Raw genomic sequence first — 55,602 nt, forward strand, 5'->3', positions numbered from 1 at the left:
TCCCACCTATCCTACACAAGCCGAACCGAAAACCAATACCAAGCTGTAGTAAAGGTCCCGGGGTCTTTCCGTCCTGCCGCGCGTAACGAGCATCTTTACTCGTAGTGCAATTTCGTCGGGTCCGTGGTTGAGACAGTGCCCAAGTCGTTACGCCATTCGTGCAGGTCGGAACTTACCCGACAAGGAATTTCGCTACCTTAGGATGGTTATAGTTACCACCGCCGTTTACTGGCGCTTAAATTCTCCGCTTCGCCCCCTCGAGGGGAGCTAACGGGTCCTCTTAACGTTCCAGCACCGGGCAGGCGTCAGTCCATATACATCGAATTGCTTCTTCGCATGGACCTGTGTTTTTAGTAAACAGTCGCTCGGGCCTGCTCTCTGCGGCCGGCCGGCGCTTCCACCGCACAGGGCGTACACGCCATCCGGCTCCCCTTCTCCCGAAGTTACGGGGACATTTTGCCGAGTTCCTTAACCACGGTTCACCCGCTCGCCTCGGTATTCTCTACCTGACCACCTGTGTTGGTTTGGGGTACGGGCCGCCCGTGCGCTCACTAGAGGTTTTTCTCGGCAGCGCGGGATCACCCACTTCGCCTCTATGGCTCGGCATCAGGTCTCAGGCACCCGGTACGCGGCTTTCCCTGCGTACCGCCCTACACCTTTACCCCGGGTCAACCAACGCCCGGGTTGGGCTACCCTTCTGCGTCGCCCCTTCGCTGCAAACGCGCACACGCGGGTACGGGAATATTAACCCGTTATCCATCGACTACGCCTGTCGGCCTCGCCTTAGGTCCCGACTAACCCTGGGCGGAACAGCCTGGCCCAGGAAACCTTGGTCATCCGGCGGCAGAGATTCTCACTCTGCTTTCACTACTCATGCCTGCATTCTCTCTCGACCACCCTCCATCACTGGCTCACGCCGCGACTTCAGCGGATGATCGATGCTCCCCTACCCACTGCGCCATCGACGCAGTGCCACGGCTTCGGCGATGTGCTTAGCCCCGCTACATTATCGGCGCAGGACCACTTGACCAGTGAGCTATTACGCACTCTTTCAAGGATGGCTGCTTCTAGGCCAACCTCCTGGTTGTCTGTGCCGTCCCACATCCTTTCCCACTCAGCACACACTTGGGGGCCTTAGCCGGTGATCTGGGCTGTTTCCCTTTTGTCAGCGAAGCTTCTCCCCCGCCGACTCACTGCCGCACTGGTCACGATGGTATTCGGAGTTTAGTTGACCTCGGTAACCCGTTAAGGCCCCTCAGCCATCCAGTAGCTCTACCCCCACCGTGAATCATACGACGCTGCACGTAAATGCATTTCGGGGAGAACCAGCTATCACCGAGTTTGATTGGCCTTTCACCCCTACCCACAGCTCATCCCCTCAGTTTTCAACCTAAGTGGGTTCGGGCCTCCACGCCGTCTTACCGGCGCTTCACCCTGGCCATGGGTAGATCACTCGGTTTCGGGTCTAGGCCGCGCGACTCCGTACGCCCTCTTCAGACTCGCTTTCGCTACGGCTTCCCCACACGGGTTAACCTTGCCACGCAGCACTAACTCGCAGGCTCATTTTGCAATAGGCACGCCATCACCCGAAGGCTCTGACGGCTTGTAGGCACACGGTTTCAGGTACTCTTTCACTCCCCTCCCGGGGTACTTTTCACCTTTCCCTCACGGTACTCTTCCGCTATCGGTCACCAGGGAGTATTTAGGCTTACCAGGTGGTCCTGGCGGATTCACAGCAAATTCCTCGGGCTCGCTGCTACTCGGGATGACGTTCCAGGGTCGGCGTGCGGCCTTCGCCTAAGGGGGTATCACCCGCTCCGCCTGCGTGTTCCAACGCATTCGGCTGACCTCACGACGCGATCCCCGCCGGACCGGCAGCTCCGGCCGAACGGTCCCACAACCCCGGCCACGCAACGCCTGCCGGCTTTACCACGCGGCCGGTTTAGCCTCTTCCCCTTTCGCTCACCACTACTCAGGGAATCACGGTTGTTTTCTCTTCCTACGGGTACTGAGATGTTTCACTTCCCCGCGTTCCCTCCACACACCCTATACATTCAGGTGCGGGTAACACTCCATCACGAGTGCTGGGTTTCCCCATTCGGACATCCTGGGATCTCAGCTCGGTTGACAGCTCCCCCAGGCTTATCGCAGCCTCCCACGTCCTTCATCGGCTCCTGGTGCCAAGGCATCCACCGTGTGCCCGTGACAGCTTGTCCATACTGTCCACGAGAATGATGTGTATTGCTCGTAGAGAATACATCAGGATCGCGGTGTCCACTGTGCAGTTCTCAAGCTCCGTCAGCTGCGCCAGCGTAGACAGGCTCGCAGCCTGAGAGCCCAACAGCGTGCCTGCTCGCCAGCGACGACGACGTCGCATCCCCTGAAAATACAATGGGTTTTTCGGGAATTCTCCCTAGAAAGGAGGTGATCCAGCCGCACCTTCCGGTACGGCTACCTTGTTACGACTTCGTCCCGATCGCCAGTCCCACCTTCGACGGCTCCCTCCGGGCGAACCGGTTGGGCCACCGGCTTCGGGTGTTACCGACTTTCGTGACGTGACGGGCGGTGTGTACAAGGCCCGGGAACGTATTCACCGCAGCGTTGCTGATCTGCGATTACTAGCGACTCCGACTTCACGCAGTCGAGTTGCAGACTGCGATCCGAACTGAGACCGGTTTTCTCGGATTCGCTCCACCTCGCGGTTTCGCCACCTTTTGTACCGGCCATTGTAGCATGTGTGAAGCCCTGGACATAAGGGGCATGATGACTTGACGTCGTCCCCGCCTTCCTCCGAGTTGTCCCCGGCAGTCTCCCATGAGTCCCCGGCCGGACCGCTGGCAACATAGGACAAGGGTTGCGCTCGTTACGGGACTTAACCCAACATCTCACGACACGAGCTGACGACAGCCATGCACCACCTGTGCCGGACGCCCGAAGGCACCCCACATTTCTGCGGGATTTCCCGGCATGTCAAGCCCAGGTAAGGTTCTTCGCGTTGCATCGAATTAATCCACATGCTCCGCCGCTTGTGCGGGCCCCCGTCAATTCCTTTGAGTTTTAGCCTTGCGGCCGTACTCCCCAGGCGGGGCGCTTAATGCGTTAGCTACGGCACGGAAATCGTATTCCGACTCCCACACCTAGCGCCCAACGTTTACGGCGTGGACTACCAGGGTATCTAATCCTGTTCGCTCCCCACGCTTTCGCTCCTCAGCGTCAGGAACGGCCCAGCAAGCTGCCTTCGCCATCGGTGTTCCTCCTGATATCTGCGCATTTCACCGCTACACCAGGAATTCCGCTTGCCCCTACCGCCCTCTAGTCTGCCCGTATCCACCGCACGCCTACAGTTGAGCTGCAGGTTTCCACGGCAGACGTGACAGACCGCCTACGAGCTCTTTACGCCCAGTAAATCCGGACAACGCTTGCGCCCTACGTATTACCGCGGCTGCTGGCACGTAGTTAGCCGGCGCTTCTTCTGCCCCTACCGTCTCTTTCGTCAGGGCTGAAAGAGGTTTACGACCCGAAGGCCTTCATCCCTCACGCGGCGTCGCTGCATCAGGCTTTCGCCCATTGTGCAAGATTCCCCACTGCTGCCTCCCGTAGGAGTCTGGGCCGTGTCTCAGTCCCAGTGTGGCCGATCACCCTCTCAGGCCGGCTACCCGTCGTCGCCTTGGTAGGCCGTTACCCCACCAACTGGCTGATAGGCCGCGAGCTCATCCTCGGCCGGAACGAATCCTTTCCATTGCCCGGCATGCGCCGGCCAATGCGTATCCGGTATTAGCCCCAGTTTCCCGGGGTTATCCCCGAGCCGAGGGCAGATTGCTCACGTGTTACTCACCCGTTCGCCACTCATCCGCCGTCCGGAGACGGCTTCAGCGTTCGACTTGCATGTGTTAAGCACGCCGCCAGCGTTCGTCCTGAGCCAGGATCAAACTCTCCACCAAGAGCTTTACTGCCCTGTCTCGGAACCGGACCCCGGCACACTGCCGTGCCCGGTTCGACGGGGTCGATGCGACGTTTGTGGCGCTGACTTGGCACGCTGTTGAGTTCTCAAACTACGTAGCCTTGTGTTTTCCCCGGAGGCCGAACCTCGGTGTCCCCAAGCTAACAACGCCCACGGCGGGCACCAAAAAGGGGGGTGGGTCACCCCGATCGCCTCGGGTGAAGGGCAATGTCGCGGTATGTGACTATCGGGCGCACAGGTCACCACGCATCGCCCGGTACCGCCACGTTAACAACAGCACGACTCGCGGACAAGGAGAACGCCGATGCCGGACCCGGTCGCGCTGTCCTGGAGCGGAGGCAAGGACAGCGCGCTCGCGCTCGCCGCTCTGCGGGCGGCGGGTGCCGAGGTGCGCACGCTGGTGGTCACCACGGCCTCCGGGCGGCTCGGCATGCACAGGGTGCGTGCGGGTCTCGTGCGCAGGCAGGCCCGCGCGCTCGGAGTCCCGGTCCGGTGGGTCGACCTGCCGGAGTGGCCGAGCAACGCCACCTATGACACCGCCATGTCCGAGACGATCGACGGGTTGCTGCGCGAGGGCGTCACCCAGCTGGCCTTCGGCGACGTGCACCTGACCGACGTACGGGCGTACCGGGAGGAACGGCTCACACCGCTCGGGGTGCGGCTGCTGTTCCCGCTGTGGGGACGCGATACGCGGGAGCTGATCGACACCGTGCTCGACCGCGGATACCGCGCGGTGACCGTATGCGTCGACACGTCATGCCTCGGGGCGTCCTTCTGCGGCCGCACCGTCGACGCCGGCTTCCTGGCGGATCTCCCGGACGGCGTCGACCCGGCAGGCGAGAACGGTGAGTACCACACCTTCGTCTCCGACGGGCCGGACTTCGCCGGGCCTGTCCGGTTCCGGCTCGGTGCGCAGGAGACCCGGCTCGGCAGTTTCCGGTACCAGGATCTACTGCCCTAGCCGCGTGGCGGCACCATGAACGAGGACAGCACGCTTTTCGCCTCGGCGAGGTCGTCCGCGCCGAGGACCAGCCGGGTGTTGGTGGCCAGGTAGGCGAGCGTGATGTTCACGTTGGCCTTGCCGAGCTCGCGGGTGATGTCGCCGAGCACGCCCGGACGGTCGGCTACCGGCACCACCACCACTTCCTGGTCGGCGGCGATCGGGACGCGCCCCGAATCCAGCGCCGTGCAGGCGGTTGCCATGTCCTCGACGAGCACATGGACTTCCGCCTGCCCGCCGCCTGCCGCGGCGGTACACACACCTTCGATGTTGACCCCGTGCGAGCCGAGCAGCTCACCGACCCTGGCCAGCTCGCCAGGGTGGTCGTCGAGATAGACGGTCAGGTCGGTAGCCATAAGGCGCCTCCGAGCGCGATGCCCCCTCGCACGACCATTCTGACGCGCCGCCGTACCGCGCGGGACGGCGCGGCCGCTTCTGGCGGCACGATTCACGCCCGCGCGTGACAAGTGCGGTGCGGTGGAGCTGCCGCCCGCAACCTCAGGGGCGGCGCCGGAAGCTCAGCCGCGCGCGAAGCGATCCGTCGCGGCCACGAGCCGCTCGGCCATGCCCCGCTCGCGGGAGCTGTGCCCGGCACCGGGGACGAACTGTAGCTCGGCATCCGGCCAGACCCGCGCCACCTCCCACGCGGTGACCGGTGGGCCGGAGACGTCCAGCCTGCCGTGCACCAGCACGCCGGGAATGCCGCGCAGCGCTGCCGCCTCGCGCAGCACGCTGTCCTCGGCGAGCCAGGCGCCGTGCCGGAAGTAGTGCGTCACGATGCGCGCGAAGGCCATCCGGAACTCCGGGTCCGTCCAGACCGGGTCCGGCTCGACATCCGGGTCCGTTCCCATCACCGACAGTTCCCACGCGCACCATTCCTCGGCCGCACGCGCGCGCTCGCGCGGGTCCGGGTGATGCAGCAGGTGGTGGTACGCCTCCACGAGGTCGCCGTCCCGCTGATCCTCCGGTACACCGCTCCGGAAGCGTTCCCATTCCTCGGGGAAGAACCGGCCCGCCCCGTGGTACAGCCAGTCGATCTCCGACCTGCGGGTGGTGGTGACCCCGGCGAGCACGATCTCCGAGACCTGCCCCGGGTACCGCTCGGCGTAGACCAGAGCCAGTGTCGCGCCCCAGGACCCGCCGAACAGCTGCCACCCGTCGATGCCGAGATGCCGCCGCAGCAGCTCGATGTCGGAGATCAGGTACCAGGTGGTGTTGACCGACAGGTCGGTGACGGGGTCACTGGCGTGCGGGGTGCTACGCCCGCAGCCGCGCTGGTCGAACAGCACGATCCGGTACGCGTCCGGGTCGAAGTAGCGGCGCATGCCCTCGGTGCAGCCCGACCCGGGACCACCGTGCAGCACAAGGACGGGTTTACCGCGCGGGTTCCCGCAGGTCTCCCAGTACACGTGGTTACCGTCGCCGACATCGAGCATCCCGTGCTCATACGGTTCGATCTCCGGGTACAGCACACCGATTCCTCTCATTCGCCACGATACATAACAGCGCTAATATATTAGCCCTGTTACAATTCGTCCATGAGCGGACCGGACCCAGAGGCAGGGGCCGCACCGGACACCGGGCTGGGCACCCGCCTGCGGCATCTCCTCGACCTGCTGGAGAGCGACCTCGGCACGATCTACGCGGAACTGGGCATCGACGAGATCCGGCCACGCTTCGTCGGATACCTGCGCGCGCTCGAGCGGGACGGGCCGGCATCGGTCCGTGCCCTGGCGCGACGGGTGGGGGTCACGCACTCCGCCGCCAGCCAGACCGTCGCGCAGCTGCGGGCCCGTGAGCTGGTCGGCCTGCGGCCAGGGGAGGACGCACGCGAGCGGATCGTGCACCTCACCGAGCATGCACGCAGCCTGCTGCCGACCCTGCACGCCGAATGGGCCGCCACAGAGGCAGCCGCCGCGGAGCTCGAGGCCGAGCTGGGGCACCCGCTCAGCGAGGTACTGGACGCCGCGGCGAGCGCGCTGGCCGAACGTCCGTTCCACCAGCGGGTCATGAACTCGGCTCGGGCCCGTGGTCTGTCGATCGCCGAACGCCACCAGTACGATCTCGGGTAACCCGGGAACTCACGTCGCGCGAGCGGCACCGATCACGTCAGGAGTCATGGTGGTCAGCATCGGGCTGCGAGGCCTGCTCGTGGCGGCTCTGCTCGTCACAGCCGCCGTCCATCTGGAACGCTGGTTCGCCGGGTACCGCGACATCCCCACCACGATCGGCGGCGACCAGTACCTGGTCCTCGGGCCGCTGTTCCTGGTCAACGTCGTGGCGGGGGCCGTGATCGCCGGTGCGGTCGCGTTCTGGCAGCACTGGCTCCCGCTGCTCGCGGCAGCGGCGTTCGGCGCGGGGACGCTCGGCGCTTTCCTGCTCGACCGCCTCGTCGGCGTCTTCGGCCCGTCCACCTCGCTGACCTGGAACGCCCCCGAGGTCGTCGCAGCGGTCGCGGAGCTGGTATGCGTGGCGTGCGCGGTCGTCCTGCTGGTTCAACGCCGCAGGATCCGCCACGGCTGGATCCGCGCGTGACGGCCGCGCGCGATACCCCTCCTGGCTGACGCACCGGTTCATCGGGGCGCGTCGCCCGAGTCGTCCTCCCCCAGCCGTGCGCGCAGCGCACCGATCTCTTCGTACGCGGAGGCCAGCTCGTTCTCCAGCTCGAGGATCCGCTGCGCGGAGATCAGGTTGTGCCCCTCGTCGAACAGCACGCGCATGCGTCCGGCCTGGTTGAGCTGATGGCGCGAGTACCTGCGGTGGCCGCCCTCCGAGCGCTCGGGCGAAACGACACCGGCGGCGTCCAGGCTGCGCAGAAAGGGCTGCTCCACGCCGAGTAGCTCCGCGGCCTGCCCGGTCGTGAACGCCGGGAAATGCTCGTCGTCCAGCTTCGACACACTCACCGGTCACGCTTCCCATCTACGACACGGTCGGCACTGACGCTCGCGGTGATGACACCACCGTCGCCACCAGATTATCTATGATGCTCACTTGACGCAATATGCAGTATATGCTATATATTAACTGTCTCCTGAAGGGGAAGGAACAGGGAACACCGAATCCCAATGCCTGGGGAAGCAGTACAAAGGAACTGAACCTTCTGGGAACAAACAACTTGAGTCTTTCGTTAGCAGGTACGTCAAGGCACAAGCACTGTGACCATCAGAAGGAGGAGATCAGCGATGCTGATGCGTACTGACCCGTTCCGCGAGCTCGACCGGCTCACCCAGCAGGTATTCGGCACCGACGGCACGTGGAGCCGCCCCGCGTCGATGCCGATGGATGCCTACAGGTCCGGCGACGAGTTCGTCGTGCAGTTCGACCTGCCCGGCGTCTCCGCGGACTCGATCGACCTCGATGTCGAGCGCAACGTGCTCACCGTGAAGGCCGAGCGCAAGTCGGAGGTCGGTGACGGCGTCGAGGCACAGGTGACCGAGCGCCCGCGCGGCGTCTTCTCCCGGCAGCTGTTCCTCGGCGAGACGCTGGACACCGACAACATCAAGGCGAGCTATGACAGCGGTGTGCTGAGCGTGCGCATCCCGGTTGCCGAGAAGGCCAAGCCGCGCAAGATCAACATCGAGGGAGGCGAGGACGCCAAGCAGATCAACGCGTGAGTACGAGCGCGGGCCACGGCAGGGATACCGCGACCGTGACCCGCACGCGAAGCACGAACGGCCGCCGCTGTGCCGGCGGCCGCTTCTTTTCGGTCGCCCCGCGGCTCCGGAATGCACGGCCGGGACGCAGGCTCATCCCCGGGGTGTGACGGTGTCCAGCAACCTCGCCTTCCCGGGCCCGACGTCGGCCCACTCGGTGTCGACGGCCAGCACGGCCAGCGCCGAGGTCTTCATCTCCACAGCCCTACCCGACAGCGCGTACACCAGCTCCGCGACCCCGGGGTTGTGCCCGACGAGCAACACGGCGTGCGCCTCGTTCGGCAGCCCGTGCACCACGATCATCAGATCCTCGACCGAGGCGCCGTGCACGCGGCGCTCGTAGTGCACGCGCGGCTCCCTGGCCAGCCCGCTCCGGGCCAGGTCCCAGGTCTGCTGCGCGCGCTCCGCCGGGGAGCAGACCGCCAGGTCGAGCTCGGGAACGTGCTCGGCGAGCCACGCCCCCACCCGGGGCGCGTCTCGCCTGCCCCGCTCGTTGAGCGGGCGCTCCGCGTCGGCCACACCCTCCGGCCACGCCGACTTCGCGTGCCGCGCCACCACAAGCTTGCGCATACGCACCATGCTCCCAGCCCCGGAACCACCGTGCCCGCGGGCTCCTACGGGCGCGGCGGCAACGACGGCGCGGCCAGCCGCGGCCGTTCCTCTCGCGTCGGGGCGTGCGGCTCGTGGTCCTCGAGCCGCTCGAGGGCGACCGCGATCGCCCGCTCCAGCTGCGGGTCCCGTCCCGCGACGTAGTCCTCCGGCGCGATCCCGACCTCGATATCCGGCTCCGCTCCGCGGTTCTCCAGGTCATAGCCGATATCGTCGTAGGTCATGTAGAACTCGGGCTGCGTGGTCACGGTGCTGTCCGCCAGCGCGTGGCTGGGAGCGATCCCCACGACCCCGCCCCAGGTGCGCTTGCCGATCAGCGGTCCCAACCCCAGGAGCTTGAACCGGTGGGAGAAGATGTCCCCGTCCGAGCCCGCGTTCTCGTTGGTCAGCGCGACGAGCGGCCCGCGCGGCGACTCCCTCGGGATCCCCTGTGGCGCGGCCCAGCGCGAGATCACGTGCCCGGTGCGCCTGCGCGCGAGCTTCTCCAGCAGTAATGGGGAGACGTGCCCACCGCCGTTGAACCGCACGTCGACGACCAGCGCATCGCGGTCGTACTCGGCGAGAAAGCCGCGGTGGAACTCGGCGAACCCCTGCGGGCCCATGTTCGGGATGTGCAGGTAGCCAACGCGTCCACCGGTGCGTTCCCGCACGAGGGCGCGGTTGGAGTCCACCCAGTCGCGGTAACGGGCGGGCCGCTCGTCCGTGCTCGCCCGCACCGTGACGGTCCATGGCTCGACGCCTTGCCGCGCCAGCGTCACCTCGATCTCCCTGCTTGCCTGGTTCACCAGGGCCTCGCCCGGCAGCCGGAGGTGTCCCGGCCGCCCGATCGGAGTGCCGTTGATCGCCACGACCGCATCACGGGGCCGCGCGTCGACGCCCGGCCTGGTCAGTGGCGAGGTCGACGTCGAGTCTCCCGGGTCACCGGAGACGATCCGGTCGATCACGAAACGACCGGCGGCCTCGTCATAGGACCAGTCCACCCCGAGATGACCCTGCTGGTACCGCGGCCGGTCCGGGTAGTCGCCACCCATCTCGTACGCGTGCGAGGTGCCCAGCTCGGCGTGGAACTCCCACAGGAGATCGGACAGCTCGCCACGGGTGCGCACCCGGTCGACGAGGGGAAGGTAACGGCGGTAGACCCGCTCCCAGTCCACACCCGCCATCTCCGGGTCCCAGTAGTGGTCCCGCTGCAGCCGCCACGCCTCCCGGAACATCTGCCGCCACTCCGCTGCCGGGCGCACCGCGACCGCGAGCCGGTCCAGGTCGAGCCACCCGGTCTCGCGACCCGGCGCGTCACCGCCGTCCGCGGGCTTGGCCCCCGCAGGCAGCACCCGCAGTCGCCTCCCGGCCCGGAGCAGCATGGTGGCCCCCGCCGCATCCACCGAGAAGTCGCTGATGTCCTCGCAGAGCCGCTCGGTCCTGCCTGTCGCCGGCTCGAAGGACTCGAGCACGGCCTCCGGTGCGGCGGTGACATCGACGATGTTGCGGTCCAGGCTGCCCCGCACCGGCAGGCTGGACAGCAGTACCGACCCGGGCAGCCCGGCGACGCGCCGGTAGCGCGCCAGCGGGACCGGGAAGGCCACCACCCGCTGCTCGATACCCGCGAAGTCGATCTCGACGGACCCCGCCTCCCGCGCGGCACCGTCGCCGGTGTCGCCGGAGACCGGGCGGGGTAACGGTACGAAGGGCGAGGGCTCGCCGGCACGCAGCGTCACCGCGTACGGCAGGCACCCGAGCGGGAAACCCAGATCGAACTGCACGGTGTCGTACACCGGATCGAGGTGTCGCTGGCCGAGGAAGTAGAGGTACCTGCCCCGCGGGTCCCAGGACGGCTTCGTGTCCGCCAGCACCGGTTCGGTCACTCGCCTGCTCTGTGAGGAGTCCACATCGAACACCTTGATCGCCGAGGAGTTCGGGTGCTCCGGCAGCGCGTACGCGAGCCACCGGCCGTCCGGCGACCAGGCGAGGTCGCCGGGCCGCGCGGGAGCGTCGGTGTGATCGACCCGTAGTGAACTCCCCTCCGCGAGGTCGACGAGCAGGATCTCGCGCCGGTGATTGGCGACCGCGACGAGGTCGCCGCGGTCGCCGCACGGGTTCACCGCGAGCTCGACGACCCGGCCCACATCGAGGTCCACCCGCCGGTGCTCGCCGGCGGTGAGCACGACGAGGTACTCGTCCGGTCCCTCGTCCGCGGCGGCGGCCACCAGGCGCTCGTGGTCGTTCAACCAGGTCAGGAGGCGGTAGCGCACCCCGTCCGGCTCACCGTGCGCGCGGACAGGGCCCTCCCAGTGCGCCATGGAGAACGCCTTGCCCCTGCTCGTGAGGGTGAGATCCGTACCGTCCGGCCCCAGAGCGGCGTCACCGAGATACTCGCCTGCCGCCACGAACTTGCGGTTGCGCGCCGTGGCGGGCCCCGGCAGCTCGATGTCCAGTCCGCGCGGGGCGTCCTCGGCCGGGTCGAGAAGGTAGACATCCCCCGCGCAGTGGTACACCAGCCGCGTGCCGTCGCCTGCCAGGTTGCGGGCGTAGAACTCCTCGTGGTCGGTATGCCTGCGCACGTCCGAGCCATCGGGTAGGCAGGAGTAGACGTTGCCGATCCCCTGGTAGTCGGACAGGAAGTAGATCCGTTCGCCGACCCAGCACGGGTTGGCGAGGTTGCCCGTCAACCCGGACAGCTCGACGAACTCCCCGGAGCCGGAGGCATCGACCCACAGCGTGCCCGCCGTACCGCCCCGGTACCGCTTGGCCATCGCGGGCTCCCTGTTGTGCCTGCCGAGCGCGATGTTCCCGCCGTTGTGCCGCCCGATGACCACGCCACCGGCGGGCCCGTAGGAGATCGTGCGCGCCGACCCGACGGCGACCGGCCGGGGCAGCCCTTCCGCTGGGTCGATGCTCCACAGCCGGAAGTCCTTGAGGAAGGGGCGCCCGGCGTTGCTCGCGTACTGGATGGCGCCGCCGTGCCAGCCGACCACAGCACAGCCCGCACCGTCATAGGTCAGCCTGCGAGCGGGCCCGCCCGCGGCGGGCATCACGTACACCTCCTCGGGACCGTCCTCCTGGCCGACGAACGCCAGCTGCGTCCCGTCCGGCGACAGGTGGGGATGGCCCGCCTCGGCCACTCCCGCCGTCAGGCGCTCCGCGCGACCACCCGTCGCCGGTGCGCGCCACAGGTCGTCCTCGCACACGAACACGACGGACTCCCCGCTGATGCTGGGAAACCTCAGGTAACCAGTTCCGGCTGCGCTCATCCGCCCAGTTTTACACGATCTTGCGCGCGCCATAAAGTTAGTTGAGGTAACGAACAGCTGTACCATCACGTCATGTTCACGACACGACCGGAGCTTGCCGGCACCACGGGTATGATCGCCTCCACACACTGGCTGGGCTCGGCAACGGGGATGGCGGTTCTCGAGGCAGGCGGAAACGCTTTCGACGCCGCCGTGGCGGCCGGCTTCGTGCTGCAGGTCGCCGAGCCCCACCTCAACGGTCCCGCCGGGCAGGTCCCCGCGCTGCTGGTCACCGCGGACGACCCCCGGCCGACCGCGCTGTGCGGGCAGGGTGTCGCTCCCGCCGCCGCGACCCCTGAGCGGTTCGCCGAGCTGGGCCTGCGGCTCATCCCCGGCAGCGGACTCCTCCCCGCGACGGTGCCCGGGGCCTGGGACGCGTGGCTTCTCCTGCTGCGCGACCACGGGACCCTGCGGCTGCGTGACGTGCTCGGGTATGCCATCGGCTATGCCGAGCGCGGCGTCGTCGTCCTCGACCGCATGACCGAGACCATCCGGACCGTCGCCGAGCTGTTCCGGACGCACTGGCCCGGCTCGGCCGAGCTGTGGCTCCCGGACGGCCGGCCACCCGAGCCCGGCACGCTGCACCGCAACCCCGCGCTCGCACGCACCTGGCAGCGCCTGCTTGCCGAGGCCGAACGGTGCACCGGGCGCGAGGCGCAGATCGACGCGGCGAGGCGCGCGTGGTCGCACGGTTTCGTGGCAGAGGCCGTCGACCGGTTCACCCATCAGGCGTTCCGCGACGACTCCGGCAGCGCGCACCCCGGGCTGCTCAGCGGCGACGATATGGCCCTGTGGAGCGCCGGGTACGAAGAACCGCTGATCACCGAGATCGGCGACTGGAGCCTCGTCAAGTGTGGAGCGTGGACACAGGGCCCGGTTCTCACGCAGCAGCTGCTCATGCTCGACGGTTTCGCCGACCAGCTGTCCTATGTCGACGGTGTCCCGACAGCCCGCACCGTCCACCTGGCCGTGGAGTGTGCCAAGCTCGCCTTCGCCGACCGCGAGGCCTGGCTCGGCGACACCCCCGAGGCGGCCGCGACGGTGCCCGACCTGCTCTCCGCGGACTACCTGCGGCAGCGCAGGGAGCTCGTCGCAGACGCGGCCGCGGACCTGCGTCCCGGCTCTCCCGGCGGGCGGCAGGCCCGGTTGCCCGCGGTCCTCGCCGAGACCCGCGGTCTCGCGGGCGGGGTCGGACCCGCGGGGGAGCCGACGGTGCGCGCGTCCGGGGTGACCGGTGGAGACACCGTGCACCTGGACGTGGTCGACTCGCGCGGCAACATGATCTCGGCGACGCCGTCGGGCGGCTGGCTGCAGTCCAGCCCCACGATCAGCGAGCTGGGGTTCTGCCTGGACACCCGCGCCCAGATGTTCTGGCTGGAGGAAGGGCTGCCGAACACGCTCGCGCCGGGCAAGCGCCCCCGCATCACGCTGTCGCCGTCGATGGCGCTGCGCGGCGGGCAGCCGCGACTGGCGTTCGGCACACCCGGCGGCGACCAGCAGGACCAGTGGCAGCTGTGCTTCTGGCTGGCGCACGTGCTCGGCGGGCTGAACCTGCAGGAGGCCATCGACGCGCCCGCCTGGCACACCACGGCCGTACCGTCGTCGTTCGCCCCGCGTGGCTGGACGCCGCTCGGCCTCGAGGTGGAGTCGCGCCTCGGTCAGTCCACGATAGACACGCTTCGCGAGTACGGCCACGAGGTCACCGACGCCGGTCCGTGGGCACTCGGCAGGCTCTCGGCCGTCGCCCGCGAACCCTCCGGCATCCTGCGCGGCGCGGCGAACCCGCGCGGCATGCAGGGCTACGCCGCGGGCCGCTGACCTCCCTACCCCGCGTCGGGCGTTTCGGCACCCCGTGTCGGGCGTTTCGGCACCCCGTGTCGGCCGCCGAGACACATCGTGTCGGGCGACTCATCCGGCAGTCACGCCCGCATCGCTACGTCCGACTGCCGGTTTGTGCGGTCCGGGTCGGCTGACCGTTCGCGGCCCCCACCCGCGGTGTGGGCGTGAACTCGACGGGCATGGTCTCGATCCCCGACACGAAGTTCGCCGCGCGCCGGGGCAGCGGATCGGGCGCGCCTGCAGCGACCCGCAGATCGGGAAGCCTCGCGAGGACCCGCTGCATCATCTCGTTGAGCTCGAGCCTGGCCAGCCTGCTCCCCAGGCAGAAGTGCGGCCCGAAGCCGAACGCCACGTGGTCGTTGGGTGACCGGCCGATGTCGAACCGCTCGGGCTCGGTGAACACCTCCTCGTCCCTGTTCGCCGAGGGGTAGAGCAACAGCACGGTGTCACCGGCGCTGATCTCCGCGTTGCCGAGCGCGGTGTCCCGCGTAGCCGTCCGGGCCATGTTCTTGATCGGCGAGACCCATCGCAGCATCTCGTCGATCGCGCTCGGCAGCAGCTGCGGATCGTCGCGTAGCCGTTCGTACTGCTGCGGATGGGCCAGCAACGCCTCCGTGCCCCCGCTGATGACGTGCCGGGTGGTCTCGTCCCCGCCGATCAGGATAAGCAGGGTCTCCATGGTGAGCGACTCGTCGTCGAGCCGCTCACCGTCCACCTCGGCGTGCGAGAGCCTGCCGATCAGGTCCGAGTCGTCACCACCGCGCCGCCGCTGGGCGATCCGCTCCGCGATGTAGGTGCTGTACTCGGCGAACGCCGTCGACGCCGCGTTCATCGCGGTCTCGTCCGGCGCACCGAGAGCGCTGAGCATGTCGTCCGACCAGCGGAGCAGATCAGGGCGGTCCGCGGGCGCCACGCCAAGCATGTCACCGATCACGTACAGCGGGAGCGGGGCGGCGATGTCGGCGACGAAGTCACAGCTGCCCACCTCGCAGACCTGGTCGATGAGCTCGTCACAGATCGCGCCGATGGACTCCCGCATCGCGTTCACCGACTTCGGCATGAAGCCCGAGCTGACCTGCTTGCGCCTCCGGCGATGCTCCGGGTCGTCCATGTCGATCATGTACGGCATCGCGGGGTAGTCGGGACGTATACCGCCCGCGCTGGAGAACGTCTCCGGAGCGGTCGCCGCTGCCTTCACGTCCTCGTAGCGCGTCACACCCCACACCCCGGACTCCTCGTCCCGGTACACGGGCTGGTTGCGCCGCATCCAGGCGAACGCCGGGTACGGGTCACCCGCGTAGAACGCCCCGTCAAGCAGGTTGACGGCACCTATCTCGTCTCGCATCGCCAGCTCCTCCCTCGAACCGAGCCGTATGGACGTCGTTGCTGACCGGACGGCACGCGGCACCCGCCGCGCTCAACCGTGCGCGGCGGCAGCGTGCTCGCTGGTGAACCGTTCGGCCCACCGGTAGTCCGGTTTGCCGCTCGGCGAGCGGACGATCCGGTCGGCGACCCACACGCTGCGCGGGACCTTGTACCCGGCGAGCTCGCGGCGTACGTGCGTGCTCACCCCGTCGAAGTCCAGCCGCCTGCCCGGCCGGAGCTCGACGACCGCGGCGACCCGCTGCCCGAACCGCTCGTCCGGTACACCCACCACGACGGCGTCGAAGACGTCGGCATGGGACTTCAGGGCGGCTTCGACCTCCTCGGGAAAGACCTTCTCGCCACCGGTGTTGACACACCGGTTGCCCCGGCCGAGCAGCGTGATCGACCCGTCCTCCTCGACCGTGGCCCAGTCCCCCGGTATCGCGTAGCGCTTGCCTTCGGACTCGACGAACATGGCGGCGGACTTCTCCGGATCCTTGTAGTACCCGAGCGGGATGTGCCCGCCTCGCGCGAGCCGCCCGACGACCCCGGACCCCGGACGCACGGGGCGGTCGTTCTCGTCGAGCACCACGGTCTCGGCTCCGGCCTGAACACGCGGGCCGCGATCCGAATCGTCGTCGGGTGCCGCGACCGACATGCCGCCGAAACCGGTCTCGGACGAGCCGATCGAGTCGCTGATGACCACGTGCGGCAGCGCCTCGAGGCACTGGCGCTTCACGGACGGGGAGAACAGGGCGGCACCGCTACCGATCGCCACCAGCGACGAGGCGTCGTAACCGCCGTCGGACAGCGCCTCGATCAGCGGGCGCGCCATCGCGTCCCCGGTGATCACCGCGATGTTCACGGCGTGCCGCTCGACGAGCTGCCATACCTCGTGCGGGTCGAACTGCGGTGTCAGGACCAGCGTGCCGCCGGAGAACAACGCGGACAGCGCAGGCCACTGCGCGGCACCGTGGATCAGCGGCGGGATCGTGAACCAGGTACTCCCCTCGCCCTCCGCGCCCAGCCTTGCCTGCTGCCACTCGTCCCGCACGGGCTCACCGGTGTAGAAATCGATCCCCCCGCCGAGCACCCGCCAGATGTCCTCGTGCCGCCACATCACGCCCTTCGGGGAGCCGGTCGTACCCCCGGTGTAGAGGATGTAGAGATCGTCCGAGGTGCGCGCGGGAAACGCCCGCTCGGCGTTCGACGCGGCCAGCGCCTCCTCGTAGCGCACGGCGCCGTCCCCGACGGTGGGCGCCGTGACGCCGTCGTCCACCACGACCCGGTGCCGCAGCCGGGGAGTGTCCGGCAGCACCTCCGCGACGGTATCAGCGTACCCGGACTCGTGTACCAGCGCGACAAGGTCCGCGTTGTCCACGATGTACCGCAATTCGCTCGCCGTGTAGCGGTAGTTCACGTTGATCGCGACGGATCGTAGCTTGTACGCGGCCAGCATCGTCTCCATCGCCTCGATGGAGTTCCGCAGGTACAGGCCGACGTGGCTGCCCTCGCCGACACCGTGGGCGGCGAGATGGTGCGCGAGCCGGTTGGACCGTTCCTCCAGCTCCGCGTATGTGACCTGACGGTCACCACAGATGACGGCGACGCGGTCCGGCATGAGGTCGACCGCGTGCTCGAACATGTCCGCGATGTTGAAGCTCATCGGTCACCTCACCAGATCGGGGCCGGGGTCTCGCCGTGCCGGTAGTAGCCGGGCATGCGTTGCCCGGAGCTCGCCTTCTCGATCCGCGCCAGCATGCCTTCCGACAGCGCGCCGTCGTTCATCATCTCCATGAACAGGGTCGATACATTGCCGAAGTCGAAGAAATCGCGCTGCCAGCACCACATCCAGTCACCGCCGTAGCGGAACCAGCTTCCCCCGATGCCGGGTACCTCGTAGGCGGTGCCGTCCGGCCTGGTCCTGTCCGACTGCTGCTTCCAGAAGCCGACGACCTCTCCCTCCCGGTCGTCGATGATCAGCTTCTGGTACGGGTAGCTCCACCCGTCGAGCCCTTCCATCTCCTGGCCGAGCGCGAGATCGCGGATCTCCTCCCGACCGACGGCCATGAAGTCCTCCCGAGGGCCGACATTCCACCCGTAGGTGGCGTCCTCGGTGAACATGTCGGCGAGCGGTCGCCAGTCACCGATCTGCTCGCACCGCCGGTTCTCCGCCAACCACCGCCGCACCATCTCGTCGAGCTCACTGCGCGGGAACGCGGGCATCGTTACCTCCTGGGTTCTAGGACTCGGCAATCCGGAGTGCCTGCGTGGGGCACGCGCTCACCGCGCGTCGCACGTCGGCATGCGACTCCTCGGGCGGCTCATCCGTGAGGAGCTCGACCGTGCCCCGTTTCGGGACGGTGAACACCTCGGGGGCCTCCAGCTCGCACATGGCATGCCCCTGGCACAGGTCGTGGTCGACATGCACCCTCATCGTGTGTCCTTCCTCCGCCGGTACGTCACGACGCACGGCTGGGACAGCTGGACGACCATCTTGCTGTGATCGTTGCGATAGGACTCCTCCGGCTGGGCGAGCTCGAACTCGAAGTCGCGCAGCAGCACCGAGAAGATGGCCTTGAGCTGGATCATCGCGAACATGGCTCCGACGCACCGGTGTCGCCCGGCTCCGAACGGGATCCAGGTCCACCGGTTGACGATGTCCTCCTGACGCGGCTCCAGGTAGCGGTCCGGCCGGAAGGCGTCCGGCTCGGGGAAGTCCTCGGGCAACCGGTTCGACACCGCAGGGGTGGCGCCGACGAGCTCGTTCGCGTTGATGCGGTAGCCCGCGATCTCCATCTCCTCCTTCGCGACCCGCAGCAGCAGGATCAGCGGCGGGTGCAGGCGCAACGCCTCCTTCACAGCCGACTCCAGCTTCGGGATCTGGCGCAAGGCGCGGAAACTCACCTCCGAGCCGTCCGCGTAGAGCTCGTCGAGCTCGGCGACGACCTCGGTGAGGACATCCGGGTGGCGCAGCAGCTCGATCAGCGTCCACGCCGCGGTGCCGGAGCTGGTGTGATGCCCGGCGAACATCATGGAGATGAACATCCCGGTGATCTCGTTGGCACTGAACCGCTTCGCGCCCGTGTCGTCCTCGACGGACATGAGCACGTCCAGCATGTCGCGGTCCGACTTGTCCGCGGGGCCGTCCTTGGCCCGTGCGTCCATGATGTCGCTGACCAGCCGCACCAGCCCGGCACGTGCCTCGTCCCTTCGCCGGAAGCTCTCGATGGGCGCGTACGGGTCCACGAATGCCAGCGCGTCCGTCCCCTTTTCCAGGTCGTGGTAGAGGTGCGCGAAGCTCGAGTCGAGCTCCTCCCGGAACTTCTGCCCGATCAGGCAGGCGGACGACGTGTAGATCGTCAGTTCCGCGAACCAGTCGAGCAGGTCGATCTGGCCCTCGTCTCCCCAGTCGGCGACCATCCGCTCGACTTCGGCGGCGATCGTGCTCGCGTGGCCCTTCATCTGCTCGCCGCGCAACGCCTGGTTGTGCAGCATCTCCTTGCGGCGTTCGGGACTGGCGTCGAAGACGACTCCCTCGCCGAATATCGGGGTCATGAACGGGTAGGCATCCGCCTGATCGAGCTCCTCATCGGACGCCCGGAAGAAGGACTCGTTGGCCTCCGCTCCGGAGAGCAGCACCACCTGTCTCCCGGCGAGCTGGAACGTCCCGACGGAGCCGCATTCGGACCGCACCCGGTTCATCAGACCGATGGGGTCGGATCTCAGTTCCTCGAGGTGCCCGTGTTCGCCTTGCGCGCCGGACACCTCCGGGGGTTCACGAAGCGTCATGAGCCTCCTTGGTCAGCGGGGCCTCCGGTTGTACCTCCATGAGCGCGACGTGCGCGCCCCTCGGCACGGAGACCACTGTGGATACTGCTGCTGCTATGTCCGATGGCCGGAGGAAGTACGGGTGGCGCGCGAACCCCCAGTGCATCCAGTCCTCCAGAAGGGGTCCTGCCTTCTCCTCGCCGAAGTCCATCCCCATCGCCGTCTGTGTCGGCCCCGGCCGGACGATGGATGCCCGCACACCGGTACCTTCGAGCTCCATCTGCATGGTCCGTGCCATCGCCTCGACCCCGGACTTCGCCGGGACGTAGCTGCCCACCCGGGGCCGTGGCGAGGGCACGACATCGGAGCCGATGACCACGACGTCCCCGCGGCCGCGCCGCACCATCCCGGGCACCACGGCGGAGACCAGCCGGTGCGTGCCCACCAGGTGCACGTTCAGGTGGTGGGCGAAGTCCTCGGGGTCGAGCTCGTGGATCAGCGCCGCGTCGAGGTCTCCCGCCCCGGACACCAGGATCTCGGTCGGCCCGTGTGCCTCCTGCGCGGCGTCGACGAACTCCCGCACCGACGCGGCGTCGCCGACATCGAGCTTGTGCGCGAGAGCCTGACCGCCCTCGGCACGGATCGACTCCGCGACCTCCTCGCACGCCGCGATCCTCCGTGCGCCGAGCGCGACGGGGTGTCCCGCGGCGGCCAGCGTGCGGGCGGTACTGGCACCGATGCCCGACGATGCGCCGCTGACGAGCACCGGCCGGTAGTCCGGGTGTGGTTCGAACGTCGGCATATCAATCGGTCTCCACACGGATCGGCAGGCTGGCGAAACCCCGGACGTTCGTCGAGTGCACGCGGCGGGTGTTCGCGACGTCGACCTCGTAGCCCGAGATCCTCCCGACGAGCTCGCTGAGCGCGATCCGCGCCTCCATCCGTGCCAGGTGGGCGCCGAGGCAGAAATGACTGCCGCCTCCGAAGCTGGCGATCGTCTCGGAGTTCACGCGGTCCAGGTCGAAGCTGTCCGCGTGCGGGAAGACGCGGCCGTCCCGGTTCGCCGAGCCCACGAGCAGGAGCACGACCTCCCCCGCCTGGATCGTGTGACCGTGCCACGGGATGTCCTCGGTCGCGGTCCGCGCGATGATCTGGCTGGATGTGTCGTAGCGCAGGGTCTCTTCCACCCAGTCGGGGACGCGTTCCGGGTCGGCGAACGGCTTGGCGAGCTGGTCCGGGTTGTGCCATCCCCAGTAGAGCGCGTTTCCCAGTAGCTTGGTCGTCGTCTCGTTGCCCGCGACGACCATCAGGAAGAGGAACCCGATGATCTCGTCATCGGTCAGCCGGTCACCGTCGAGCTCCACGTCGAGCAACGCCGAGGTGAGGTCCTCGGTACGGCGCGCCCTGCGCTCCGCGATCATGTCCGCGTAGTACTGCAACAGCTCGAGCGCGGCCTCCATCGCGGCGGGCGGGACGTCCAGCAGACCCTCCTCGCGATGCATCACGGTGTCGGCGAGCGCGCGGACCCGGTCCCGGTCGGCGGCCGGGACACCGATCAGCTCCGAGATCACGTCCATCGGCAACTTGCCCGCGAACCACCCGATGAAGTCGAACTCCCGCGCGGCGAGCGCGGGTTCGAGGTACTGCCGGGTCAGCTCGCGGATGCGGTCCTCGAGCTCCCGCACGCGGCGCGGGGTGAACCCGCGCGAGACCAGCGACCTCATCCGCTTGTGCCGCGGGTCGTCCATGGCGAGAAACGACATGGTCTTCTCGGCCTGCGGCCCGTAGGCGGCCGGGTCGAGCGATACGCCGTAGGCACTGGACAGCCGCTTGCCGTCCTTGAAACCGGCCATCACGTCTGCGTAGCGGGACACCGCCCAGAACCCCAGCTCCTCGTTGCGGTACAGCGGCGCCTCGTCGCGAAGGAGCCGGTACGTGGGGTACGGGTCGTCGTGGAAGCCGTAGTCGTACGGGTTGAACCCGATCACGGCGTCGGTCGTTCCGGTCATGTCGAGCTCCCCATGATCAGTCCTGCGGTGCTGGCGAGGCGGTCCGCGATCCGCGCGTAGGACGTCGCACCCATACCGGCCTGCACGAGGGCACCCGCGTAGGCGAACTCGAGCGCGTCACGCACCTCGGGATCGAACCCCTCCCCGAGCGCCTCCTCCAGACGGTTCCGGATCCCGCTGCCGACGCGCATCCGTAGCAGCGCCACGTCCGGATCGCTGCCGAGCAGCGCCGACGTGCACGCCGCGGCCAGCTCCGGCTCGCCTGCCATCAGCAGGGCGATCTCGCGCAGCAGGCTGATCACCCGATCCTGCGGCGGCACCGACTCGTCGACACCGTCCGGCAGGGTCTGCAGCTTGCGCCAGAACAGCTCCGCGATCAGGTGGTTCTTGGAGGAGAAGTAGGTGTACGCGGTCGCGGGTGCGACACCGGCACGGCCGGCCACGTTGCGGACGGTCAGGCTCGCGTAGCCGGATGCCAGGAGCTCGTCCTCCGCGGCCGCGGTGAGACGCCGCACCATGCCCGCCTGCTTGGGGCTCAGCCTGCGCCGCGTCGACTCCTGAGCGATATCGTTGGACATATGACTAGACACTAGTCCAGTCATATGTCGACGGCAACCCCCCGTGGTTACCGCACCCCGCTCGTACGCCACGCCACCCGAGCGTCCCGCCCGCGCACGTGACCGGACACCGCCGCACAACACGGCTAATCCACCTCGTGCAGGCTCAACGCGCGCTTCGGACACGACCGCACAGCGCGGCGAACCCGCTCGAAAGTCTCCTGTGGAGGGTCACCGGTCACATGCAGCTGGTCGTCGGCATCGAGCTCGAACACCTCCGGCGCCAGACCCGCACACACCCCGTTGGCCTCGCACGCGTCGTAGTCGACAAGCACTCGCACGGCTCCTCCTGCGGTACTCGCTGTGCGCGACACGCTCGCCCGGAGCGCATCGCCATGACAACGGCAAGAATGTAACATGTTCTACATCACGTGGACAACTGGCTGGACGGTCGTCCATCCAACACGGGAGCGCGGCGGTTCGAGCGCTGATTCGGCCACTCCGGGGATCCGCGTACCGTCCTCACGGAGCCCCGAGGGAATGCCGGTACAACGTGTGCGCGTGCCGGGAAACGCGTTCTACACCTCTGTGCGATCATCCGGGTGGCGCCCATCGAGCCCGCGGAGCTCGGGGCGGGCTCGATGGGCGCCACCCGGCACGACGGGTACGCGCCGGGTCCGGTGCTCAGGCCCGGTCGACGTCACCGGTATGTTCCGCCCGCGCGGGAAGGCCACTGACCGCGACCAGTGTGGCCGAGACGGTAGCGGTGGCCTGCTCCTCGTGCAGGATCCTGCCGGTCACGTAAACCTTCCGCCCCTGCGATCCCGCGACGCGGGCGTGCACATCGAGCGGTACGCCGAGCGGGGTAGGACGGTGGTACTCGACGTTGAGCACCACCGTCATGCCGGGCGTTCCGGCGGCGGCGGCCGCCCTGCCGACGGCGTGGTCCAGCACGGCACTCACCCAGCCGCCGTGCGCGCGTCCCGGCGCTCCCTGGTACGCATCCCCCAGCCGTACCGACGCCCACATCTCGCCATCCCCCATGCGAATAGCCGTCAGCGGTGGCGCGACGGGGTTACCCGCACCCTCGACCGGGTCGTTGACGCTCCCGCTCGGCACCCCGCCGACGGTCTCGAGTATCCGGGCCGAGGGCAGCGTCCGCGCCCGCAGCTTCCCGGCGAGCGCGGCCACGTCCCTGGCGACCGCGCCGAGCTCGCCGGGCGGGAGATCGGTCCACACCGACGCCTCGACCAGCTCCCGGATCCGGTCGGCCAGCTCCGTCCTGGCCAGTGGCGGCTCCGCGACCTCGACGGGTCCACCGCCGGCCCCGGTGCTCGCCCCCGACGTGCTCCCGCGTGACTCGCCGGCCATGTGCACTGATCACCACCCGATAATCTAGAACCTGTTTCGCATCACTCTACGCGCACGATTCCGCTACAGGGTCAGCAAGAGCGCGCACTTTCCACGTAATACAGGAACGTGTTCTACTCGAATTGCTTGCATGCCCACCCTAGCTGAACTAGAGTACAGACACATGTCCAGAAACGTATGGGTGCTGCTATGACCCTCTGGCCGGAACCGGCGTCCGGGATACTCGTCGACGGCCGTCTCCGTCCCGCGGAAGCCGGCCGCGAGTTCGACACCGTGAACCCCGCGACCGAGGCCGTCCTCGGCCGGGCCGCGGACGCGAGCCCCACCGACATGTCCGAGGCGATCGCCGCCGCGCGGCGCGCCTTCGACGAGTCGGGCTGGCCGCACGATGTCGGGTTCCGCGTGCACTGCCTGCGCCAGCTCAGCGCGGCTCTGCGCGCGCACGCCGACGAGCTGCGCGACATCACGATCGCCGAGGCAGGCGCGCCACGCATGCTCACGCACGGGCCGCAGCTGGACATCCCGGTGGCCGACCTCGAGTGGTTCGCCGACCTCGCGGACTCCTACACGTGGACGGAAGACCTCGGAACCGCCGAACCGATGGGCATCGCGTCCCGGCGCACGGTCCGCAGGGAGCCTACGGGCGTGGTCGGTGCCATCACGCCGTGGAACTTCCCGCATCAGATCAACTTCGCCAAGCTGGGACCGGCCCTGGCCGCGGGGAACACGCTCGTACTCAAACCCGCGCCGGACACCCCGTGGTGCGCGGCCGTCGTGGGGCGGATCATCGCTGAGGAGACCGACATCCCGCCCGGTGTGGTCAATGTGGTCACCTCGAGCGAGCACACGCTCGGGACACTGCTCGCCGACGATCCGCGAGTGGACGTCGTCTCGTTCACCGGCTCGACAGCGACCGGTTCCGCCGTCATGTCCACGGCTGCGCGCACGGTCAAGCGGGTCTTCCTCGAACTCGGCGGGAAGTCAGCCTACGTGGTGCTCGACGACGCCGACCTGGCGCAAGCGTGCGCGACAGCCGGGTTCACGGTGAGCACGCACGCCGGGCAGGGATGCGCGCTCACCACGAGGTTGCTCGTACCGCGCGCCCGCGTCGACGAGGCGGCCGAGGCCTGCGCCGCGACCATGCAAGCCATCAAACCGGGTGACCCTGCCGACCCCGGCACGGTCTGCGGGCCGCTCATCTCGGGCAGGCAGCGCGACCGCGTCGAGGACTACCTGCGGCTCGCCGCCGACGAGGGTGGTCGGATCGTGTGCGGCGGGGGTCGGCCACCGGAGCATGAGAACGGGTTCTATATCGAACCGACGCTGATCTCCGGGCTCGGCAACGACGCAAGGGTATCCCGTGAAGAGATCTTCGGGCCCGTGCTGGTCGTCATCGGGCACGACGGTGACGATGACGCGGTCCGCATCGCCAACGACTCGCCCTACGGGCTCTCCGGCACGGTGCACGGCACCGACATCGACCGCGCCCGCGCGGTGGCCGGCCGGCTGCGCACCGGAACGGTGAGCGTCAACGGCGGCCTCTGGTACTCCGCCGACGCGCCGTTCGGCGGCTACAAGCAGTCGGGGATCGGCCGCGAGATGGGCGTCGCCGGGTTCGAGGAGTACCTGGAGACCAAGCTCGTGGCCGAGCCAGCGTAAAGAGAGGCACCGCATCATGCACCGATTCGAGGACAAGGTCGCCATCGTCACCGGAGCCGCGCAGGGTATCGGCGCGAGCTACGCGCATGCCCTGGCTGCCGAGGGAGCCTCCGTCGTGGTGGCCGACCTCAACCGCACCGCGGGGGAGACAGTCGTCAAGGAGATAACGGGCGGCGGGGGAACCGCCGAGTTCGTCGAGGTAGATGTGTCCGATCCGGACTCGACCGCGAACATGGCCGAGCGGGCCGTCGAGAGCTTCGGCGGGATCGACTACCTGGTCAACAACGCGGCCATATACGGCGACATGCAGCTCGACCTGCTGCTCACCGTGGACTGGGCGTACTACAAGAAGTTCATGAGCGTCAACTTCGACGGTGCCCTGCTGTGCACCAGGGCGGTGGCCCCGTACATCACCGAGCGGGGTGGCGGCGCGATCGTCAACCAGTCCTCGACAGCGGCCTGGGTCTACTCCGGCTTCTACGGCCTGGCCAAGGTCGGTATCAACGGGCTCACGCAGCAGCTCGCGCACGAGCTCGGCGGCTCCGGCATCAGGATCAACGCCCTGGCTCCCGGGCCGACCGACACCGAGGCGACCCGCACGGTGACACCGGGAAGCATCGTCGCGCAGATCGTGGAGGGGATGCCGCTCAAACGGATGGGCAGCCCCGGCGACCTCACCGGGACCTGTCTCTTCCTGCTCTCCGACGACGCCGCCTGGATCACCGGGCAGATCTTCAACGTCGACGGCGGTCAGATCATCCGTTCCTGAGCGCGGGGAAGGTGGCACACATGACTCCAGTGGGGTTCATCGGCCTCGGGCAGATCGGCGCCGAGATGGCGCGCAGGCTACTCGACTGGCCGCCCGGCCTCATCGTGCACGATGCCCTTGCCTCCGCCATGACTCCACTGACCGGCGCGGGTGCCGAGGCGGCCGCGAGCCCGCGCGACCTCGCCGAGCGAGCGGAGGTCATCTCGGTGATGGTCCGGGACGATGCGCAGGTCGACGAGGTGGTCGCCGGTCCATCCGGGATACTCGCCTCCGCCGCACCGGGGACGGTCGTGGCGATACATTCCACGATCGCCGACGCCACCGCCGAACGGCTCGCCGGGCTGGCGCAGCCGTACGGGGTGAGCATCGTGGACGCACCCGTCAGCGGGGGTGCCGTCGGCGCGCAGCACGGCACGCTCGCGGTCCTGGCAGGGGGCGACACGGAGGCGATCGAGCGGTGCCGCGCCCCGTTCGGGCACTGGGCCAGCCACGTGATGCACGCCGGACCGCCAGGAGCCGGTACCAGGGCGAAGGTGGCACGCAACCTGCTGCACTTCGTCGCCTTCAGCGCCGCGGCCGAGGCACAGCGGCTCGCAGAGGCCGCGGGAATCGACCTGACCGAGCTGGGTGCCGTGGTACGGCACTCGGATGCGGTGACCGGTGGCCCCGGGGCGATCATGCTGCGCCCGACGACCGCGCCGATGGCCGACGACGACGGTCTCCGCCCGATCCTCGGTCACGCCAGGGATCTCGGGACGAAGGATCTCGGGCTGGCGATCGAGCTGGGCGAACGGCTCGGCGTCGAGCTTCCCCTCGCGCGGCACGCGCTCGACAACCTCGAGACCGACCTCGGCCTTGGGGAGCCAGGAACGGAGGAGGCATGACGGAAGGCAAGCGGCAACAGGGCCTGGAGATGATGCGGCAGGTGTACGGCTGGGATGTCCAGGACGGCACGGGAGAGTTCTTCGCCCAGACCGTGGACCACCTCTTCGGCGAGATCTGGACCAGGCAGGGGCTGAGCGTGCGCGACCGGCGGCTGCTCCTGCTCGGCGCGCTGGCGGCCCAGGGCCTCGACGACGTCGCCGAGATCCAGGCCCAGGCCGCGCTCGGTAACGAGGAGCTCGACGGCGAGCAGCTGCGTGAGGTAGCGCTGTTCCTGACGCACTACGTCGGTTGGCCACTCGGCACCAAACTCAACATGACGATCGAGCGGATGCTCGGCAAGAACGAGCGATCGTGACGCCGCACGCACGTGGCGTGCCGGCCTCGTCCCGGCCACCGCACCCACATCCCGGTACCGGCGTCGAACAGGGAAGGACCGGCAAGGCATGAGCAGGCTGGCAGGAAAGACCGCATTGATCACCGGGGCCGCGCGCGGCCAGGGAGCCGCGGCGGCCCGGCGCGTCGTGGACGAGGGTGGTCGGGTCATGATCACTGACGTCGCGGAGGCCGAAGGCAAGGAACTCGCGGCATCCCTCGGCGAGGCAGCGGCCTTCACCCGCCTCGATGTGACGTCGGAGCAGGGTTGGCAGGAGGCCGTGCTGGCCACTGTGGAGCATTTCGGCGGCCTCGATGTGCTCGTGAACAACGCGGGGATGCTCATGTTCCGCGAGCTGGAGCACACCACCCTCGGCGAGTACGAGCAGATCGTCTCGATCAACCAGGTGGGAACGTTTCTCGGGATGCGTTCGGTCATCGGGCCGATGGAGCGTTCCGGGGGCGGGTCGATCGTCAACCTGTCCTCGGTCGAAGGGCTGGCAGGGATGCCCCAGGTAGCCGCGTACACGGCGAGCAAGTTCGCCATCCGTGGCATGACCAAGGTCGCCGCACTCGAGCTCGGCAGCAAGGGGATCCGGGTGAACTCGGTGCATCCCGGTTTGATCGACACCGGCATGATCGGCGACGCCATGGGCAGCGCGGAGGTCGATCTCGCGCCCGCTGGAAACCTCGTCGCGCTCGGCCGGATCGGCGAGCCCGCGGAGATCGCCGCCCTCGTCGCCTTCCTGGCCAGCGACGACAGCTCGTACTGCACCGGTAGCGAGTTCGTCGCGGACGGCGGCTCCACGGCCGCGCACAGCCTGAACAGACCGCGTTACGGCGTGCGAAGCGGATAGCCCCGCCTGGCCGGCCCGGGTCGGCCGGTGCCCGTCCGGACCTGGACGGGCACCGGCCGGGATCAGTCCTGATCCACCTGACGTGCGGTGGCGAACGCGCGCTCGGTCTCCCAGAAGGCACGCATGGACACGAGCAACCCGTCGGAGTTGACCCGGTACACCGCGACGAGGTCGGTGTCCACCCGGTAGTTCCCCGGCAGGTGCGAGGTGATGGTGCCGACGTTGGCGACCTCGTCACCCGCCGCGTGCGAGTCCCGGATGGTGAACTCGAAGCGCTCCACCGTGCCGATGGTCATGTCCCAGAACGCCGAGAGCCCGTCGTGGCCGTGGTGGCCCTTGCCCTCCGGGTCGAATCCGGACGGGCCGACCGGGTCCTCGACGACGGCGTCGGCGGCGAACAGCGCGAGCCAGGCCTCCTTGTCGTGCCGCGCGGCGGCATGCATCGACCGGTACGCGGCGATCCGCGCCGGGGGTTGGTCCGCCTGCTCGTCCCAGCACACCGTGACAGTCACCTGGCACCTCCTAGACCGCGGCGATGGTCTCGTCCGCGAATTTCTTGATCGAGTCCTTCTTGGACGACACGTCGGCGTCGAATCCCAGCCCGTCGAAGACCCACGGCACCACCACCGCGTCGGTCACACCGATCTCCGCCTGCTGCCGGTAGCCGTCCGCACCGAACCGGTCGACGCACACGGCCTGGAACTCGAAGGGGTCGTCCGCCCGGCCCTGCTCGGCCAGAAGCTCGCGTAACCGGTCGATGGTCTCGCGCAGCTCCTCGAAACGCATCATCGCCGAGGACCAGCCGTCACCGTAACGGGCGGCGCGGCGCAGCGCGGCGGGGCTGTGCCCGCCGATGTAGAACGGCATGTGCTCCCGGGGCGCCGGGCTCATCCGGAGCTTGCCGAAATCGAAGTGCTCCCCGTGGTAGTCGACCATCCCGCCGCCCAGGATCAGGCGGAGCACCTCGATCGCCTCGTCGGTGCGCTTGCCCCTGCCCGCGTACGGCACCCCGCACCACTCGAACTCCTCGGGCAACCAGCCGACACCCAGCCCGAGCCCGAACCGGTCCCCTGTCAGCGCGGCCACCGAGCCGAGCTGGCGGGCGAGCACGACGGGATGCCGTGAGCCCAGCTTGAGCACCGAGGTGTAGAAGCGGATCGTGCTCGTGGCGGCGGCCATCCAGGTCGTCGCCACCAGCGGGTCCACCCACGGCGTCTCGGGACCCCAGAAGCGGTTCCCGTCCGCGGTGTACGGGTACTGCGCGGAGGTCTCCTCGGAGTAGAACAGCGAGTCCGGCAGCGCCACGGACGAGAACCCGTTCTCCTCACCGCATCTGGCCAGCTCCGCGAGCTGCTCAGGAGGGCTCAACGCAACGGACAGCGTGAACTTCATGGGCACCCGACCTTTCTGGACGCCGTCGATCCTACCCGAACAACTATAACGTGTTCTAGTATCGTGTCGAGAGGTTCGAGGATGCGGCAGGAGGAGATCATGGATTCCAGCGCCATCGACGACGCGGCGGGCAGGCTCCTGCGCGCCTACGACAAGGCGCGCCCCGTCGCGCCGATCGTCGAGGACTTCCCCACCGCGACCGTCGACGATGCCTACCGGATCCAGCAGGAACAGGTCCGGACATGGACCGCTGCCGGCGATCGGGTCAAAGGGCACAAGGTCGGCCTGTCGTCGGCGGCCATGCAGCGCCAGATGGGCGTCCACCAGCCGGACTACGGGCACCTGCTCGCCGGCATGTTCCACCTGGAGCACCAGCCCATCGACGCCGGGGCGTACCTGCAGCCACGTATCGAGCCGGAGATCGCGTTCGTGCTTGGCCGCGAGCTGACCGGCCCCGGCGTCACGGTCGCCGACGCCTTCCGTGCCGTCGAGTACGTGGTACCCGCCCTCGAGATCGTCGACTCGCGCATCACCGACTGGCGCATCTCGATCGTCGACACCATCGCGGACAACGCCTCCTCCGGTGGTGTCGTGCTCGGCAGCACGCCGCACCCGCTGAACGCCGTCGACCTGCCGATGGCAGGCTGCACGTTCGGCATCAACGGTCACGTCGTCGGCACCGGCACCGGCGGTGCCGTGCTGGGCTCGCCCATCAACGCGCTGGTGTGGCTGGCGAACACGGTCGGCCCGCTCGGCATCACCCTGCAGGCGGGCCACGTGGTGCTTCCGGGGTCCATCACCCGCGCCGAGCCGGTCCGGGCGGGCGATACCGTTGTGGCATCCGTCTCCGGGCTCGGCAGTGTCACCGCTGTCATGGCTGACCAGGCTGACCAGCACGACAATTGAATCAACGGCCCGAACTGTCCCACCACGTGCAGAAGGAGCGCACATGAGGATGCATATCGATACGGACGTCTGCACCGGCCACGGCGTGTGTGAAGGGATCCGCCCGGACGTCTTCGAGGTCGGCGACGACGGCGTCGTGCACCTGCTCACCGAGGAGTTCACCGAGGACGACCGCCAGGACCTCGAGGACGCGGTCGACCAGTGCCCGACCCAGGCACTGCGGCTCGAGGGCTGACCACGTGCCCGGCGAGCGCCTGGTCGTGGTCGGTGCCTCGCTGGCGGGGCTGCGTGCGGTCGAGGCCGCCCGGCGGGCCGGGTACGACGGTGAGATCACCCTGGTCGGTGCCGAGGAGCACCTGCCGTACGACCGGCCACCGCTGTCCAAGGAGTTCCTCACCGGCGAGGTCGAGCCGAACTACTTCCGGGACGAGGAGTCGCTGCGCACGGAGCTGGAGGTCGATCTGCGGCTCGGCACGGCCGCCAGCGAGCTGCGCCCGGCCGAGCGCACCGTCGTGACGGGCGGCGTCGAGCTGGCCTATACCGGCCTGGTGATCGCGACCGGCGCCCGTGCCCGCGAGCTGCCGGGCACACCCGCGCTGGACGGGGTGTACACGCTGCGCGAACTGGACGACGCGCGCCGGATCCGTGCCGCACTGGGTCCCGGGGTGCGCGCCGTGGTCGTCGGCGCGGGGTTCATCGGCTCCGAGATCGCCAGCTCGGCCCGCGCTGCCGGCGCCGAGGTGACCGTGCTCGAGGCCGCTCCCGTACCGCTGGCGGGCGCTGTCGGCGAACAGATGGGCGCGGCCTGTGCCGGCCTGCACGAGCGCAACGGCACGGACGTGCGGTGCCGGGCGACGGTGGCGGCGATCGAGGGTGCGGGCGCGGTCGAGTCCGTCGTGCTCGACGACGGCACCCGGCTGCCGGCCGACGTGGTCATCGTCGGCATCGGTGCCGTGCCGGAGACGCGCTGGCTGGAAGGCTCCGGGGTGATACTGGACGACGGTGTGGTCTGCGACGAGACCCTCAACGCGGGCTTTCCGGGCGTGTACGCGGCAGGCGATCTCGCCCGCTGGCCGAACCCGCTGTTCGGCGAGACGATGCGGCTCGAACACTGGACCACCGCAGCCGAGCAGGGCGGCCTCGCCGCGCGCAACGCGATTCACCCCGAGCAGGCCCGGCCGTGTGCCACGGTGCCGTACTTCTGGTCCGACTGGTACGGCAGCCGGATCCAGTTCGTCGGTGTCCCCACCGCCGACGAGGTACGGGTCGTGGCAGGCGACGTCGCCTCGGACAGTTTCCTCGCGCTCTACCGCCGCGGCGACCACGTCTCCGGCGCGCTCGGCCTCAACCAGCGCAGGCCGGTCATGAAGCTCCGCGCGTTGATCGGCAAGCACGGCACCTGGCAGGACGCGCTCGACGTCGCCGCAGCCGGGTGACCGGGCCGGACGGGGCGGGGCTCACGTCAACCGGACGTCGGTGCGATCAGGGCTGCGCCGCGCCTCGGCCGTCCACGGGGTGCAGTTGCGCGACCATGTCGACAAGTCGATCCGCGATCGCGTCGAAGGACAGGTAGCCCATACCCGCGAGCACCATCCCCCCGACGAACGCCATGGTGACCGAGTCGACCGCGTTCGACGGCATCGGCCGCAGCGCGCTGGACAGCGACCGGGCGCACTCCGCGCCGATCGCGTCCCGCAGGCGTGCCACCTCGGGGTCGTCGGCCAGCAGGGCCGACGTGCAGGCCCGGCTCAGCTCCGGCTCGTCGGCGAACACCCCGGTAATACTCCGCACGATGTCGTGCAGCTGGGCGCCCTCCTCGACCGACGCGGTGGCTTCCTGGATCGTTCGCCACACCACGGAGCTGACCAGGTGCTCCTTGGAGGAGAAGTAGGTGTACGCGGTCGCGGGCGAGACATCGGCACGCTTGGCCACCGACCGCACCGACAGGTCCCCGTACTCCACTGCGCGAATCTCTTCGACGGCGGCGTCGAGCACCCGCTGAACGGTACTCGCCCTGCGACCATCGACGATCCTGCGAACCGGCTCCATGGCCCGATCGTAACCTCGCCCCGTCCCGGCAACCCGCACCGCGCCACCGACCCGGCACCGGCACAGCACATGCGAGGCGACTCGCCACCGTACCGAATGAATTCGGTATTGAAACACGTTCTACTTATCGCTAGCGTGGAGCGCATGGGACGTACCGACGGGAAGGTCGCCATCATCACGGGCGGGGCCCGGGGCCTGGGCGCCTCACATGCCCGGCATCTCGTAGCCGAGGGCGCCGCCGCGATCATCTGCGACATACTCGACGACGAGGGCAAGGCGCTGGCGGACGAGCTGGGACCACGGGCTCGCTATATGCATCTCGATGTGACGCAGCCCGATCAGTGGCAGGATGTCGTCGCCACCACGGTCGAGGAGTTCGGCAAGCTCGACGTGCTTGTCAACAACGCGGGGATCGTGAACGGCAGCACGATCCAGCAGTTCGATCCGGACAAGTGGCGCGAGATCCTCGACGTCAACCTCACCGGTACGTTCCTGGGAATCCGGGCCGTCACCGACGCCATGATAGCCGCGGGAGGCGGCTCGATCATGAACGTCTCGTCGGTCGAGGGGCTACGGGGAAGCCCGTGGGCGCACGGCTACGTCGCCACGAAATGGGCCGTCCGGGGGCTCGCCAAGTCGGTGGCGCTCGAACTCGCGCAGCACAACATCCGCGTCAACTCCCTGCATCCTGGCCTGATCCGTACCCCGATGACCGAGGGGATCCCTGACGACATGGTGAAGATCCCGCTCGGGCGCAGCGCCGACCCCGGTGAGGTGTCCACCTTCGTGGTCTTCCTGGCGAGCGACGAGTCGAGGTACGCCACCGGCACCGAGTTCGTCATGGACGGTGGCCTTGTCGCCGACGTCCCACACAAGTAGCCCGTAGACTCACCCGGGAGCGTCCCCGACCGGCTCACGATCACGACACGGCGCCGTCTACGGCATCCGCCGCACGATACGCGACAGCGTCACTCCCCGGCCGTGTAACGCCCCGACCCGGTGACCAGTGGCAGGTCGAGGGTCGTCCTTATCCCGGGCGGCGCTGCCACTACGGCAGGCACCGAGTTCACGATCCGCCCTGCCGCAGCGACGATGGCAGCGTGATTGTGATCTCCGTAGTTGCTTGTCGGGCAGATGTCCACGGTGTACGACGGCTCACCGGAAATATCCACACGGTACGATCCGCCCGATTGTGCCGGTTGCGGCCAGTCGGGTCGCAGGTCCTCTCGAAGGCGCGTGACATGCTCGACGACGATGGCCGGTCGCCCGTCCACCCGGCCCGCAACCTCGAAGCGCACGGCGGCCGTACCGCCCTGGGGGATGTGCCCCGCAGCGATGTCGAACGCCTCGGGCGCGGGCTCTCGCTCGTACCACTCGGTGATCGTGTCGACCTCGATGCCCAGCCCGGCCGCGAGCTGGCGGATCGTGGTACCCCACGCGATGCTCAGCACACCCGGCTTGAACAACATCGGGACGTCGTCCAGCGGCGCACCGAAGCCCATCACGTCGAACATGACAGTGGCGCCGTCGTAGGTCGCGTAGTCCGCGATCTCCATACAGCGCACCTGGCTGACACGCTGACACGTACCCGTGAAGGTCAGCGGGACGAGGTCGTTCGCGAATCCCGGATCCACTCCGGTGATGAAAACGCTCGAACCGCCTTGTCGCGCGGCCCGTTCCAGCTGCGCGATGGATTCCTCGGGGAGCAGCTGCCAGGGATACTGCAGCGGCACCGGCGCGGAACCGACAACGTTGATCCCGGCCTCGAGAATCCGGCTGCAGTCCTCCACGGCCTCGTCCATCCGGGTATCGCCCATGGCGCAGTAGACGGCACAGTCGGGTCCCGTGGCCAGAACCGCATCGAGGTCGTTCGTCGCCGCGACACCCGTCCGGGCGTCTGTCCCCGCCAGCTCCCCGGCATCCCTGCCCACTTTCTCTTCCGCGGACACCCACACACCTGTCAGGTCGCAGTCAGCAGCGCTGATCAACGCGCTCAACGCCGGGCGCCCGACATTGCCCGTTCCGATGTGCACCACCCGCACACGCATCGAATCGACTCCTCACACTCGCGTCACCGGTGACGATCACCGTCGTGCACCGCGACCACACTGGACACCGGACCTCACCTGCCTCTACCCGGTGGACCGGCGGATGGACGGCCGTTCGTCGACGAAGAACCGGGCGGCCTCGTATACGGCCTCAGGGGCAGGCCCCGGGCGCCACCCCAGCTCGCGCGTCGCCTTGCTGTGATCCATCGGCGGCATGATGTGCATCAGCCGCACGCTCGTACGCGTCAACCGCACGTCACGATCGAACACTCGCCCGGCCATCTCGCCGAGCACGCCGAGTACGGACATCACCGCCAGCGGGACCGCCCACCGAGGCGGCGCGACCCCGCCGGCCTCGGCAGCGATCCGGTAGATCTCCCGGGAGCTCATGAACCGCTCGGCCACGATGTACCTGTGCCCCACCCTGCCGCGCTCGGCGGCAAGCACCATCGCCCTGGCCGCGTCGACGACACCGACCACCTCCGCGGCCGCACCCTTGACATACGCAGGCATCCGGCCACGCGCCGCCGCCGCCAGCAGCCCGCCGTGCGGTGTCGGCGCCCAGTCCCCCGGACCGTAGGTGTTGGCCACGCACATCACCACGGCAGGCAGCCCGCGCTGCCGGACGTAATCGAGTACGAGCGACTCGGCACGTACGCGCGACCGGATATACGCCCCGGCTGTCTCGAACCAGTCGTGTGTGGTCTCCTCCGTAGCAGGCCCGTCCGAGCTCAGACCGATGGTTCCCAGCGTGCTGGTGAACACGAACCGGTCCAGATCCGCCTCGACGGCCGCGTCCAGCACGACACGAAGACCTTCGACATTGGTACGGAACAGGGGCGTGGGGTCCCGTAGCCACGCGCGCGTGTCGACCGCGCAGTGGAAGACCACGTCACAGCCTGCCATGGCCGCCCGGACAGCGGCCGTGTCGAGAATGTCGCCGTAGACGCGCTCCACATCGAGATCGTCGATGCCCGTGGTCGAGCTCGTATGCCGCAGCAGGACCCGGACGTGATACCCCTGCCGTACGAGCTCCCTGGTCACGTGCGAGCCGAGGAACCCGCTTCCGCCGATCACCAGCTTGCGGGCGTCCCCAGGGCGGGACCTCGACCGGCCGGTCCGGTCCGCGGACTCAGGAGTCGACATCAGGCCCCTCGTTCGATCTCACGGACCTCGGTGGACCGGGCCGCGCGCACCGGCGCGCCGCCCGCGAGGACGCACCGGACGAGGGTACCGCGCCCGCGGGGCGCACGATCGCCTGCCCGGCGGCATACCGGCCGAGCCGGGCAACTTCCGTGACGTCACACGACATACCCTACGTCCGATCGAGTCGGCATGAACCGAAGTCTGGACAATTGTATAGAACATGTTTCACAAACGCCATGCGCCCCGCGCGGCGCGCCCGAGCACGAGGCACTGTGATCACACGGGCATGACGGGTTCCGAGTACGCGAGGCCACACGACGTGCTCTCGCGCCGGCCGGTTACGGAACCACTCCCGTCCGGTTCACACCACTGTCGCGGCCGCGGCCTTCGCGGCATGCCGTCCGGCGCGCCGACCGAAGAACGATGCCTCACCGAGTTGGGTACCAGATGAGTAGCCCGCGCCGTCGTAGGCGATATTGGAGGCGCACGCACCGACGGCGTACGCGCCGGGAATGGTCGATCCGTCCGTGCTGAGGAGTTGCCCGTCCACCGTTACCCGCAGGCCGCCCATGGTGAAGCCGCTGTAGAAGGCCTTGCCCGGCGTGAGGTCGTACGCGCCGTACGGAGGTGTGTCGAGCGGGACGACGAACTCGGCGGCCTTGCCGAAGGCGGGATCCACACCTGATCCGGCCGAGGCGTTGTAGTCGGCCATCGTCCTGGCGAGAGCGCCTGCCGGGATGCCAAGGCCTTCCTCCATCTCCTCCAACGTCTCCCAACCATCCACCAAGGACTGGAACCCGTAGTGTGGTCGGTCCATCGTCTCGGAGTCGAGAATCAGATAGGCGATCTGGTCCGGTTGGTCGAACACGAACGAGGCCACTCTGCCGTGGTACGAGTCCTCGTTGACGAAACGCTCGCCGTGCTTGTTGACGACGATGCCCTTGAGAAGCTCCTCCGGCGGGTAGAACGGGGACGTGAAGAACGCTCCGTCCATGTGCTCCGCGACCCCGCCGACCGACTCCCCGAGACGAATGCCGAGCCCGTCGTCGTAGGAGTTTCCCAGCGGCATCCCCTTGCTCATGAGCGCGGTGAGCCGGGGAGCGTAGGCAGAAACCATCTCGGAGTTGAGTACGAAGCCGCCCGCGGCAAGCACCACCGCACGTGCCCGGATGGCACCGCTCTGCCCGAAGCTCTTCCATGTGACGCCGGTGACGTCACCGTCCGACCCCACGACCAACCCCGTGGCAGCGGTGTCGTAGCGCACCTCCACGCCAAGGTCGTCGAGGCGAGCCAGGGCCAGGTCGAGAACGAACGCCGCTCCACCGGTGTCCCCGGCGATCGGCGGTTTGTGCCCGCGCGGCGCCGGTTCCGCGTACTGGTTGAACGGCCAGCACTTCTCGTTGCCCGTATACATCAACCCTTCGGTGGCGGGTTGTACCACGGCCTTGCCGGGATAGTACGAGCGTTCGAAGGAGAACCCGAGCGATTCCAGCCAGTGGAAGTGCTCGACGCTGCCCTCGCAGTACGCCTCGATCTTCTCGGGCGCGCACTCCGGCGACATGGCCCGGAGGTACTTCGCCATCTCCTCCGGCGAGTCATCGAATCCGGCAGCCTCCTGCAGCGGGGTCCCACCGCCGAGATAGAAGTGCCCACCGGCCATGGCTGTCGTACAGGTGAGCCTGCCACCCCGATCGATCACCAGCACTCGTGAGCCCGCGGCGGCTGCTTCGAGCGCGGCGCTCGCACCGCCCATACCCGCGCCCACCACGAGCACATCAACCTCGTCCGACCAGGTGTGCAACTCGTACGCGCTGGTCGGCGTCGGGATCTCTGTGGCCATTTCCCCATCATAATAGAACGTGTTCTACATCGCCAAGTAGGTCAGCGTCCGGCCGGTCACGAACGCGCACGCCGGGCCACCGAACCCGCGGCCCACGCCTGCGGACTCGTACGCGCCACGACCCGACGTTACCTCGGCAACCACCGCGGGTCGCCGCGACGCCGGTGAGCTCACTATTGGACAACTGCCCAGATGACTGTACAGTAAACGGTCGTGTGCACGAACCGGTGATCACTGCCCGGCACGAGATCACCAGCGGCTTCGAAGGGACCGCCGATGGCATTCCGTACGGATGAAACACGTTCTAGCATGGCTCGCATGCGGCACGGAATCGTCTTGTTCACCAGCGACCGCGGGATCACACCCTCCGTGGCAGCCAAGGCCGCGGAGGACAACGGCTTCGACACCTTCTACGTCCCGGAACACACGCACATCCCCGCCAAGCGCGCGGCCGCGCACCCGGGCACAGGAGACGAGAGCCTTCCGGACGATCGGTACATGCGCACGCTCGACCCGTGGGTATCGCTCGCGACGGCCGCGGCCGTCACCTCACGCATCCGGCTGGCCACGGCCGTAGCACTGCCGGTCGAGTCCGACCCGATCACGCTCGCCAAGACCATCGCGTCCCTCGACCACCTCTCCGGCGGGCGTGTGACGGTCGGCGCGGGGTTCGGGTGGAACACCGACGAGCTCAACGACCACCATGTCCCGGCAGGCAGGCGGCGCACCGTGCTCCGCGAGTACCTCGACGCGATGCGCGCGCTGTGGAACCAGGAGGAGGCGTCCTACGACGGCGAGTTCGTCTCCTTCGGACCGTCATGGGCCTGGCCCAAGCCGGTCCAGCCCCAGCCGCCCGTGCTCATCGGTGCGGGCGGCGGGCCCAAGACGTTCGCGTGGATCGCCGCCAACGCGGACGGGTGGATCACCACACCCCTCGAGCAGGACATCACGGACAAGGTCGAGGCGCTGTACGACGCCTGGCGGGCCGAGGGCCGCGCGGGTCATCCGGAGATCGTCGTACTCGCCGCCGTGAAGCCCTCGGCCGAGGACATCGCCACGTGGGAGCGCATCGGCGTCACCGAAATCATCTGGGGACTGCCGGACAAGCCCGAGGACGAGGTGATCTCCTTTCTCGGCAGGCACGCGCGGCGCCTGGGACTGAGGTCCGACGACGACGCCGGGACCGCAGTGGAGGCGGGCGCCACCGGTCATGCCGAGCGCTCCGGCAGCCGGTAGCGCGCGCCGGGTGCGGGAGGCCCCGCCCCGGAGCCATCCTCGGGTCTACGTCCGTGGTTCGAGGATCACCACGGGGATCTCACGATCGGTCCATGACTGGTAGCTGGCGAAGTCCGCGTACATTTCCACGAGCCGGCGCCAGAGACTCTCCCGCTCCTGCCCGGACGCGGTACGCGCGCGCACCGCCCGCACCTCACCGTTGACCTGGACCCGGGTGTCGGGGTCGGCACGCAGGTTGAAATACCACTGTGGATGGCTCGGCAGGCCACCCTGCGAGGCGACCACGACGAGGTTGTCCCCGTCCGGCATGTACAGCAGCGGGATGGTGAACACCGTGCCGGACTTGCGACCCCGGTGGTCGAGCAACAGGGTGTCGACGGGCTTGCGGAGCGCGGCCCCGATGCGCCACGTGCCGCCCAATCGCCCGTTGGTCCGCCGGTACAGCCATACCTGCGCCCTGCTCATCCTCTTGATGATCTTGGGCACGAGTGGCGAGTCCAGCCCTTTCGGGCGCGGTTTGACTTTGACCATGATCAACCAATCGGCGTGATGGGTAGGGAACGGCGTGGCTCGAACTCGAACGAGGATCCCGTGCTCATCCGGGTGACAGCCACCTCGTCGAACTCCTCGGCGGGTTCGTCGCGCTCGACGACACGGCAGCTCCACTCCGACGCGTCTCCCTCGACGAGCACATCGAGGTGCGGGTCGACGGCACGCACGATCGCCTGGAGCGGCTCGACGGCCTGCGGCCCGCACCGCGTGATCCAGGCGCCGTCGTCATGAGCCGGTGAGTGTCGGACGGTGAACCCGTCTCCGGTGAACTCCGCGGCGACGTAGGCAGCGGGGTTCAGCAACGGGTGCAGCCGGAGCACGGCGACCGCACCGGTGACGCCTCCGGGAAGCCGCAGTGCGCGGTGGATGCGCTCCGCCCCGATCCCGGCGATGCCGCGCAGCTGCTTCGCACCCACCTCCGTGGCGCTATCCGGCTCCAGCCGCGCCGAGACCGCACGGCCGAAACCGAGGTTGAGCAGGTGCATCTGCAGGCATACCTCATCGGCGATCCGTGCCAGCGCGGAGCGCGAGAACGCGGCGAAGTCCAGGTCGCTGAGCAGCGGGCCCGAGTAGTCGGACATGCCCTCCTCGGCCTCATCGATCGGGTCGAGCCCGATCGAGGCCGCGTGCGTATCCCTGTTCCGCGTACACCCGGCCGACTCGCCCACCGGCTCGTGCGACTCGTCGATCGTCACCGTCCACATGCAATGCGGTTGCCGGTCCGGCGGCGTGCGTGGCGGCCGGTGCACGGGCCGCACCTGCGCCTTCGGGTTGGTGGCGACCGCCGTGGCGTCGAAGGTGGGGTCCTCGATGTCATGGCACATCCCCGTGACGTACGCCTCGCCCATCGGCTCGACGTCCATCAACGCGCCGCAGTGGTCCAGGTGGAACGTCCCGTGATTGGGGTCGGTCACGTGGTAGCGGAAGTCCATGAACTGCGGTGGCGCGCCGATGTCGAGCTGAAGACCCTTGAAGATCGTCACGACGTCGGTGCCCTGGAAGTTCAACGCCCGCTGCATCCGTTCGGTGTAGATCGGGCTGGCGGCCATCCACTCCTCGATCGCCACCCGGAGCATCCCTTCACGACCGAGCGAGGAGATGCACCATGCCATCCCGGACCTGTCGATGAGCTGCCCCATGAGGAGCAGCTCCGGTACGAGCGTGGCGAGCTCACCCCGCTCGAGCCCGTGATACCTGCTGACCATCCACCCATGGTAGAACATGTTCTCGTTCCGTGGACAGCCCCAAACGGGTAGGAGCCGAATGTGACACCGGGCTCCCTAGATGGAACCGAGGTCACCTTGGGCTCCTCCGACCCCGCGCCAGCCGGAGGGAGCCGAAGGTGACCTCGGTTCCTTAGAAGGAGCCCAACGTGACATTCGGCTCCCCACCCTAGGGGGTTGCTGCGCCGGCAGGCTCGCGTTCGGCGCGGATCTCCAGGGCGATGTCGATGATCATGTCTTCCTGGCCGCCGACGTAGCGGCGCTCGCCGCACCGGTAGAGGATCTCGTGCGCGGGAACCCCGTACCGCTCGGCCGCGCGCTCGGCGTGCAGCAGGAACGAGGAGTACACGCCGGCGTAGCCCTGCACGATCGAGGAGCGGTCCATCACGGGGAGTCGCGTGATGAACGGCTTCACCACGTTCTCCGCGGCATCCATCAGCCCGTCCTTGTCGACCCCGGTACGCGCGCCGATCCGGTCGAACGTCGCCGCGAGCACCTCGGTCGGCGAGTTCCCCGCGCCAGCACCGAGCGCGACGAGCGACCCGTCGATCTGCCGCGCGCCCGCCCGGTAGCACAGCACCGAGTTCGCCACCCCGAAGCTGAGGTTCTGGTGCCCGTGGTAGCCGACCTGCGCGTCCGAACCGAGCTCGTCGACGAGCGCGGCAACCCGGTCCGAGGCGTCCTCCAGCACGAGCGCGCCTGCCGAGTCGACGACGTAGACGCACTGGCAACCGGCGTCGGCCATGATCCTGGCCTGCTTGGCCAGGTCCTCCGGCGAGGACATGTGCGACAGCATCAGGAACCCGACCGTCTCCAGGCCCAGATCCCGCGCCGCCTGGAAGTGCTGGATCGACACGTCGGCCTCCGTGCAGTGCGTGGCGATCCGCACCGCGCCCGCACCGAGATCGGCCGCCGCCCGCAGGTCCGTGACCGTACCGAGGCCGGGCAGCAGCAGCACCGCGATCGTGGCGCTGGAGGCCTCGTCCACCGCGGCCGAGATCAGCTGCTTCTCGTCGACCAGCGAGAACCCGTAGTTGAACGTGGACCCGCCGAGCCCGTCGCCGTGCGTCACCTCGATCAACGACACCCCGGAGGTGTCCAGCGCACGCACCGTGTCACGCACGTGCTGCTCGGTGAACTGGTGCGCCATCGCGTGACTGCCGTCGCGCAGCGTCGTGTCCACGATCCGCACGTCCCGCTCGACCTCATCCCACATGCTCATACCCGCACCGCCGTGTCCCTCTCGATGATCTTGCTGGCGAGCTGCTCCCCGACCTGGGATGCGGCCGCCGTCATGATGTCCAGGTTGCCCGCGTACGTCGGCAGGTAGTCGCCGTTGCCCGCCACCTCCAGGAACACGGCCACCCGCGCACGGTCACCCCAGCCGGGCCGCGGGTCGTCGTACTGCGGTTCCGCCTTGAGGGTGTAGCCGGGAACGTAGTCCTGCACGTCCCGCACCATCCGCTGGATCGAGTCGGTGATCGCGTCCCGGTCGGCGGCAGGGTCGATCGCGCAGAACACCGTGTCGCGCATGATCATCGGTGGCTCGACCGGGTTGATGATGATGATCGCCTTGCCGTTGTCCGCGCCGCCGACCGTCTCGATGCCGTGCGCGGTGGTCTCGGTGAACTCGTCGATGTTGGCCCGCGTCCCCGGGCCTGCCGAGCGGGAGGACACCGACGCCACGATCTCGGCGTACGGCACAGGGGTCACCCGGGAGACCGCGTGCACGATCGGGATGGTCGCCTGCCCGCCGCAGGTGATCATGTTGACGTTGGGCGAGTCCAGCTGGTCCGAGATGTTGACAACCGGGCAGGTGAACGGCCCCAACGCCGCAGGCGTGAGATCCACGGCCTGGATTCCTGCGTCCGCGTAACGCGGCGCGTTCGCGGCGTGCGCCTTCGCCGAAGTCGCCTCGAACACCAGATCCGGCACATCCGGCTGGGACAGCAACCAGTCGACCCCCTCGGCAGAGGTCCGCACGCCCAGCTCAGCGGCGCGCGTGAGACCTTCGGACCCGGGGTCGACACCGACCATGTAGCGCACCTCGACGTTGGCACTGCGGCGCAGCTTGGCGAGCAGGTCGGTGCCGATGTTGCCGGAGCCGACGATCGCGGCGACGGCCTTGCCGTCATGCATAGGACACCTCGCGTCACGGAGTTTGACTCGACACCCTTCACAGTTCCCCGGCCCGCCGGGCACACTCAACACATGCGTGCCGCTGAGCGGAACGAACCGCAGGAGAGCAGCCCGTCGACGACGGCACGCATCACCGCGCTGCTCACCGCCTTCCGCCCGGGTGACGACGCGCTGGGGGTATCCGAGCTCGCCAGGCGCACCGGCCTGCCCAAGACCAGCACCCACCGGCTCGTCCGGCACATGCTCGCCAACGGCCTGCTCGAACGCGACGGCGACGCCGTACGGCTCGGGCTGCGGCTGTTCGAGATCGGCCAGCTGGCCACCCGGCAACGCGGGCTGGTCGACGCGGCCCGGCCGCACCTCGCCGACCTGCGGGAGGCCACGCGCAACACGGTGCACCTGGCGGTCCTGGAAGGCACCGAGGTCGTCTACCTCGACGTGCTGCGCGGGCCGGACGCGCCGCGGCTGCCGTCCCGGATCGGTGGGCGTTTCCCCGCGCACGCCACCGGGGTCGGCAAGGCGATCCTGGCCTACTCCGGCGCGGACGTGCTCGACACCGTACTGGCCGCCGGACTGCGGCCGGTCAGCAAGAAGACCATCACCTCGTCTGCCGTCCTGCGCGGCCAGCTGGCGCGGATCCGCGACTCGGGGATCGCCTACGACCGCGAGGAGTCCGGCGTCGGCGTGGTCTGCGCGGCGGGGCCGCTGCTGGACGGCGCCGGTCGGGCGGTCGCGGCGATCTCCATCTCCGGCTGGAGCAACCGGATGCGCACCGACCGGATCGCCCCCGCCGTGCGCACCGCGGCGCTGACCCTGTCCCGCACCGTCACACTCCGCTGAGCAGGACCGGACCCAGGACCGGCCCGGGGCCGGTCAGCGCCACGATCGGCGGCTGGTCGCGCCGCGCGGGGCGAACCCCCGCAGGATACGGTCCCGGTATGTCCCTCTGGGAGCGCCTGCAGAGCGTGCTCGTCGCGGCGAGCGCGGTGGCAGGCACGCTGGCCGGCCTGGCGCTGCCGATCGGCGGGGCCGCAGGGCACGTGGTGCTTCCCGCGCTGCTGCTGATGCTGACCGGGGTGTTCGTCCAGGTCGACGCGGCGTCGCTCGGCGAGGCACGCCGCGCGCACCGCGTCGTGGCCGCCAGCCTCGTGCTCAACTTCGTCTGGACGCCGCTGCTGGCGTGGGTGCTGGGGGTGGTGCTGCTCGGCGGCAGCCCGGACCTGCGGATCGGGCTGCTGCTGTTGCTGGTGACGCCGTGTACCGACTGGTACCTCGTGTTCACCGGGCTCGCGCGTGGCCACATGGGCGTGGCGGCCGCGCTGCTGCCGATCAACCTCGTGCTGCAGCTGATGCTGCTGCCGCTGTACGTCATGCTGCTCGGCGGGCCGGTGACGTCGATAGCGCTGGGAACGATCGTCCAGGCCGTGCTGCTGGTCCTGCTGGTGCCGCTCGCGGCGGCTGTGCTGCTGCGCTGGGCGAGCTCGCGCTGGGCAGGCTGGCGGGAGCGGGTGCTGTTCCCGGCCGCGTCGGGATCGGCGGTTCCGCTGCTGCTCATCGCGGTGTTCGCGATGTTCGCCTGGCAGGCGCGCACCGTCGTCGAGCACGCACTCGCCGTCGTCACCCTGCTCGGCCCCCTCACGATCTTCTTCGTCGTCATGCCTGCCGTGGCCACCGTTACCGGACGGGCGCTGCGGCTGCCGCGCGCACAGCGCGTCACGCTGACGATGAGCACGGTCGCCCGCAACTCGCCGATCGCGCTGGCGCTCGCGGTCGCCGCGTTCCCCGGCCGCCCGCTGATCGCGGTGAGCCTCGCCGTCGCCCCGCTCATCGAGCTTCCGGTGCTCGCCCTGATCAGCCAGCTCGTGCGGGGCCGCAGCGACGCCCCCACCAGGTAGGGCCGTACCCGATGACCGGGGCGCACACTCCCGACCGGGTTGATAGATCGTCAGATCAGAATATAATCGCCGTATGGCGATGAGTACTGCGAGCGAGCCCGCGCGGCACACCGATCTGGATGCCGCGGTCTCGCTGTTCCACAGCCTCTCGGACAGCACCCGGCTGGCGATCGTTCACCGGCTCGCCATGGGGCGGGCGCGGGTCACCGACCTGGTAGGCGAGCTCGGGCTGGCCCAGTCCACCGTGTCCAAACACATCGCGTGCCTGCGCGACTGCGGCCTCGTCGACGGCGAACCGGAGGGCAGGCAGACGTTCTACGCCCTTGTCCGGCCCGAGCTGCTCGAGTTGCTCACCGCCGCGGAGGCCGTGCTCGGCGCCACGGGTAACGCGGTGGCGCTGTGCCCGACCTACGGCACGCACGGAGGTGAGTCATGAGCGACGCATGCGGGTGCGAGCACCCGGAGGAGGCCGAGGAGAGCCGGCCGGGAACGTTCTGGCGGCTCCGCGAGGTCCGGTTCGCGGCCGCAGCCGGGGTGCTCCTGCTCACCGGCTACGTCGCGGCCTGGTCGGGTGCCCCGAGCTGGAGCGTGCTCGCGGTACACGCCTGCGCGCTCGCGACCGGCGGGGCGATGTTCGTGCCTGGCGCGCTGCGCGCGCTCGCGCGCGGCTCGGTCGGTATCGGCACGTTGATGACCATCGCGGCGATCGGCGCGGTGCTGCTCGGACAGGTCGGCGAGGCCGCGACGCTGGCGTTCCTGTACTCGTTCGCCGAGAGCCTGGAACAGTACTCGATCAGCCGCACCCGGCGCGGCCTGCGCGCCCTGCTGGACCTGGTGCCCCAGCAGGCCACCGCCCGGCGCGAGGGGGTCGAGGTGACCGTGGCCACCGGCGACCTCGTCGCGGGGGACATCCTCGTGGTGCGTCCCGGTGAGCGCGTCGCCACCGACGGGCGGATCATCCACGGGCGCACGTCCCTGAACGTCTCCGCCATCACAGGGGAGTCCGTCCCTGTCGAGGCAACCACCGGCGACGAGGTACTCGCCGGGTCGATCAACGGCACCGGCGCCGTCGAGCTCCGCGTCACCCGCACGGTCCAGGACAACTCCCTGGCCAGGATCGTCTCCATCGTGCAGGCCGAGCAGGCGCGCAAGGGCGCGGGACAGCGGCTGGCCGACGCCGTCGCCAAGCCCCTCGTGCCCGGGGTCATGGTGGCCGCGGCGGTGATCGCCGCCGTCGGCTCCCTCGCAGGGGACCCGTCCGTGTGGGTGGAACGCGCCCTCGTGGTCCTCGTCGCCGCGTCCCCGTGCGCGCTGGCGATCTCGGTCCCGGTGACCGTGATCTCCGCCGTCGGCGCGGCCAGCAGGCTCGGCGTACTGATCAAGGGAGGTGCGGCACTCGAGTCGCTCGGCTCGGTGCGCGGCATCGCGCTGGACAAGACCGGCACCCTCACCCGCAACGAACCGGCAGTCATCGCGGTGCGACCCGCGCACGGGGTAGCGAGCGCGCGGGTACTGTCCGTGGCTGCCGCGCTGGAGGCGCGTAGCGAGCACCCGCTCGCCCTCGCGATCGGCACCGCGGCCGCCGACGCCGGCACCGGTGACCGGGCCGACGTCACCCCGGCACGCGACGTCGAGTCGGTCACAGGGGCCGGGCTGGCCGGGTGGCTCGACGGGCGGCCGGTGCGGCTGGGCAGGCCGGGCTGGATCGATCCCGGCGAGCTGGCCGCGGATGTCTCGGAGCTCCAGGAACGCGGGGCCACGGTGGTCTGCGTGGAATCCGACGGCGGAACTATCGGGGTGATCGCCGTTCGCGACGAGCTGCGCCGGGAGGCGCCGGAGGTCGTCGCAGGGCTGCGCGCGCGGGGCTACCGGGTCAGCATGCTGACCGGCGACAACGCGGCCACCGCACGCACGCTCGCGGCAGAGGCCGGTATCGACGCCACCGAGGTACACGCGGAGTTGCGGCCGGAGGACAAGGCCGACGTCATCCGCAGGCTGCGGCGAAACGGCGCCACCGCGATGGTCGGCGACGGCGTGAACGACGCCCCCGCCCTGGCCTCGGCGGATCCCGGCATCGCCATGGGCGCGATGGGTACGGACGTGGCCATCGAGACCGCCGACGTCGCGCTCATGGGCGAGGACCTACGGCACCTTCCCCGGGCGCTGCGGCACGCCCGCCGCGCGCGCACCATCATGCGGCAGAACCTCGGCCTGTCGGTGGCGATCATCGCCGGCCTCGTTCCGCTGGCGCTCACCGGGCTGCTCGGCCTGGCCGCGGTGGTGCTGGTACACGAGCTCGCGGAGGTCATCGTCATCGCCAACGGCGTCCGGGCGGGCCGTACCGGCAGGCGAGCCGAGCTCGGCGAGGGGCAACCGCAGGCCGTGACAGCGGCAGGAACGTCCACTGCGGCCGGGCGTGCCGTCTGACGCCACGCTCCCCGCGCGCTCAGAGCACGTCGATCGCGGAGACCCGCCACTCGCCGTCGACCATCTCCGCGGTCACGTCGAGGGTCGCCGTCCGGGACTCGGGGGCGCCGCCCTCCGCGCTCCGCGTCTGCTGGTCGAGGAAGACCAGTAGGGTCGCCGTCTCGCCGTCGAGCTCACGGACACCGATCGAGCGGATCGTGCTCGTCCGGACGAGTTCCTCCTCGGTCGCTCGCCGCGCCGCGGCGTCGAACCGGTCGCGATGCGCGGCCGCGGCCTCGCCCGTCAGCCCCACCTCGACGGCCCGTTCCGTACGCTCCAGGTTGGTGTGGTCGTACGAGAACACCGCGCGCAGCGTAGCGCTGACGCTCTCGACGACCTCGCTGGTGGCCTCGCTGTCGGCAAACGCGAGGTTGTCCCCCGAGCCGCCGCGCAGCTCGTGCGCGCGCAGCCCGAACCACACCGAGCACGCCACCGCGACAGCCAGCACGGCGCCCAGCAGGGCGATCACGGTCCGCCTGTCGAGGGCGGCCCCCTCGCGCCGGGTCATGAGGCCACCTCGACTCCGGTGATCTTCCACCCGTCCTCCGTATCGGCAAGGGAGGCGTTCATGCGCCGCGTCTCGGAGGATGCCTCCTCGCCGCCTCCCGCCCGGTCCACCTCGAGCACGGCGATGACCCGTGCCGAGTCCTGGTACGGGTCTATGTCGGTCACGGCCGCCCGCAGCATCCGGGCGGTGGACACCGTCTCGTCGCGCTCCGCCCGATCCCGCTGGCTCTCCCTGCCCCCGCGGAGGTCCTCCTGCAGGTCGCCGGCCGTCACGGCGAGCCACTCGTCGAGATCGTCCGCAACGGAACGGTGGTCGATCGTGTGCAGCGTGACGAGACCGTGGGTCGCCGCCTCGAGCGCGGCGTCGCGCTCGTGCGCCACCGACAGCTCGGCGTCCTGCGCTGCCGATGCCCACGACCAGCCGAACCAGCCTGCCGCGAGCACCGCGAGCACGGTCAGCACGAGCAAGCTGTCGCGCACCGGGTCGCCGGAGACTGCGAACCGAAGACTACCGCGAAGCCTCAATCGGTGACTCCAAGCAAGTCCGCGAAGTCCCCGGGAGCATCCTGCTGCGTCGGCAGGTCGAGCAGGCCGGGCAGGTTCCCGTCCGGTCGCTGCCCCGCGTCCTGACCGTCACCCTGGCTGCCGCCCGGCTCGGCCACCTCGACGGGCTCACCCTTGTACGGGGCGTTCTGCGACCCTCGCACCGCGACGGGGCTTCCGGGCGGCTCCGCGCAGTACGCGTCCGTGTTCGGCTCGATCTCCTCGAAGTCGTTCGCGGGGCGCTGTTCGGTTCCCTCGTAACCGCGCATGCACGAGGGCGGGTCGAAGAAGTTGAACACGAGCCCCAGCTTGCCCTTCCCGTCCTCGCTGACGGTGTTCGGGAACGCGGAGAGCATGCTGAAGTTCACCATCATCTGCTCGGTCGAGTCGGTACGCACCTCCATGATGTCCGCCGTCGTCAGCAGGTTGGCCAGCAGCAGGCCCATGTCGTTGCCCGAGGTCCTGAGGAACTCGCTCACTCGCTGACCGACCTGGGGAGTGCGGTCGATGACCTTCCGGATGTCGGAGTCGGACTCGGCGAACTGCTCGGCGATGTCCTTGAGGCCGCTGGAGAACTCCGTGATGTCGTCCGCGTTGCGCCGCTGGTTGTCGAGCACGGTCCGGCCGGAGGTCAGCAGCTGCCGCGTCTCGGGAAGGCTCTCCTGTGCCCGCTCGGTGAACGAGTGCGCGGTATCCAGCAGCACCTGCATGTCCTGCCCGGCCCCGGAGAACGCCAGGTCGGCCTCGGTGACCACGGTGCGCAGCGACTCCGTGTCGACGCTGCTGACCAGCTCGTCCAGGCTGGTGAGGACATCGTACGAGGGAACGGGCAGCCCGGTGTCGTCCTGGGAGATCACCGAGCCGTCCTCGAGGTACGGCTCACCGCCGCTCTGCGGTCGCAGGTCGACATACTGCTCCCCGACGGCCGACCGGTTCGTCACGGTCGCCGTGGTATCCGCCGGTATCGGCGGGGCGTCGTCGCTGATGTCGAGATCGACATCGATACCCGCCTCGCTCAGCCGCAAGGAGGCCACCTCACCCACCTCGACGCCGCGGTAGGCCACCTGCGCGCCCTCGAAGATCCCCCCCGAGTCGGCGAACTGCGCCGTGACCACGTACCCGCGGGGGCCGAACAGGCGATCCAGTCCCGCGTAGTTGAGCCCGACATAGGCCACCGAGAGCGTGGCGATCACGAAGAACGCCGCCAGCTTGATACGGGTGTTCCTTGTCAGCATCAGCGACCTCCGAGTAGTAGGCCGGGCAGGCCGCCGTCACCGCCGGTCGAGCCGTCGGTGTCGCTGCCGGACGGCGGGAGCGGCAGCTCGGGAAGGTTCGGGTCGCCATCGCTACCTCCGCCGGGCTCGGCCTGCTCCCCACCGCCTTGTGGCTCGTTGCCCGGGGCATCGAACAGCCCGAGCGGTGGCTGGCTCGAGTTCCGGATGTTGTCGATGAGCTTGTCCAGCTTCAACTCGAACTCCACATCGACGTTGGCGTAATCGCCCTTCACCACGTCGCCTGCGTTCCACGGCAGCGGGTACGTCGGCAGGATCTTGAGTGCCTCGATGAGGTCGCCCTCGGCCTCGGCGAGCTTGCGCAGGACCGGTTCCAGCGCACGCAGGTTCTCCACCACCTGGTCCCTGCTCCGCTCGATCGTGTCCACCGTGACGTCGGAGAGCGCGTCGAGCGCGTCCAGTGCGTTGACGAGCTCGTCCCGCTGCTCGGAGACCACCCGCAACCCCGGCTCGAGCTCGTCGAGAGCCGTGGCGAGATGATCGTTCTCCGCGCGCAGGGTTCCGGACAGCTCGTCGAGGCCGTCGATGGCACGCACGATCTCGCCCTTCTGGCCGTCGAGAGACCGGGTGAGCTCCTCGGCATGCGACAGCAGGGCCTTGATCTCCGGCTCGTTACCGGACATCGCGGCGTTGAGCTCCTCGGCGATGTCCCGCAGCTGGTCGATACCGCCGCCGGACAGCAGCAGCGACAGCGCCCCGAGCACCTCCTCCAGCTCGACGCCCCGGCTCGTCCTGGCGATCGGGATCGTCGCGCCGTCGGCGAGCGTGCCCTTGGCCTGACCGTCCTCCGGCTCGCGCAGCTCGACGAACTTCTCCCCGAGCAGGCTGGACTGCCGCAGGTCGGCTTCGGCGTTGGCCGGTAGCTCGACGTCGCCGTTGACGGTCATCGTCACCTCGGCCGACTTGGTGTCCTCCGCGAGCTCGATGTGGTCCACCCGCCCGACCGAGACGTCGTTCACCCGCACGCTGGCGTGCGGCACGAGGTCGAGCACGTCGTCGAATTCCGCCGTCACGCGGTACGGATCCTCGCCGACATCGGCCCCACCGGGCAGCGGCGCGTTGTACAGGCCGGAAAAGCCCGCCTCACCGCACGCCGCCAGCACGACAGCGCACACGAGCGCCACGGGCACGAGGACCAGTCGCCTGGCGAGCGCGCTCATCAGCCACCCCCTTCCGCGTCGACGAGTACGTCCGCGAGCGGCAGCGGCAGCTCGGGCAGCTCACCTTCGTTGAGCGAGGCGACGATCTCCGAGACGGGCGGCAGCTGCACCGCGCCGTCGAGCACGGGCTGGATCTTCTCGCAGGCACCGGCGACGTCCACGGGCACGTCCTCGGGCTGGCTCGCGTTGAGCAGGCGGCACAACGTCATCACAGGCGGGAAGGTGAGCTCGTTGATGTTGCCGCGTACCGCGATCGTGCCCGACGCGGCGTCGTAGGTGTTGATGAAGTTGTTCATGGCGTTCGGACCGATGTCGAGCACCTCGGCCACCGAGTCCCGGTGATCGACCAGTTCCTTGGTCAGCGCGGAGAGCTTCTCCACATTGGAGGACAGTAGCTCCTCGTTCTCGTCGACGAAGCCGTTCACGTCGTCGAGCGCGACGGCGAGCGAGCTCAGGGCCGCGCCGACGTCGCCGGACTCATCGGAGAGGAAGCCGGTGACGTCGGCCATCGTGTCGAACAACTCGTCGAGCTGCTTGTCGCTTCTGGCGAGCATCGTGGTGAACTCGCCGAGATGCTCGACGGTGTCGAAGAGGTCGTTTCCCGACTGGTCGAACGTCCTCGACAGCTCGGCGAGCCGCGTCACCGTGTTGTTGAGGTTCTTGCCGGTGCCGTCCAGGTTCTCCGCCATCGTGTCGAGTGCGCCGGACAGCGAGCCGTCGGAGTTCGCCCCCTCGGGCCCCAGATCCTTCGCCAGCGTATTCAGGCTATCGAAAAGCTCGTCCAGCTCGACCGGTGTCGCCGTCCGATCGGAGGGGATCACCGCACCGGATTCCATGACCTCCCCCGACTCGTAGACCGGAGTAAGCTGCACGTAGCGGTCACTCACCAGGCTCGGCGCGACGACGACGGCGTTGGCGTCGGCGGGTACATCCACGTCGTCCCGCACGGCGAGATCGACACGGACATGCTCCCCCTCCGGCTCGACGTTGGTCACGCTTCCCACCTCGATGCCGAGCACCCGCACCGACGAGTCCGCGTACAACCCCACCGCCCTGTCGAAGTACGCGGTCAGCTCGGTGCCCTCGTCGTCGCGCAGCGCCAGCCAGGCCACGGCGCTGATCGTCAACACGAGCACGCAGCCGAGGGCGATGGCGCGGGCCGGGCCACCGGCCTTGTGCAGCAGGCTCACCATCACTCCCTCTCAATCCCCTGGTCGGGCGCGGCCACCGGCCTCTCGCAGCCCTCCGGGTTGTTCTCGTAGTCGCCGATCCGGAAGCTCGGCGGCAGGAAACCGCAGAAGTAGCCCTCGAACCACCTGCCGTTACCCAGCGCGTTGCCGCCGAGGCGGGTGAAGGGGGCCAGCAGCTCGAGGCTGCGGGAGAGATTGTCCTGGTTCTCCTTCAGCACGTCGGTGACCTCGTCGAGCGTCTGCAGTGTCGGCCGCAGCTGCGCGCGGTTGTCGGCGACGAGACCGGACAGTTGCTGCGAGACCTCCTGCGTGCCGGAAAGCAGCCTGTCGATGGCCTCCTTACGGCTCTGCAGCTCGGACAGCAGCAGGTTCGCGTCCTCGATCACCTTCTGCACGCGCTCGGTGCGGCTGGACAGCAGCTCGGAAATCTGCTCGGTGTTGGACAGCAGCCGCTTCAGCTCCTCGTCGCGGGAAGCCACCGTCTCGGACAGCGAGGACAGGCCGTTCAACGCCTCCTGCGTGTGCTCCGGGGTGTCGCTGAACGTCTCCGAGATGGTGTCGAAGCTTTCCGCGAGCTGCTCGGTGTCCACTTCGGAGGACGTTTCCTCCAGCTGATCGAAGGCATCCTGGATATCGAACGGGGTGGTGGTCCGCTCGACGGGGATAGGTTCGCTCGGATCGAGGCGCCCGTCGCCGCGCGGGGTCAGCGTCAGCATCTTCTCCCCGAGCAAGCTCTTGATCTCGATCGCTGCCGTCGAGTCGGCCCCGAGCCGCGAGGCCGACTCCCGCCCCTGCCTGTCGACCCGGAAAGTGGCCAGCACCTGGGTGCCGTCCAGCTGCACATCGGTGACCTCGCCGACCTTGACCCCGGCGAGCTGGACCTCGTTGCCGTCCTTCAGACCCGCGGACTCCGCGAAGTGCGCGGAGTAGGTCGTTCCCCCGCCGATGATCGGCAGGTCCTTCGCGTTGTACGCCGCGAACAGCGACAGCAGCAGTAGCACAACCGTCACGGCACCGACGGTGGTCTGGTCGCGCGACTTCAGCGGTTTCATCCGTCGCACCTCTCCGCGGTCTGCGTACCGGGCAGCGGGATCACCGGGACCTCGACGTTGAGCGACTCGATACCGATCGTGCCGGAGATCCCGCACATGAAGTAGTTGTACCAACCGCCGTAGCTGAGCACCCGCGTGAACTTCCGCATGTTCACCGGCAAGCGCTCGAGGAGCTCGCCGAGCGTGCCCTTCGACTCGTGCACCGTGTCGGCGAGCTCGCCGAGGGCGGCGATGTCCTCCCGCAGCGGGGGTCGTGCCTCGGACACGAGCCCGGCGACGCTGTGTGTGAGGTCGCCGAGCGACTCGGTGGCCTCACCGATCGGCTCTCTGCGTTCGGCCAGCCCGGTCACCAGCGCCTGCGTCGTGTCGATCAACCGCTCCGTCTGCGGCCCGCGCTGGTTGATGGTGTCGAGCACGTGGTTCAGGTTGGTCACCACCTCACCGATCACCTCGTCCCGGTCGGCGATCGTGGAGGTGACCGACGCCGTGTGGGCGAGCAGGCTGTCGATCGTGCCGCCCTCGCCCTGGAAGACGCTGATGATCTCGGCGGAGAGCTTGTTGATCTCATCGGGGTCCAGGGCCCGGAACAGCGGCTGGAACCCGTTGAACAGCTCCGTCAGGTCCAGCGCGGGTTGGGTCCGGTCCACCGGGATCACGTCACCACGCTCCAGCGGCTCCGCCGAGTCGACATCGGTGCCGAGCGAGAGGTAACGCTGCCCGATCACGTTCCGGTACTTCACGCTCGCGGTGGTCTCACCGGGAAGCTCGTGGTCGGTCTCGACCCCGAACCGCACGTCGGCGATGTTGTCGCCCGCGACCTCGATCGACTCGACCTGGCCGACCCGCACACCCCGGATGCGGACGTCGTCACCCTCGCGCAACCCGGACGCATCGGCGAACCGGGCAGTGTAGCTGGACATCTCACCGAAGTTCGCGTTCGCGATCGTCGCCGCGAGGATACCGGTGAGCAGGCCGGTGACCAGCGCGAACACGACGATCTTGACGAAGGACGATACGAATCCGCTCATCGCACCTCCACCTTCGCTCCGCGATACAACGGACCGATGAGCAAGCTCGCCCAGTCGGGTACGTCGGCGGGACTTCCCTCGACCGCCGGAGCGGCGAGCAGCGACAGCAACCGCTGCTCCATCGGCGAGTTGGCGATCGAGCGGCCGGCGGGCGCAGAGCTACCGGACGAGGAGGAGTCCCCCGAGTCGTCGTAGTCCTCGTAGTCGGCCGCCTCGCTGCCGTCCGGCTCGTTCGGCGGCGGCGGTTTGGTCGAGCCATCGGCGATCGGGCCGTCCGGCGGGTACTGCGGGAAGAACTCGGGGCGCTCGACCTGCGGGTAGCACCGCGGCCCCCGCTTGTCCTCGTAGCGCGGCTCGTCCTTGCCCGGCTCGTACTTGCCGCGGCTGGAGATGAACTCGATGGTGATCCAGTTCTTCCCGTCGCGGAAGGCCTCCCCGGCCGAGTCCATCTGGTTGGCGAACTGGCGCAGCATGCACGGGTACTGCGGGGCGTACTTCTCCAGCACGTCAAGGGTCGGCTGTGCCGTGGCGGTGAGGTCGATCAGGTTGTCCCTGTTGACGTCGATGAAGCTGCGCATGTCGTTCGAGCTGGTGACCACCGTCCGGTACAGGTCGGTGAGGTCCCCGCTCTTCTCGGCGATGGTCTGCGTGGTCGTCGTCGCGGTGGACAGCGCCTGCAGGAAGTCCGGAGCGGCCTCCGAGTAGATCTCGGACACGTCGGCGAGCCCCTTCAGGTTCTCCTCGAGGTCGGGAAGCGAGTGGTTGAACTCGCCGAGGTACTCGGACAGCAGCACGAGCGTCTCCCCGAGGTCCTCGCCCCGCCCGTCCAGCGCGGTGGCGACGGAGTTCAGCGCGCTGGACAGCTTCTGCGGTTCGACGGCCTGCAGCAGCGGCATCACGTTGCCGAGCACCTGTTCCAGCTCGATCGCGTTCTCGCTGCGATCCTGGCTGATCGTCGCGCCATCGCTGATGTGCTCGACCCCGTCGCCTGCCAGCTGCCTGCCTTCCGGCAGTTGCAGGGCCACATAGCGCTCGCCGAACAGCGTCTTCGGCAGCAACCGGGCCTGCACGTTCGCCGGGACGAGCTCGAGCTGCTCCGGTCGCAGCGCCAACTCGAGAGTCGCACCGTCCGCGCGCGCGCTGATCTCGGAGACCTCACCGACGACGACACCACGGACCTTGACGTCCGCGCCCGGGCGCATCTGGTTGCCCACATGACCCGTCTCGAGCGAGACCGTGGCGGCCGTGGTGAACGCCTTGTTGTAGATGCCGACGGTCACGCCGAAGAACAGCACGATGACGACGAGCAACGCGACCCCGAGCGCCTGATAGCGCAACCTGGCGAGCAGCACCTTCCGTCTCGTCCGGCTCATCCCGCGATCCTCACCGTCGTCGTCGAGCCCCAGATGGCCAGGCTCAGGAAGAAGTCCAGCACCGCGATCATCACGATGGAGGTCCGGACGGCCTTACCGACGGCCACGCCGACCCCGGCAGGCCCGCCCCGCGCGGTGTATCCGTAGTAGCAATGCGTCAGGATCACCACCACGCTGAAGATCAGCACCTTGCCGAACGACCACACGACGTCTTCCGCGGGCAGGAACAGGGCGAAGTAGTGGTCATAGGTACCGGCCGACTGCCCGTACACCCAGATGGTGATCTGCCGCGATGCCACGTAGGCCGACAGCAACCCCACGGCGTAGAGCGGGATCACGGCAGCCACGCCGGCGAGCACACGGGTCGTGACGAGGTACGGGACGCTGGGCACGCCCATCACCTCGAGGGCGTCGATCTCCTCGGAGATGCGCATCGCGCCGAGCTGGGCGGTGAACCCGCACCCCACCGTCGCCGACAGCGCCAGCCCAGCAGAGAGCGGTGCCACCTCGCGGGTGTTGAAGTACGCGGAGATGAACCCCGTCAGCGCAGCGGTACCCAGCTGCTCCAGCGAGGAGTACCCCTGCAGGCCGACGACCAGAC

At 68.8% G+C, this 55,602-nt stretch carries 53 protein-coding genes and 2 rRNA genes (2 of these 55 only partly in view); 19 read left to right on the forward strand and 36 right to left on the reverse strand.

The window, feature by feature from the left end; all coding sequences use genetic code 11:
* Together H0B56_RS15270 and H0B56_RS15275 are read right to left on the reverse strand one after the other, a co-directional pair.
* A 23S ribosomal RNA gene (locus H0B56_RS15270) occupies nt 1-2,216 on the reverse strand (it extends 741 nt beyond the left edge of the window).
* A gap of 201 nt (nt 2,217-2,417) precedes the next feature.
* Nucleotides 2,418-3,941, reverse strand: a 16S ribosomal RNA gene (locus tag H0B56_RS15275).
* Together the 16S and 23S rRNA genes form the textbook arrangement of a ribosomal RNA operon.
* 324 nt (nt 3,942-4,265) lie before the next feature.
* Between H0B56_RS15275 and H0B56_RS15280 the strand changes: the two genes are divergently transcribed.
* On the forward strand, nt 4,266-4,922 hold the full coding sequence (locus H0B56_RS15280) for a Dph6-related ATP pyrophosphatase (protein WP_180893729.1): 657 nt from the start codon (nt 4,266-4,268) through the stop codon (nt 4,920-4,922).
* On the opposite strand, the gene H0B56_RS15285 is transcribed toward H0B56_RS15280, so the two are convergent.
* Nucleotides 4,919-5,317 (reverse strand): ACT domain-containing protein, encoded by a 399-nt coding sequence (locus H0B56_RS15285; RefSeq protein ID WP_180893730.1) that lies wholly within the window; start codon nt 5,315-5,317, stop codon nt 4,919-4,921. The two genes, H0B56_RS15280 and H0B56_RS15285, sit on opposite strands and share 4 nt — an antisense overlap.
* 162 nt (nt 5,318-5,479) lie before the next feature.
* Complete coding sequence (gene pip, locus H0B56_RS15290; protein ID WP_219632791.1) at nt 5,480-6,448, reverse strand: prolyl aminopeptidase; 969 nt, start codon at nt 6,446-6,448, stop codon at nt 5,480-5,482.
* Between the two features lie 51 nt (nt 6,449-6,499).
* Here pip and H0B56_RS15295 point away from each other — a divergent pair, with 51 nt between their 5' ends.
* Both H0B56_RS15295 and H0B56_RS15300 read left to right on the forward strand, forming a co-directional pair.
* Entirely contained in the window at nt 6,500-7,033 is a 534-nt protein-coding gene (locus tag H0B56_RS15295) for a MarR family winged helix-turn-helix transcriptional regulator (protein WP_180893731.1), read from the forward strand.
* A 46-nt stretch (nt 7,034-7,079) separates the two neighbouring features.
* Entirely contained in the window at nt 7,080-7,496 is a 417-nt protein-coding gene (locus tag H0B56_RS15300; RefSeq protein WP_219632828.1) for a hypothetical protein, read from the forward strand.
* Nucleotides 7,497-7,534: 38 nt separating this feature from the next.
* Here the strand turns inward: H0B56_RS15300 and H0B56_RS15305 are convergent, their stop codons facing one another.
* Nucleotides 7,535-7,864 carry a MerR family transcriptional regulator gene (locus H0B56_RS15305; protein ID WP_180893732.1) on the reverse strand — a complete coding sequence of 110 codons (330 nt, stop codon included), beginning with the start codon at nt 7,862-7,864 and terminating at the stop codon, nt 7,535-7,537.
* A gap of 279 nt (nt 7,865-8,143) precedes the next feature.
* Here H0B56_RS15305 and H0B56_RS15310 point away from each other — a divergent pair, with 279 nt between their 5' ends.
* Nucleotides 8,144-8,575, forward strand: a complete 432-nt coding sequence (locus tag H0B56_RS15310) for an Hsp20/alpha crystallin family protein (RefSeq protein ID WP_180893733.1) — start codon at nt 8,144-8,146, stop codon at nt 8,573-8,575.
* A gap of 132 nt (nt 8,576-8,707) precedes the next feature.
* Here the strand turns inward: H0B56_RS15310 and H0B56_RS15315 are convergent, their stop codons facing one another.
* On the reverse strand, nt 8,708-9,184 hold the full coding sequence (locus H0B56_RS15315) for a SixA phosphatase family protein (protein ID WP_180893734.1): 477 nt from the start codon (nt 9,182-9,184) through the stop codon (nt 8,708-8,710).
* Nucleotides 9,185-9,228: 44 nt separating this feature from the next.
* Complete coding sequence (locus H0B56_RS15320) at nt 9,229-12,471, reverse strand: S41 family peptidase (RefSeq protein ID WP_180893735.1); 3,243 nt, start codon at nt 12,469-12,471, stop codon at nt 9,229-9,231.
* Nucleotides 12,472-12,543: 72 nt separating this feature from the next.
* Here H0B56_RS15320 and H0B56_RS15325 point away from each other — a divergent pair, with 72 nt between their 5' ends.
* Nucleotides 12,544-14,328, forward strand: a complete 1,785-nt coding sequence (locus tag H0B56_RS15325) for a gamma-glutamyltransferase family protein (RefSeq protein ID WP_180893736.1) — start codon at nt 12,544-12,546, stop codon at nt 14,326-14,328.
* Between the two features lie 115 nt (nt 14,329-14,443).
* Here H0B56_RS15325 and H0B56_RS15330 read toward each other — a convergent pair whose 3' ends face one another.
* The 10 genes from H0B56_RS15330 to H0B56_RS15375 all read right to left on the reverse strand — a co-directional run bounded on the left by H0B56_RS15330 (nt 14,444) and on the right by H0B56_RS15375 (nt 23,422).
* Nucleotides 14,444-15,694: a cytochrome P450 gene (locus H0B56_RS15330; RefSeq protein ID WP_180893737.1), complete on the reverse strand. Its 1,251-nt coding sequence runs from the start codon at nt 15,692-15,694 to the stop codon at nt 14,444-14,446.
* A gap of 72 nt (nt 15,695-15,766) precedes the next feature.
* Nucleotides 15,767-17,380: an acyl-CoA synthetase gene (locus tag H0B56_RS15335; protein ID WP_180893738.1), complete on the reverse strand. Its 1,614-nt coding sequence runs from the start codon at nt 17,378-17,380 to the stop codon at nt 15,767-15,769.
* 8 nt (nt 17,381-17,388) lie between these two features.
* Nucleotides 17,389-17,940 carry a nuclear transport factor 2 family protein gene (locus H0B56_RS15340; protein ID WP_180893739.1) on the reverse strand — a complete coding sequence of 184 codons (552 nt, stop codon included), beginning with the start codon at nt 17,938-17,940 and terminating at the stop codon, nt 17,389-17,391.
* Between the two features lie 16 nt (nt 17,941-17,956).
* Entirely contained in the window at nt 17,957-18,151 is a 195-nt protein-coding gene (locus H0B56_RS15345; RefSeq protein WP_180893740.1) for a ferredoxin, read from the reverse strand.
* Entirely contained in the window at nt 18,148-19,506 is a 1,359-nt protein-coding gene (locus H0B56_RS15350) for a cytochrome P450 (protein ID WP_180893741.1), read from the reverse strand. The genes H0B56_RS15345 and H0B56_RS15350 overlap by 4 nt, the downstream gene beginning before the upstream one ends.
* The gene (locus H0B56_RS15355; RefSeq protein WP_180893742.1) at nt 19,493-20,287 is read right to left on the reverse strand and encodes an SDR family oxidoreductase; all 795 of its coding nucleotides are present in this window, start codon (nt 20,285-20,287) and stop codon (nt 19,493-19,495) included. The genes H0B56_RS15350 and H0B56_RS15355 overlap by 14 nt, the downstream gene beginning before the upstream one ends.
* A gap of 1 nt (nt 20,288) precedes the next feature.
* On the reverse strand, nt 20,289-21,494 hold the full coding sequence (locus H0B56_RS15360; protein ID WP_180893743.1) for a cytochrome P450: 1,206 nt from the start codon (nt 21,492-21,494) through the stop codon (nt 20,289-20,291).
* On the reverse strand, nt 21,491-22,072 hold the full coding sequence (locus tag H0B56_RS15365; protein WP_219632792.1) for a TetR/AcrR family transcriptional regulator: 582 nt from the start codon (nt 22,070-22,072) through the stop codon (nt 21,491-21,493). The genes H0B56_RS15360 and H0B56_RS15365 overlap by 4 nt, the downstream gene beginning before the upstream one ends.
* A gap of 125 nt (nt 22,073-22,197) precedes the next feature.
* On the reverse strand, nt 22,198-22,392 hold the full coding sequence (locus tag H0B56_RS15370; protein ID WP_180893744.1) for a ferredoxin: 195 nt from the start codon (nt 22,390-22,392) through the stop codon (nt 22,198-22,200).
* Between the two features lie 343 nt (nt 22,393-22,735).
* A complete protein-coding gene (locus tag H0B56_RS15375) occupies nt 22,736-23,422 on the reverse strand; it encodes a PaaI family thioesterase (protein ID WP_180893745.1) in 687 nt (228 codons plus the stop codon).
* A gap of 189 nt (nt 23,423-23,611) precedes the next feature.
* Between H0B56_RS15375 and H0B56_RS15380 the strand changes: the two genes are divergently transcribed.
* The 5 genes from H0B56_RS15380 (at nt 23,612) to H0B56_RS15400 (ending at nt 27,964) form a co-directional block, all read left to right on the forward strand.
* Nucleotides 23,612-25,081: an aldehyde dehydrogenase gene (locus H0B56_RS15380; RefSeq protein WP_180893746.1), complete on the forward strand. Its 1,470-nt coding sequence runs from the start codon at nt 23,612-23,614 to the stop codon at nt 25,079-25,081.
* Nucleotides 25,082-25,097: 16 nt separating this feature from the next.
* Nucleotides 25,098-25,850, forward strand: coding sequence for an SDR family oxidoreductase (locus H0B56_RS15385; protein WP_180893747.1), 753 nt, complete (start codon nt 25,098-25,100; stop codon nt 25,848-25,850).
* Between the two features lie 20 nt (nt 25,851-25,870).
* A complete protein-coding gene (locus tag H0B56_RS15390) occupies nt 25,871-26,734 on the forward strand; it encodes an NAD(P)-dependent oxidoreductase (RefSeq protein WP_180893748.1) in 864 nt (287 codons plus the stop codon).
* Complete coding sequence (locus tag H0B56_RS15395) at nt 26,731-27,090, forward strand: carboxymuconolactone decarboxylase family protein (protein WP_180893749.1); 360 nt, start codon at nt 26,731-26,733, stop codon at nt 27,088-27,090. The genes H0B56_RS15390 and H0B56_RS15395 overlap by 4 nt, the downstream gene beginning before the upstream one ends.
* 88 nt (nt 27,091-27,178) lie before the next feature.
* Nucleotides 27,179-27,964, forward strand: coding sequence for a glucose 1-dehydrogenase (locus tag H0B56_RS15400; RefSeq protein ID WP_180893750.1), 786 nt, complete (start codon nt 27,179-27,181; stop codon nt 27,962-27,964).
* Nucleotides 27,965-28,026: 62 nt separating this feature from the next.
* Here H0B56_RS15400 and H0B56_RS15405 read toward each other — a convergent pair whose 3' ends face one another.
* Nucleotides 28,027-28,476 carry a nuclear transport factor 2 family protein gene (locus tag H0B56_RS15405; protein WP_180893751.1) on the reverse strand — a complete coding sequence of 150 codons (450 nt, stop codon included), beginning with the start codon at nt 28,474-28,476 and terminating at the stop codon, nt 28,027-28,029.
* A gap of 10 nt (nt 28,477-28,486) precedes the next feature.
* Nucleotides 28,487-29,356, reverse strand: a complete 870-nt coding sequence (locus H0B56_RS15410) for a TIGR03619 family F420-dependent LLM class oxidoreductase (RefSeq protein ID WP_180893752.1) — start codon at nt 29,354-29,356, stop codon at nt 28,487-28,489.
* 99 nt (nt 29,357-29,455) lie between these two features.
* On the opposite strand from H0B56_RS15410, the gene H0B56_RS15415 reads away from it, so the two are divergent.
* Genes H0B56_RS15415 through H0B56_RS15425 form a run of 3 tightly spaced genes read left to right on the forward strand, consistent with a single transcriptional unit; the run spans nt 29,456 to nt 31,698 of the window.
* The gene (locus tag H0B56_RS15415; protein WP_180893753.1) at nt 29,456-30,262 is read left to right on the forward strand and encodes a 2-keto-4-pentenoate hydratase; all 807 of its coding nucleotides are present in this window, start codon (nt 29,456-29,458) and stop codon (nt 30,260-30,262) included.
* A gap of 43 nt (nt 30,263-30,305) precedes the next feature.
* The gene (locus H0B56_RS15420; protein WP_089303093.1) at nt 30,306-30,497 is read left to right on the forward strand and encodes a ferredoxin; all 192 of its coding nucleotides are present in this window, start codon (nt 30,306-30,308) and stop codon (nt 30,495-30,497) included.
* A 4-nt stretch (nt 30,498-30,501) separates the two neighbouring features.
* Nucleotides 30,502-31,698, forward strand: a complete 1,197-nt coding sequence (locus H0B56_RS15425; RefSeq protein WP_180893754.1) for an FAD-dependent oxidoreductase — start codon at nt 30,502-30,504, stop codon at nt 31,696-31,698.
* A 46-nt stretch (nt 31,699-31,744) separates the two neighbouring features.
* Here H0B56_RS15425 and H0B56_RS15430 read toward each other — a convergent pair whose 3' ends face one another.
* Nucleotides 31,745-32,311, reverse strand: a complete 567-nt coding sequence (locus tag H0B56_RS15430; RefSeq protein ID WP_180893755.1) for a TetR/AcrR family transcriptional regulator — start codon at nt 32,309-32,311, stop codon at nt 31,745-31,747.
* A gap of 144 nt (nt 32,312-32,455) precedes the next feature.
* Here H0B56_RS15430 and H0B56_RS15435 point away from each other — a divergent pair, with 144 nt between their 5' ends.
* Nucleotides 32,456-33,190 carry a glucose 1-dehydrogenase gene (locus H0B56_RS15435; RefSeq protein WP_180893756.1) on the forward strand — a complete coding sequence of 245 codons (735 nt, stop codon included), beginning with the start codon at nt 32,456-32,458 and terminating at the stop codon, nt 33,188-33,190.
* A gap of 89 nt (nt 33,191-33,279) precedes the next feature.
* Here H0B56_RS15435 and H0B56_RS15440 read toward each other — a convergent pair whose 3' ends face one another.
* The 3 genes from H0B56_RS15440 to H0B56_RS15450 form a co-directional block, all read right to left on the reverse strand.
* Nucleotides 33,280-34,359, reverse strand: a complete 1,080-nt coding sequence (locus tag H0B56_RS15440) for an NAD(P)H-dependent amine dehydrogenase family protein (protein WP_180893757.1) — start codon at nt 34,357-34,359, stop codon at nt 33,280-33,282.
* 84 nt (nt 34,360-34,443) lie between these two features.
* Nucleotides 34,444-35,505: an NAD-dependent epimerase/dehydratase family protein gene (locus H0B56_RS15445; RefSeq protein ID WP_180893758.1), complete on the reverse strand. Its 1,062-nt coding sequence runs from the start codon at nt 35,503-35,505 to the stop codon at nt 34,444-34,446.
* Between the two features lie 361 nt (nt 35,506-35,866).
* Entirely contained in the window at nt 35,867-37,345 is a 1,479-nt protein-coding gene (locus H0B56_RS15450) for an FAD-binding protein (RefSeq protein WP_180893759.1), read from the reverse strand.
* 318 nt (nt 37,346-37,663) lie between these two features.
* Here H0B56_RS15450 and H0B56_RS15455 point away from each other — a divergent pair, with 318 nt between their 5' ends.
* Nucleotides 37,664-38,581, forward strand: a complete 918-nt coding sequence (locus H0B56_RS15455) for an LLM class F420-dependent oxidoreductase (RefSeq protein WP_180893760.1) — start codon at nt 37,664-37,666, stop codon at nt 38,579-38,581.
* 45 nt (nt 38,582-38,626) lie between these two features.
* Here the strand turns inward: H0B56_RS15455 and H0B56_RS15460 are convergent, their stop codons facing one another.
* From H0B56_RS15460 to H0B56_RS15475, 4 genes are all read right to left on the reverse strand, one after another.
* Complete coding sequence (locus H0B56_RS15460; protein ID WP_180893761.1) at nt 38,627-39,112, reverse strand: nitroreductase family deazaflavin-dependent oxidoreductase; 486 nt, start codon at nt 39,110-39,112, stop codon at nt 38,627-38,629.
* Nucleotides 39,113-39,114: 2 nt separating this feature from the next.
* Entirely contained in the window at nt 39,115-40,338 is a 1,224-nt protein-coding gene (locus tag H0B56_RS15465; protein WP_180893762.1) for a hypothetical protein, read from the reverse strand.
* A gap of 187 nt (nt 40,339-40,525) precedes the next feature.
* Complete coding sequence (gene dmpG / locus H0B56_RS15470) at nt 40,526-41,578, reverse strand: 4-hydroxy-2-oxovalerate aldolase (RefSeq protein WP_180893763.1); 1,053 nt, start codon at nt 41,576-41,578, stop codon at nt 40,526-40,528.
* A complete protein-coding gene (locus tag H0B56_RS15475; RefSeq protein WP_180893764.1) occupies nt 41,575-42,495 on the reverse strand; it encodes an acetaldehyde dehydrogenase (acetylating) in 921 nt (306 codons plus the stop codon). Before H0B56_RS15475 ends, dmpG begins: the two co-directional genes overlap by 4 nt.
* 72 nt (nt 42,496-42,567) lie before the next feature.
* Here H0B56_RS15475 and H0B56_RS15480 point away from each other — a divergent pair, with 72 nt between their 5' ends.
* The 4 genes from H0B56_RS15480 to H0B56_RS15495 all read left to right on the forward strand — a co-directional run bounded on the left by H0B56_RS15480 (nt 42,568) and on the right by H0B56_RS15495 (nt 46,817).
* Nucleotides 42,568-43,335 carry an IclR family transcriptional regulator gene (locus H0B56_RS15480; protein WP_180893765.1) on the forward strand — a complete coding sequence of 256 codons (768 nt, stop codon included), beginning with the start codon at nt 42,568-42,570 and terminating at the stop codon, nt 43,333-43,335.
* 98 nt (nt 43,336-43,433) lie between these two features.
* Entirely contained in the window at nt 43,434-44,390 is a 957-nt protein-coding gene (locus tag H0B56_RS15485) for an arsenic resistance protein (protein WP_180893766.1), read from the forward strand.
* Nucleotides 44,391-44,463: 73 nt separating this feature from the next.
* Nucleotides 44,464-44,826, forward strand: coding sequence for an ArsR/SmtB family transcription factor (locus tag H0B56_RS15490; protein WP_219632794.1), 363 nt, complete (start codon nt 44,464-44,466; stop codon nt 44,824-44,826).
* On the forward strand, nt 44,823-46,817 hold the full coding sequence (locus H0B56_RS15495; protein ID WP_180893767.1) for a heavy metal translocating P-type ATPase: 1,995 nt from the start codon (nt 44,823-44,825) through the stop codon (nt 46,815-46,817). The genes H0B56_RS15490 and H0B56_RS15495 overlap by 4 nt, the downstream gene beginning before the upstream one ends.
* A gap of 19 nt (nt 46,818-46,836) precedes the next feature.
* Here the strand turns inward: H0B56_RS15495 and H0B56_RS15500 are convergent, their stop codons facing one another.
* The 9 genes in view from H0B56_RS15500 to H0B56_RS15540 are tightly spaced (at most 41 nt apart) and all read right to left on the reverse strand, a layout consistent with a single transcriptional unit that may run on beyond the window.
* Nucleotides 46,837-47,364, reverse strand: coding sequence for a nuclear transport factor 2 family protein (locus H0B56_RS15500; RefSeq protein ID WP_180893768.1), 528 nt, complete (start codon nt 47,362-47,364; stop codon nt 46,837-46,839).
* Nucleotides 47,361-47,843 (reverse strand): hypothetical protein, encoded by a 483-nt coding sequence (locus tag H0B56_RS15505; RefSeq protein ID WP_180893769.1) that lies wholly within the window; start codon nt 47,841-47,843, stop codon nt 47,361-47,363. The genes H0B56_RS15500 and H0B56_RS15505 overlap by 4 nt, the downstream gene beginning before the upstream one ends.
* 41 nt (nt 47,844-47,884) lie before the next feature.
* Nucleotides 47,885-49,141: an MlaD family protein gene (locus H0B56_RS15510; protein ID WP_180893770.1), complete on the reverse strand. Its 1,257-nt coding sequence runs from the start codon at nt 49,139-49,141 to the stop codon at nt 47,885-47,887.
* Nucleotides 49,141-50,358: an MCE family protein gene (locus H0B56_RS15515; RefSeq protein ID WP_180893771.1), complete on the reverse strand. Its 1,218-nt coding sequence runs from the start codon at nt 50,356-50,358 to the stop codon at nt 49,141-49,143. The genes H0B56_RS15510 and H0B56_RS15515 overlap by 1 nt, the downstream gene beginning before the upstream one ends.
* Nucleotides 50,358-51,551 carry an MCE family protein gene (locus H0B56_RS15520; RefSeq protein ID WP_180893772.1) on the reverse strand — a complete coding sequence of 398 codons (1,194 nt, stop codon included), beginning with the start codon at nt 51,549-51,551 and terminating at the stop codon, nt 50,358-50,360. The genes H0B56_RS15515 and H0B56_RS15520 overlap by 1 nt, the downstream gene beginning before the upstream one ends.
* Nucleotides 51,551-52,600: an MCE family protein gene (locus H0B56_RS15525; RefSeq protein WP_180893773.1), complete on the reverse strand. Its 1,050-nt coding sequence runs from the start codon at nt 52,598-52,600 to the stop codon at nt 51,551-51,553. Before H0B56_RS15525 ends, H0B56_RS15520 begins: the two co-directional genes overlap by 1 nt.
* Complete coding sequence (locus H0B56_RS15530) at nt 52,597-53,628, reverse strand: MCE family protein (RefSeq protein WP_180893774.1); 1,032 nt, start codon at nt 53,626-53,628, stop codon at nt 52,597-52,599. Before H0B56_RS15530 ends, H0B56_RS15525 begins: the two co-directional genes overlap by 4 nt.
* Nucleotides 53,625-55,001: an MCE family protein gene (locus H0B56_RS15535; RefSeq protein ID WP_180893775.1), complete on the reverse strand. Its 1,377-nt coding sequence runs from the start codon at nt 54,999-55,001 to the stop codon at nt 53,625-53,627. Before H0B56_RS15535 ends, H0B56_RS15530 begins: the two co-directional genes overlap by 4 nt.
* Nucleotides 54,998-55,602, reverse strand: the 3' portion of a protein-coding gene (locus H0B56_RS15540) for an MlaE family ABC transporter permease (RefSeq protein WP_180893776.1). 283 nt of this gene lie beyond the right edge of the window; the window shows 605 of its 888 coding nt (coding positions 284-888); its start codon lies off the right edge, out of view — the gene reads right to left on this strand; its stop codon occupies nt 54,998-55,000. The genes H0B56_RS15535 and H0B56_RS15540 overlap by 4 nt, the downstream gene beginning before the upstream one ends.

The organism is Haloechinothrix aidingensis (assembly GCF_013450155.1).
Taxonomy (GTDB): domain Bacteria; phylum Actinomycetota; class Actinomycetes; order Mycobacteriales; family Pseudonocardiaceae; genus Haloechinothrix; species Haloechinothrix aidingensis.

Bases quoted from the DNA above. Each gene is read 5' to 3' on its own strand.
- H0B56_RS15465 (WP_180893762.1), bottom strand. From the start codon at position 40,338: ATGGTCAGCAGGTATCACGGGCTCGAGCGGGGTGAGCTCGCCACGCTC.
- H0B56_RS15350 (WP_180893741.1), bottom strand. From the start codon at position 19,506: ATGACGCTTCGTGAACCCCCGGAGGTGTCCGGCGCGCAAGGCGAACAC.
- H0B56_RS15340 (WP_180893739.1), bottom strand. From the start codon at position 17,940: ATGCCCGCGTTCCCGCGCAGTGAGCTCGACGAGATGGTGCGGCGGTGG.
- pip (WP_219632791.1), bottom strand. From the start codon at position 6,448: ATGAGAGGAATCGGTGTGCTGTACCCGGAGATCGAACCGTATGAGCAC.
- H0B56_RS15455 (WP_180893760.1), top strand. From the start codon at position 37,664: ATGCGGCACGGAATCGTCTTGTTCACCAGCGACCGCGGGATCACACCC.
- H0B56_RS15330 (WP_180893737.1), bottom strand. From the start codon at position 15,694: ATGCGAGACGAGATAGGTGCCGTCAACCTGCTTGACGGGGCGTTCTAC.
- H0B56_RS15500 (WP_180893768.1), bottom strand. From the start codon at position 47,364: ATGACCCGGCGCGAGGGGGCCGCCCTCGACAGGCGGACCGTGATCGCC.
- H0B56_RS15445 (WP_180893758.1), bottom strand. From the start codon at position 35,505: ATGTCGACTCCTGAGTCCGCGGACCGGACCGGCCGGTCGAGGTCCCGC.
- H0B56_RS15355 (WP_180893742.1), bottom strand. From the start codon at position 20,287: ATGCCGACGTTCGAACCACACCCGGACTACCGGCCGGTGCTCGTCAGC.
- H0B56_RS15450 (WP_180893759.1), bottom strand. From the start codon at position 37,345: ATGGCCACAGAGATCCCGACGCCGACCAGCGCGTACGAGTTGCACACC.
- H0B56_RS15420 (WP_089303093.1), top strand. From the start codon at position 30,306: ATGAGGATGCATATCGATACGGACGTCTGCACCGGCCACGGCGTGTGT.
- H0B56_RS15475 (WP_180893764.1), bottom strand. From the start codon at position 42,495: ATGCATGACGGCAAGGCCGTCGCCGCGATCGTCGGCTCCGGCAACATC.
- H0B56_RS15300 (WP_219632828.1), top strand. From the start codon at position 7,080: ATGGTGGTCAGCATCGGGCTGCGAGGCCTGCTCGTGGCGGCTCTGCTC.
- H0B56_RS15430 (WP_180893755.1), bottom strand. From the start codon at position 32,311: ATGGAGCCGGTTCGCAGGATCGTCGATGGTCGCAGGGCGAGTACCGTT.
- H0B56_RS15400 (WP_180893750.1), top strand. From the start codon at position 27,179: ATGAGCAGGCTGGCAGGAAAGACCGCATTGATCACCGGGGCCGCGCGC.
- H0B56_RS15480 (WP_180893765.1), top strand. From the start codon at position 42,568: ATGCGTGCCGCTGAGCGGAACGAACCGCAGGAGAGCAGCCCGTCGACG.
- H0B56_RS15335 (WP_180893738.1), bottom strand. From the start codon at position 17,380: ATGAGCTTCAACATCGCGGACATGTTCGAGCACGCGGTCGACCTCATG.
- H0B56_RS15285 (WP_180893730.1), bottom strand. From the start codon at position 5,317: ATGGCTACCGACCTGACCGTCTATCTCGACGACCACCCTGGCGAGCTG.
- H0B56_RS15345 (WP_180893740.1), bottom strand. From the start codon at position 18,151: ATGAGGGTGCATGTCGACCACGACCTGTGCCAGGGGCATGCCATGTGC.
- H0B56_RS15490 (WP_219632794.1), top strand. From the start codon at position 44,464: ATGGCGATGAGTACTGCGAGCGAGCCCGCGCGGCACACCGATCTGGAT.
- H0B56_RS15315 (WP_180893734.1), bottom strand. From the start codon at position 9,184: ATGCGCAAGCTTGTGGTGGCGCGGCACGCGAAGTCGGCGTGGCCGGAG.
- H0B56_RS15510 (WP_180893770.1), bottom strand. From the start codon at position 49,141: ATGCTGACAAGGAACACCCGTATCAAGCTGGCGGCGTTCTTCGTGATC.
- H0B56_RS15535 (WP_180893775.1), bottom strand. From the start codon at position 55,001: ATGAGCCGGACGAGACGGAAGGTGCTGCTCGCCAGGTTGCGCTATCAG.
- H0B56_RS15530 (WP_180893774.1), bottom strand. From the start codon at position 53,628: ATGAGCGGATTCGTATCGTCCTTCGTCAAGATCGTCGTGTTCGCGCTG.
- H0B56_RS15360 (WP_180893743.1), bottom strand. From the start codon at position 21,494: ATGACCGGAACGACCGACGCCGTGATCGGGTTCAACCCGTACGACTAC.
- H0B56_RS15385 (WP_180893747.1), top strand. From the start codon at position 25,098: ATGCACCGATTCGAGGACAAGGTCGCCATCGTCACCGGAGCCGCGCAG.
- H0B56_RS15520 (WP_180893772.1), bottom strand. From the start codon at position 51,551: ATGGTGAGCCTGCTGCACAAGGCCGGTGGCCCGGCCCGCGCCATCGCC.
- H0B56_RS15375 (WP_180893745.1), bottom strand. From the start codon at position 23,422: ATGGCCGGCGAGTCACGCGGGAGCACGTCGGGGGCGAGCACCGGGGCC.
- H0B56_RS15515 (WP_180893771.1), bottom strand. From the start codon at position 50,358: ATGAGCGCGCTCGCCAGGCGACTGGTCCTCGTGCCCGTGGCGCTCGTG.
- H0B56_RS15395 (WP_180893749.1), top strand. From the start codon at position 26,731: ATGACGGAAGGCAAGCGGCAACAGGGCCTGGAGATGATGCGGCAGGTG.
- H0B56_RS15495 (WP_180893767.1), top strand. From the start codon at position 44,823: ATGAGCGACGCATGCGGGTGCGAGCACCCGGAGGAGGCCGAGGAGAGC.
- H0B56_RS15310 (WP_180893733.1), top strand. From the start codon at position 8,144: ATGCTGATGCGTACTGACCCGTTCCGCGAGCTCGACCGGCTCACCCAG.
- H0B56_RS15325 (WP_180893736.1), top strand. From the start codon at position 12,544: ATGTTCACGACACGACCGGAGCTTGCCGGCACCACGGGTATGATCGCC.
- H0B56_RS15280 (WP_180893729.1), top strand. From the start codon at position 4,266: ATGCCGGACCCGGTCGCGCTGTCCTGGAGCGGAGGCAAGGACAGCGCG.
- H0B56_RS15295 (WP_180893731.1), top strand. From the start codon at position 6,500: ATGAGCGGACCGGACCCAGAGGCAGGGGCCGCACCGGACACCGGGCTG.
- H0B56_RS15440 (WP_180893757.1), bottom strand. From the start codon at position 34,359: ATGCGTGTGCGGGTGGTGCACATCGGAACGGGCAATGTCGGGCGCCCG.
- H0B56_RS15390 (WP_180893748.1), top strand. From the start codon at position 25,871: ATGACTCCAGTGGGGTTCATCGGCCTCGGGCAGATCGGCGCCGAGATG.
- H0B56_RS15415 (WP_180893753.1), top strand. From the start codon at position 29,456: ATGGATTCCAGCGCCATCGACGACGCGGCGGGCAGGCTCCTGCGCGCC.
- H0B56_RS15365 (WP_219632792.1), bottom strand. From the start codon at position 22,072: ATGTCCAACGATATCGCTCAGGAGTCGACGCGGCGCAGGCTGAGCCCC.
- dmpG (WP_180893763.1), bottom strand. From the start codon at position 41,578: ATGAGCATGTGGGATGAGGTCGAGCGGGACGTGCGGATCGTGGACACG.
- H0B56_RS15435 (WP_180893756.1), top strand. From the start codon at position 32,456: ATGGGACGTACCGACGGGAAGGTCGCCATCATCACGGGCGGGGCCCGG.
- H0B56_RS15485 (WP_180893766.1), top strand. From the start codon at position 43,434: ATGTCCCTCTGGGAGCGCCTGCAGAGCGTGCTCGTCGCGGCGAGCGCG.
- H0B56_RS15525 (WP_180893773.1), bottom strand. From the start codon at position 52,600: ATGAAACCGCTGAAGTCGCGCGACCAGACCACCGTCGGTGCCGTGACG.
- H0B56_RS15320 (WP_180893735.1), bottom strand. From the start codon at position 12,471: ATGAGCGCAGCCGGAACTGGTTACCTGAGGTTTCCCAGCATCAGCGGG.
- H0B56_RS15410 (WP_180893752.1), bottom strand. From the start codon at position 29,356: ATGAAGTTCACGCTGTCCGTTGCGTTGAGCCCTCCTGAGCAGCTCGCG.
- H0B56_RS15460 (WP_180893761.1), bottom strand. From the start codon at position 39,112: ATGGTCAAAGTCAAACCGCGCCCGAAAGGGCTGGACTCGCCACTCGTG.
- H0B56_RS15380 (WP_180893746.1), top strand. From the start codon at position 23,612: ATGACCCTCTGGCCGGAACCGGCGTCCGGGATACTCGTCGACGGCCGT.